Origin of the sequence: Vibrio hangzhouensis (assembly GCF_900107935.1) — a bacterium.
Lineage (GTDB): Bacteria > Pseudomonadota > Gammaproteobacteria > Enterobacterales > Vibrionaceae > Vibrio > Vibrio hangzhouensis.
Genome location: NZ_FNVG01000002.1, coordinates 173,015 through 230,685 on the forward strand (window position 1 = coordinate 173,015; position 57,671 = coordinate 230,685).

The 57,671-nt window shown below is 46.4% G+C and carries 57 protein-coding genes (2 of these 57 running past the window's edge); 28 read left to right on the top strand and 29 right to left on the bottom strand.

Annotated features, from left to right (window positions below; translation table 11 throughout):
* Together C4S60_RS02625 and C4S60_RS02630 are read right to left on the bottom strand one after the other, a co-directional pair.
* Window positions 1-676 carry the 5' portion of an ABC transporter substrate-binding protein gene (locus C4S60_RS02625; protein WP_103878769.1) on the bottom strand. 674 nt of this gene lie to the left of the window's left edge, so only the first 676 of its 1,350 coding nucleotides appear in the window; its start codon is at window positions 674-676; the stop codon falls past the left edge of the window.
* 65 nt (window positions 677-741) lie between these two features.
* Window positions 742-2,439, bottom strand: coding sequence for an alpha-amylase family glycosyl hydrolase (locus C4S60_RS02630; protein WP_103878770.1), 1,698 nt, complete (start codon window positions 2,437-2,439; stop codon window positions 742-744).
* 283 nt (window positions 2,440-2,722) lie between these two features.
* On the opposite strand from C4S60_RS02630, the gene C4S60_RS02635 reads away from it, so the two are divergent.
* The 4 genes from C4S60_RS02635 to C4S60_RS02650 all read left to right on the top strand — a co-directional run bounded on the left by C4S60_RS02635 (window position 2,723) and on the right by C4S60_RS02650 (window position 7,450).
* Window positions 2,723-4,069, top strand: a complete 1,347-nt coding sequence (locus C4S60_RS02635; protein ID WP_103878771.1) for a glycosyltransferase family 4 protein — start codon at window positions 2,723-2,725, stop codon at window positions 4,067-4,069.
* 2 nt (window positions 4,070-4,071) lie between these two features.
* Window positions 4,072-5,433: a phosphohexomutase domain-containing protein gene (locus tag C4S60_RS02640; protein WP_103878772.1), complete on the top strand. Its 1,362-nt coding sequence runs from the start codon at window positions 4,072-4,074 to the stop codon at window positions 5,431-5,433.
* Between the two features lie 233 nt (window positions 5,434-5,666).
* Window positions 5,667-6,383: a GntR family transcriptional regulator gene (locus tag C4S60_RS02645; protein WP_103878773.1), complete on the top strand. Its 717-nt coding sequence runs from the start codon at window positions 5,667-5,669 to the stop codon at window positions 6,381-6,383.
* A 158-nt stretch (window positions 6,384-6,541) separates the two neighbouring features.
* Window positions 6,542-7,450, top strand: a complete 909-nt coding sequence (locus C4S60_RS02650; protein WP_103878774.1) for a DUF808 domain-containing protein — start codon at window positions 6,542-6,544, stop codon at window positions 7,448-7,450.
* 11 nt (window positions 7,451-7,461) lie between these two features.
* Here the strand turns inward: C4S60_RS02650 and C4S60_RS23485 are convergent, their stop codons facing one another.
* Window positions 7,462-7,629, bottom strand: coding sequence for a hypothetical protein (locus C4S60_RS23485; protein ID WP_160111322.1), 168 nt, complete (start codon window positions 7,627-7,629; stop codon window positions 7,462-7,464).
* Between the two features lie 254 nt (window positions 7,630-7,883).
* Here C4S60_RS23485 and C4S60_RS02655 point away from each other — a divergent pair, with 254 nt between their 5' ends.
* Both C4S60_RS02655 and C4S60_RS02660 read left to right on the top strand, forming a co-directional pair.
* Window positions 7,884-9,044 (top strand): MFS transporter, encoded by a 1,161-nt coding sequence (locus C4S60_RS02655; protein WP_103878775.1) that lies wholly within the window; start codon window positions 7,884-7,886, stop codon window positions 9,042-9,044.
* A 122-nt stretch (window positions 9,045-9,166) separates the two neighbouring features.
* Window positions 9,167-9,514, top strand: coding sequence for a DUF4870 family protein (locus C4S60_RS02660; protein WP_103878776.1), 348 nt, complete (start codon window positions 9,167-9,169; stop codon window positions 9,512-9,514).
* Window positions 9,515-9,550: 36 nt separating this feature from the next.
* On the opposite strand, the gene C4S60_RS02665 is transcribed toward C4S60_RS02660, so the two are convergent.
* From C4S60_RS02665 to C4S60_RS02700, 8 genes are all read right to left on the bottom strand, one after another.
* Window positions 9,551-11,143 (bottom strand): ATP-binding cassette domain-containing protein, encoded by a 1,593-nt coding sequence (locus C4S60_RS02665; RefSeq protein ID WP_160111323.1) that lies wholly within the window; start codon window positions 11,141-11,143, stop codon window positions 9,551-9,553.
* Between the two features lie 274 nt (window positions 11,144-11,417).
* A complete protein-coding gene (locus C4S60_RS02670) occupies window positions 11,418-11,729 on the bottom strand; it encodes a hypothetical protein (protein ID WP_103878778.1) in 312 nt (103 codons plus the stop codon).
* Window positions 11,726-12,859 (bottom strand): DUF1501 domain-containing protein, encoded by a 1,134-nt coding sequence (locus C4S60_RS02675; RefSeq protein ID WP_103878779.1) that lies wholly within the window; start codon window positions 12,857-12,859, stop codon window positions 11,726-11,728. The genes C4S60_RS02670 and C4S60_RS02675 overlap by 4 nt, the downstream gene beginning before the upstream one ends.
* Before the next feature lie 6 nt (window positions 12,860-12,865).
* A complete protein-coding gene (locus C4S60_RS02680) occupies window positions 12,866-14,227 on the bottom strand; it encodes a DUF1800 domain-containing protein (protein WP_103878780.1) in 1,362 nt (453 codons plus the stop codon).
* Window positions 14,228-14,359: 132 nt separating this feature from the next.
* Window positions 14,360-14,710, bottom strand: coding sequence for a hypothetical protein (locus C4S60_RS02685; protein ID WP_103878781.1), 351 nt, complete (start codon window positions 14,708-14,710; stop codon window positions 14,360-14,362).
* A 27-nt stretch (window positions 14,711-14,737) separates the two neighbouring features.
* The gene (locus tag C4S60_RS02690) at window positions 14,738-15,958 is read right to left on the bottom strand and encodes a peptidoglycan DD-metalloendopeptidase family protein (protein ID WP_341865959.1); all 1,221 of its coding nucleotides are present in this window, start codon (window positions 15,956-15,958) and stop codon (window positions 14,738-14,740) included.
* A gap of 250 nt (window positions 15,959-16,208) precedes the next feature.
* Complete coding sequence (locus C4S60_RS02695; RefSeq protein ID WP_103878783.1) at window positions 16,209-16,517, bottom strand: isoamylase early set domain-containing protein; 309 nt, start codon at window positions 16,515-16,517, stop codon at window positions 16,209-16,211.
* 123 nt (window positions 16,518-16,640) lie between these two features.
* A complete protein-coding gene (locus C4S60_RS02700) occupies window positions 16,641-17,267 on the bottom strand; it encodes a hypothetical protein (protein ID WP_103878784.1) in 627 nt (208 codons plus the stop codon).
* A 297-nt stretch (window positions 17,268-17,564) separates the two neighbouring features.
* Here C4S60_RS02700 and C4S60_RS02705 point away from each other — a divergent pair, with 297 nt between their 5' ends.
* Entirely contained in the window at window positions 17,565-18,935 is a 1,371-nt protein-coding gene (locus C4S60_RS02705; protein ID WP_103878785.1) for a YjiH family protein, read from the top strand.
* Between the two features lie 255 nt (window positions 18,936-19,190).
* A complete protein-coding gene (locus C4S60_RS02710; RefSeq protein WP_103878786.1) occupies window positions 19,191-20,324 on the top strand; it encodes a conjugal transfer protein TraF in 1,134 nt (377 codons plus the stop codon).
* An 82-nt stretch (window positions 20,325-20,406) separates the two neighbouring features.
* Here the strand turns inward: C4S60_RS02710 and C4S60_RS02715 are convergent, their stop codons facing one another.
* Complete coding sequence (locus C4S60_RS02715) at window positions 20,407-21,507, bottom strand: carbohydrate porin (protein WP_103878787.1); 1,101 nt, start codon at window positions 21,505-21,507, stop codon at window positions 20,407-20,409.
* Window positions 21,508-22,110: 603 nt separating this feature from the next.
* On the opposite strand from C4S60_RS02715, the gene C4S60_RS23425 reads away from it, so the two are divergent.
* Window positions 22,111-22,293, top strand: coding sequence for a hypothetical protein (locus C4S60_RS23425; RefSeq protein WP_146060843.1), 183 nt, complete (start codon window positions 22,111-22,113; stop codon window positions 22,291-22,293).
* A 176-nt stretch (window positions 22,294-22,469) separates the two neighbouring features.
* On the opposite strand, the gene C4S60_RS02720 is transcribed toward C4S60_RS23425, so the two are convergent.
* The gene (locus C4S60_RS02720) at window positions 22,470-23,477 is read right to left on the bottom strand and encodes a LacI family DNA-binding transcriptional regulator (protein ID WP_103878788.1); all 1,008 of its coding nucleotides are present in this window, start codon (window positions 23,475-23,477) and stop codon (window positions 22,470-22,472) included.
* Window positions 23,478-23,637: 160 nt separating this feature from the next.
* Here C4S60_RS02720 and C4S60_RS02725 point away from each other — a divergent pair, with 160 nt between their 5' ends.
* The gene (locus C4S60_RS02725) at window positions 23,638-24,558 is read left to right on the top strand and encodes an aminoimidazole riboside kinase (protein WP_103878789.1); all 921 of its coding nucleotides are present in this window, start codon (window positions 23,638-23,640) and stop codon (window positions 24,556-24,558) included.
* Between the two features lie 118 nt (window positions 24,559-24,676).
* Here C4S60_RS02725 and C4S60_RS02730 read toward each other — a convergent pair whose 3' ends face one another.
* From C4S60_RS02730 to C4S60_RS02775, 10 genes are all read right to left on the bottom strand, one after another.
* On the bottom strand, window positions 24,677-25,216 hold the full coding sequence (locus tag C4S60_RS02730; protein WP_103878790.1) for a GNAT family N-acetyltransferase: 540 nt from the start codon (window positions 25,214-25,216) through the stop codon (window positions 24,677-24,679).
* A gap of 173 nt (window positions 25,217-25,389) precedes the next feature.
* On the bottom strand, window positions 25,390-26,580 hold the full coding sequence (manA, locus tag C4S60_RS02735; RefSeq protein WP_103878791.1) for a mannose-6-phosphate isomerase, class I: 1,191 nt from the start codon (window positions 26,578-26,580) through the stop codon (window positions 25,390-25,392).
* 327 nt (window positions 26,581-26,907) lie between these two features.
* Window positions 26,908-28,182, bottom strand: a complete 1,275-nt coding sequence (gene gabT, locus C4S60_RS02740; protein ID WP_103878792.1) for a 4-aminobutyrate--2-oxoglutarate transaminase — start codon at window positions 28,180-28,182, stop codon at window positions 26,908-26,910.
* A gap of 32 nt (window positions 28,183-28,214) precedes the next feature.
* Window positions 28,215-29,642: an NAD-dependent succinate-semialdehyde dehydrogenase gene (locus C4S60_RS02745; protein ID WP_103878793.1), complete on the bottom strand. Its 1,428-nt coding sequence runs from the start codon at window positions 29,640-29,642 to the stop codon at window positions 28,215-28,217.
* 69 nt (window positions 29,643-29,711) lie between these two features.
* Window positions 29,712-30,794, bottom strand: coding sequence for an agmatine deiminase (gene aguA / locus C4S60_RS02750; protein WP_103878794.1), 1,083 nt, complete (start codon window positions 30,792-30,794; stop codon window positions 29,712-29,714).
* 11 nt (window positions 30,795-30,805) lie between these two features.
* The gene (gene aguB, locus C4S60_RS02755) at window positions 30,806-31,672 is read right to left on the bottom strand and encodes an N-carbamoylputrescine amidase (protein WP_103878795.1); all 867 of its coding nucleotides are present in this window, start codon (window positions 31,670-31,672) and stop codon (window positions 30,806-30,808) included.
* Window positions 31,673-31,750: 78 nt separating this feature from the next.
* Entirely contained in the window at window positions 31,751-33,028 is a 1,278-nt protein-coding gene (locus C4S60_RS02760; RefSeq protein WP_103878796.1) for an NAD(P)/FAD-dependent oxidoreductase, read from the bottom strand.
* 31 nt (window positions 33,029-33,059) lie between these two features.
* Window positions 33,060-34,544: an aldehyde dehydrogenase gene (locus tag C4S60_RS02765; RefSeq protein WP_103878797.1), complete on the bottom strand. Its 1,485-nt coding sequence runs from the start codon at window positions 34,542-34,544 to the stop codon at window positions 33,060-33,062.
* 25 nt (window positions 34,545-34,569) lie between these two features.
* Window positions 34,570-35,127, bottom strand: coding sequence for an HTH-type transcriptional regulator PuuR (gene puuR, locus C4S60_RS02770; RefSeq protein ID WP_103878798.1), 558 nt, complete (start codon window positions 35,125-35,127; stop codon window positions 34,570-34,572).
* Window positions 35,128-35,143: 16 nt separating this feature from the next.
* A complete protein-coding gene (locus tag C4S60_RS02775; RefSeq protein WP_103878799.1) occupies window positions 35,144-35,890 on the bottom strand; it encodes a gamma-glutamyl-gamma-aminobutyrate hydrolase family protein in 747 nt (248 codons plus the stop codon).
* A gap of 347 nt (window positions 35,891-36,237) precedes the next feature.
* On the opposite strand from C4S60_RS02775, the gene C4S60_RS02780 reads away from it, so the two are divergent.
* Together C4S60_RS02780 and C4S60_RS02785 are read left to right on the top strand one after the other, a co-directional pair.
* Window positions 36,238-37,581, top strand: a complete 1,344-nt coding sequence (locus C4S60_RS02780) for a glutamine synthetase family protein (protein WP_103878800.1) — start codon at window positions 36,238-36,240, stop codon at window positions 37,579-37,581.
* Window positions 37,582-37,597: 16 nt separating this feature from the next.
* Window positions 37,598-39,073 (top strand): Na+/H+ antiporter NhaC family protein, encoded by a 1,476-nt coding sequence (locus tag C4S60_RS02785; protein WP_167390950.1) that lies wholly within the window; start codon window positions 37,598-37,600, stop codon window positions 39,071-39,073.
* A gap of 78 nt (window positions 39,074-39,151) precedes the next feature.
* Here the strand turns inward: C4S60_RS02785 and C4S60_RS02790 are convergent, their stop codons facing one another.
* Window positions 39,152-40,339 (bottom strand): MFS transporter, encoded by a 1,188-nt coding sequence (locus C4S60_RS02790; protein ID WP_103878801.1) that lies wholly within the window; start codon window positions 40,337-40,339, stop codon window positions 39,152-39,154.
* A gap of 66 nt (window positions 40,340-40,405) precedes the next feature.
* Between C4S60_RS02790 and C4S60_RS02795 the strand changes: the two genes are divergently transcribed.
* The 5 genes from C4S60_RS02795 (at window position 40,406) to C4S60_RS02815 (ending at window position 43,818) form a co-directional block, all read left to right on the top strand.
* Window positions 40,406-41,395, top strand: coding sequence for an endonuclease/exonuclease/phosphatase family protein (locus C4S60_RS02795; RefSeq protein WP_160111324.1), 990 nt, complete (start codon window positions 40,406-40,408; stop codon window positions 41,393-41,395).
* A 100-nt stretch (window positions 41,396-41,495) separates the two neighbouring features.
* A complete protein-coding gene (locus C4S60_RS02800; RefSeq protein ID WP_103878803.1) occupies window positions 41,496-41,993 on the top strand; it encodes a GNAT family N-acetyltransferase in 498 nt (165 codons plus the stop codon).
* A gap of 96 nt (window positions 41,994-42,089) precedes the next feature.
* Window positions 42,090-42,335, top strand: a complete 246-nt coding sequence (locus C4S60_RS02805) for a hypothetical protein (RefSeq protein WP_103878804.1) — start codon at window positions 42,090-42,092, stop codon at window positions 42,333-42,335.
* Between the two features lie 208 nt (window positions 42,336-42,543).
* Window positions 42,544-43,275: a carbonic anhydrase gene (locus C4S60_RS02810; RefSeq protein ID WP_103878805.1), complete on the top strand. Its 732-nt coding sequence runs from the start codon at window positions 42,544-42,546 to the stop codon at window positions 43,273-43,275.
* Window positions 43,276-43,572: 297 nt separating this feature from the next.
* The gene (locus C4S60_RS02815) at window positions 43,573-43,818 is read left to right on the top strand and encodes a hypothetical protein (RefSeq protein WP_103878806.1); all 246 of its coding nucleotides are present in this window, start codon (window positions 43,573-43,575) and stop codon (window positions 43,816-43,818) included.
* Between the two features lie 51 nt (window positions 43,819-43,869).
* Here the strand turns inward: C4S60_RS02815 and C4S60_RS02820 are convergent, their stop codons facing one another.
* Window positions 43,870-44,724, bottom strand: coding sequence for an SMP-30/gluconolactonase/LRE family protein (locus C4S60_RS02820; protein WP_103878980.1), 855 nt, complete (start codon window positions 44,722-44,724; stop codon window positions 43,870-43,872).
* A gap of 224 nt (window positions 44,725-44,948) precedes the next feature.
* Between C4S60_RS02820 and C4S60_RS02825 the strand changes: the two genes are divergently transcribed.
* From C4S60_RS02825 to C4S60_RS02855, 7 genes are all read left to right on the top strand, one after another.
* Window positions 44,949-45,485: an NUDIX domain-containing protein gene (locus C4S60_RS02825; RefSeq protein WP_103878807.1), complete on the top strand. Its 537-nt coding sequence runs from the start codon at window positions 44,949-44,951 to the stop codon at window positions 45,483-45,485.
* Between the two features lie 101 nt (window positions 45,486-45,586).
* Window positions 45,587-45,925 (top strand): hypothetical protein, encoded by a 339-nt coding sequence (locus C4S60_RS02830; RefSeq protein ID WP_103878808.1) that lies wholly within the window; start codon window positions 45,587-45,589, stop codon window positions 45,923-45,925.
* A 218-nt stretch (window positions 45,926-46,143) separates the two neighbouring features.
* On the top strand, window positions 46,144-47,292 hold the full coding sequence (locus tag C4S60_RS02835) for an iron-containing alcohol dehydrogenase (RefSeq protein WP_103878809.1): 1,149 nt from the start codon (window positions 46,144-46,146) through the stop codon (window positions 47,290-47,292).
* Between the two features lie 171 nt (window positions 47,293-47,463).
* Window positions 47,464-47,772, top strand: a complete 309-nt coding sequence (locus C4S60_RS02840; RefSeq protein ID WP_103878810.1) for a DUF6482 family protein — start codon at window positions 47,464-47,466, stop codon at window positions 47,770-47,772.
* Between the two features lie 90 nt (window positions 47,773-47,862).
* Complete coding sequence (locus C4S60_RS02845) at window positions 47,863-48,942, top strand: MBL fold metallo-hydrolase (RefSeq protein ID WP_103878811.1); 1,080 nt, start codon at window positions 47,863-47,865, stop codon at window positions 48,940-48,942.
* 217 nt (window positions 48,943-49,159) lie between these two features.
* Entirely contained in the window at window positions 49,160-50,083 is a 924-nt protein-coding gene (gene dmeF, locus C4S60_RS02850; protein WP_103878812.1) for a CDF family Co(II)/Ni(II) efflux transporter DmeF, read from the top strand.
* A gap of 3 nt (window positions 50,084-50,086) precedes the next feature.
* The gene (locus C4S60_RS02855; protein ID WP_103878813.1) at window positions 50,087-50,500 is read left to right on the top strand and encodes a MarR family winged helix-turn-helix transcriptional regulator; all 414 of its coding nucleotides are present in this window, start codon (window positions 50,087-50,089) and stop codon (window positions 50,498-50,500) included.
* A 2-nt stretch (window positions 50,501-50,502) separates the two neighbouring features.
* On the opposite strand, the gene rarD is transcribed toward C4S60_RS02855, so the two are convergent.
* From rarD to ohrR, 4 genes are all read right to left on the bottom strand, one after another.
* A complete protein-coding gene (gene rarD / locus C4S60_RS02860; protein ID WP_103878814.1) occupies window positions 50,503-51,429 on the bottom strand; it encodes an EamA family transporter RarD in 927 nt (308 codons plus the stop codon).
* A 158-nt stretch (window positions 51,430-51,587) separates the two neighbouring features.
* On the bottom strand, window positions 51,588-52,505 hold the full coding sequence (locus C4S60_RS02865) for a DMT family transporter (RefSeq protein ID WP_103878815.1): 918 nt from the start codon (window positions 52,503-52,505) through the stop codon (window positions 51,588-51,590).
* A 214-nt stretch (window positions 52,506-52,719) separates the two neighbouring features.
* Window positions 52,720-53,634, bottom strand: a complete 915-nt coding sequence (locus C4S60_RS02870) for a LysR family transcriptional regulator (RefSeq protein ID WP_103878816.1) — start codon at window positions 53,632-53,634, stop codon at window positions 52,720-52,722.
* A gap of 5 nt (window positions 53,635-53,639) precedes the next feature.
* The gene (gene ohrR / locus C4S60_RS02875) at window positions 53,640-54,080 is read right to left on the bottom strand and encodes a transcriptional regulator OhrR (RefSeq protein WP_103878817.1); all 441 of its coding nucleotides are present in this window, start codon (window positions 54,078-54,080) and stop codon (window positions 53,640-53,642) included.
* A gap of 121 nt (window positions 54,081-54,201) precedes the next feature.
* On the opposite strand from ohrR, the gene ohr reads away from it, so the two are divergent.
* The 4 genes from ohr to C4S60_RS02895 form a co-directional block, all read left to right on the top strand.
* Window positions 54,202-54,624 (top strand): organic hydroperoxide reductase Ohr, encoded by a 423-nt coding sequence (gene ohr, locus C4S60_RS02880; protein WP_103878818.1) that lies wholly within the window; start codon window positions 54,202-54,204, stop codon window positions 54,622-54,624.
* A 260-nt stretch (window positions 54,625-54,884) separates the two neighbouring features.
* Complete coding sequence (gene nagB / locus C4S60_RS02885; protein WP_103878819.1) at window positions 54,885-55,685, top strand: glucosamine-6-phosphate deaminase; 801 nt, start codon at window positions 54,885-54,887, stop codon at window positions 55,683-55,685.
* A 494-nt stretch (window positions 55,686-56,179) separates the two neighbouring features.
* Window positions 56,180-56,671 (top strand): hypothetical protein, encoded by a 492-nt coding sequence (locus C4S60_RS02890; RefSeq protein WP_103878820.1) that lies wholly within the window; start codon window positions 56,180-56,182, stop codon window positions 56,669-56,671.
* A 646-nt stretch (window positions 56,672-57,317) separates the two neighbouring features.
* Window positions 57,318-57,671: the beginning of a carbon-nitrogen hydrolase family protein gene (locus C4S60_RS02895; RefSeq protein ID WP_244183005.1), read on the top strand. The gene runs 594 nt beyond the window's last position; 354 of the gene's 948 nt are visible here — the first part of the coding sequence; the start codon lies at window positions 57,318-57,320; its stop codon lies off the right edge, out of view.

Genomic DNA, 57,671 nt, shown 5'->3' on the forward strand with positions numbered 1-57,671 from the left:
GCACTTCCTTCTGAGCTTCGGAGTTAAAAATCAGGTTGCCATCTTTATCAAACTGTCCCGCATCATTAGACAGGGCAAACTGGGTATACACTTGCTCAGCATAGCTATCCGCTTTAGTGCCGATGAGAATACCGTATTGATTGTCTTGAGGCTTATTGAAATATTTTGCCGCTTTTTGGATGTTTTCCCAAGTCGTAGGTGGTTCCAGGCCTGCTTCTTCGAACCAGTCGGCGCGGTACCAGATCCCTTGTACCCAACCACGATAAGGCAGCGCAACGAACTTGTTATTATCCGGGTCTTCAACCAACTTCAGAGAACCTTTGTAAAAACGCTCTTTACCCACCGCTTCAATCGTTGCTGTCGTCGCATCCAGGTCGACAATGCCCTGTTCAGCAAACGCCAATGATAAGTTTGAGCCTACTTCGATCATATCTGGTAGGGTGTTTGAAGCCGCCGCCGCCGCGATTTGCTTTGGCATGTCATTCTCATCAACCGCCACCACTTTCACGTCGATACCGGGATTTAGCGCTTCGAACACGTCAGCCATCACTTCTATCGTCTGAAGGCGGTCTGATTGTGTTTGTGTGGTCCAGTATTCGACTGTCGTCGCTTGCGCTAGAGTTGATAAACTTAAACCTGCTGCTGCAAGTCCAAGAGTCAGAGTTTTTAGTTTCATCGTTATATCCTTTACGATTTAGGATTCATATTATTTTAAGAGGCCCATTCATCAGGCCTTATTATTTACTTAGTTAACCACATCACCTGATATGGTTGTACAGTAACGATACCGCTTACATCGTCACCAGAAATCAAATCGCGAGTGATACCTTCTAACACCTCTTCAGTAACGAGCTCGACTGCTTGATTTGAAATATTGATCACCACTAGCACTTCTTCGTTGCGCACCAGTGACACTAACTGATTGCTGGTGGTGACAACACGCTGGCTTGCGCTTGGCGCGAAGGCTGCGTGCTGTTTACGGACAGCAAGAAGGTGTTTAAAACTTGATAGAACTTGAGCACGACGAGAGTCAGGGTTTGCAAGCTCCGCTTCCACTTCTGTACGCACCAGCTTTTCTCGGTTAATCGCTCTGTTGTAGCCTAACCGTTCCAAGCCCTCGGTATCATTTTCTGATCCCAATAGACTGTGAACATAGATTCCCGGAACACCGGCCATAGAAATAAGTATCGATTGAGCGGCCATGAAACGGTTCAGGTTAGTGAGATCGTCGGCATCGGGGTCGCGAATGGCATCAAAGTAGTTAATGTTAAGCTCATAAGGGCTTTGCGTGCCGTCACCATTGTCTTTATAAGAGACTCTTCCGCCGTTTTTCTGTACAACAGACAGCAAATGCTCCACCTGCACCTTGCTCAAGATGCCTTCAACCGGACGAACCCCAATACCGTCATGAGATGCCAGAAAGTTAAAGAAGGTGGTTTTATCTGAGCAAGGTTCCAGACTCGACATCCATTCTACGATTTTCTCACTGTTGCCCGTCTGCAGTGTATGCAGTGTCAATGGAGGTAGCGGGAACTGGTACACCAAGTGCGCCTCATTCTCACCATTACCGAAATAACTGATGTTATCTTGGTGCGGAACATTGGTCTCAGTGATCAGTTTGACGTGAGGTGCCACCGCATCCATTACGGCACGAAGCGCCTGAACAATCGCATGTGTCTGCGGCTGGTGAATACAAGGTGTATCCAGTTCTTTCCACATAAAGCCAATCGCATCAAGACGAATAAAAGATGCGCCTTGTTGTGCGTAAAACATTAGCAACTCTGCAATTTTCCGAAACACCTCAGGACAACGGAAATTCAGGTCAATTTGATCCTCACTGAAAGTCGTCCATATATGTTTTGTACCGTGAGCCGTTTCAAATGTCGTCAATAGCGGCAGAGCTCTCGGGCGCGTCACGGAGCTGTAATCGCGACTAGGATCGGCTTCGGTGAAAAAGTGTTGATATTGCTCTTCACCTCTCAAATAACCCTGAAACCAATCACTCGATTTGGAGATGTGGTTGATCACGCCATCAAACATTAAGTCATAATCTTTGGACAGAGACAGAACATCCTGCCAATCTCCAAGATCAGGGTTGATCTTCCAATAATCGACCACGGAAAAGCCATCATCTGAAGTGTACGGATAACACGGCAGAATGTGCACCGCGGAGAGTACATCCGCTGCGTTAGCATTAAGGAACGCTTTTAGGGTAGTGAGGGGCGCCTCACCTTCTTGCCGGATGGAATCACCATAAGTGATAAGCATGATGTCATTCTGGTCAACCCATTGCTTTTTATCTGCATAACTAGGTTGCTGTTCGACCATCTTCACCAGTTTTGGAATAAGGTCGTTCAATTGAGCAGGAGAATATACACCTGCCAATATTTGCTGTAGGTCTTTTTTTACTTGAGAATAAGCCGTTTGTTCCAGAGCCATCTTGATATCCGTCTTTCCACATCTAACAACCAAAACCGGTTTTGGTGCCTTTCAAAAAAATAGTGGCTGATGTCTTAGCCACTGAATCACTATTGAGTTAGAAAAAGTCTACATTGCTTCTTGCGACCATTTATTGAACTAGATCTCACTTTTCCCCACGACCAAAACCGGTTTTGGATTATCGTGAAATTGATCACTATTCTGCTACTTCATCGTTAAATCTAATTATAGAATGCACTAGATTACGCCAATAAACGCTCAGAAACTAAAGGACAACTGACTAATGAATATCCTTCTTGCGCACTTTCGCGTCGGCGAGACTGACGGTGTATCACTTGAAATGGACAAATGGAAATGGGCACTGGAAAGCTTGGGGCATAAGGTGTTCTACCTGGCAGGTAGTGCAGGTAGCACCTGCGCCGATTTGGTCCCTGAGCTCCACTACCTCGAGCCATTCAATGACCATATCATACACAATGCCTATGTCAGTCGTGATGACTACGCATCAGAAGCGGTTTTGTTAGAAGCCATCGAAGCGCGTGCCAATGAGATTGCCCAGGCTATAATTGAGGTTATTGGCAAACGTAACATCGATATTATTGTACCTAACAACATGTGGTCATTAGGTTATCATTTACCCGCAGCTATCGGTTTGATGAAAGCCGTCGAAGCGACTCAGACAAGAGTGATTTGCCACCATCATGACTTCCATTGGGAGCGAGTAAAGTACTCAACACCAACCTCTCAGGGTATTCAACATCTTCTCGACACGGTTTTCCCTCCCAAGCACCCTTTGGTGGAGCATTGTGTCATCAATCGCATCGCTCAATCCGAACTTAAAGCGCGTCGTGATATTGACTCAACTGTCGTGCCAAATGTGTTCGACTTTGATGGCAGTGACTGGAAAATCGACGAATATAATCAGGATCTTCGTGAGCGATTTTCGATTAAACCCAACGACATTATCTTTCTGCAGGCAACACGCATTGTCGCCCGAAAAGGCATTGAGCTGGGAATCGACTTGATCGATGCAATTAGCAAACAGCGTGAAGAACTAATTGGAAAAACGCTCTACAACGGAGAAACATTTACCACTGACAGTCGCTTAATCCTTATGTTTGCAGGAATGTGTGAAGAAGACAGCTACCTCGATTCATTGAAAGAAAAAGCCAAAAACTGCAACGTGGAACTGCTGTTTATTAATGATTGGGTCGGTCACTCTCGTGGTGAGAAAGAAAGGAAAAAAGTCTATTCTTTGTGGGACGTATACTCACATGCAGACATCATCACCTATCCTAGCCTGCTCGAAGGATGGGGAAATCAGTTCCTTGAAGGACTTGTCGCGAAAGTCCCAATGGCGGTTTATCGCTACCCGGTGTTCGATCTTGATATTGCCGATTATGGTTTTGATATCATCGATCTGGGCAACAAACACAAAGTCAACCAACAGGGTTTGGCGACCATTGAACCGTACACACTCGAGAGCGCTGTCGACACAACAGTCCGTTTCTTGTTTGATGCTGAATCAAGACGCTCTCACATGGATCACAACTATCTTATTGCCGAAAAGCACCTGTCATACAGCGCATTAAAAGCGATCCTTTCCGACATTTTTAAGAATAAGGCCTAGTCATGAAAGCACTCAGTTGTTTTAAAGCTTATGACATTCGCGGCAAATTGGGAGACGAACTCAACGAGGACATCGCGTATCGCATTGGCAGAGCATATGTGCAATTTCTGAAACCTAAAACCGTGGTTGTCGGTGGCGATGTCCGTGAAACATCGGAAAGCCTAAAACTCGCGTTGGCGCGTGGCATTATGGATGCAGGTTCCGATGTTATCGATATCGGTATGACAGGTACAGAAGAGATCTACTTCGCGACCCAGTCACTGGACGTAGATGGCGGTATCGAAGTCACCGCAAGTCACAATCCTATTAACTACAATGGGATGAAACTGGTTCGAGATAATGGTAAGCCAATCAGTGGTGATACTGGTTTGAACGACATCAAAAAACTAGCTGAACAAAATGACTTTGAATCCATAGCTCAAGTGGGACAATACAAAAAGCTATCCAATCTTGATGAATACACTGAGCATTTGCTTAGCTATATTACTCCGAGCAACATCAAGCCACTTAAGCTGGTAGTGAATTCAGGCAATGGCGCTGCAGGTCATGTTATTGACGATCTAGAAGCTAAATTCGCCAAGCTGGGCATTGCCATCGAATTTATCAAAGTTCATCACCAACCTGATTCTAGCTTCCCAAATGGCATTCCCAATCCACTGCTGCCCGAAAATCGCGCAGCCACTTCTGAAGCGGTTGTAAAGCACGGCGCTGATATGGGTATTGCATGGGATGGTGACTTTGATCGCTGCTTCCTGTTTGACGAACAGGGTGAGTTCATCGAGGGCTACTATATTGTGGGTCTATTGGCAGAAGCGTTCTTACAGAAGAATCCAAATGCTCGAATCATTCACGATCCTCGCTTAACTTGGAATACCATTGACATCGTCGCTGAGAATCAAGGTACTCCGATCATGTCTAAAACAGGTCATGCTTTCATCAAAGAGCGTATGCGATTGGAAGATGCGGTGTATGGCGGCGAGATGAGTGCCCATCACTACTTCAAAGATTTTGCTTATTGTGACAGTGGCATGATCCCCTGGCTCTTGGTGAGTGAACTACTGTCAGTAAAACAACAACCTCTTTCCAGACTGGTGGCAGATCGTATTGCCGCATTCCCGTCTTCTGGAGAAATCAATTCTAAACTAGAAGATCCTAAGGCCGCCATAGAGCGAGTTCGTGCAACATTTGAAAAAGATGCGATTGCCATTGATCACACTGATGGACTGAGTATGGAGTTTAAGGAGTGGCGCTTTAATTTGCGGTCCTCCAATACAGAACCTGTTGTCAGGTTGAACGTTGAGTCTCGTCAAGACAGCGCGCTGATGTCTGAAAAAACTCAACAACTGTTAGATCTTCTCAAATAGCATTCGAGGCAGGGAGTCATACTCTCTGCCCTTGTCTCCATCCGTCAATTCAGCTAACCCGATAATTTAATGCATTGCATTAGGGTTTTATTCTTTCGCGGACAATAAACTAGAAATGAACAAAAGTGAGCTCATCAACAATATAATTTAATTTAAATAACCATATTGTTTTAACAGAGGGGATTTTGACTTACTATGAAGGGGACCTGTTATGTTGCGAGAAGCCCAGCACTATGTCCACGACAAAAGCCAAATATTCCGATATCTATCAATCTATTAAAGAAAGAATTCTTTCAGGTGAATACAATACTCACCTAAAACTCCCCGGAGGCAGTGAGTTGGCCACAGAGTTCGGCTGTAGTGAGCTGACCATCAAAAAAGCATTGGATATTTTGGTTGCAGATGGTCTGGTCGTCAGAAAACGGGGTTCAGGCTCTTATGTCAAAAGGCCCTTAGGTAAAAGCGGATACAAACACCTCTACGGAACCAAAGCGAATGTCCTGAAAAACGGACAGTCACTGGAAACCAAAGTGTTAGAGTTTGCAGTCGTTCCTGCCGACAAATTTCTGGCTGAACGGCTCAACTGCGAGCTAGAAGACATGCTGTACAAAACCACGCGTGTAAGAATCATCGATGGCATTCCTGGGGCACTGGAAGAAACCTACATGCCTATCAACATCATTCAGGGCTTGAAGCGCGAACACGCGCAGGATTCCATATACAGCTACATTACAGACAAACTTGGTCTAAAGATCCACAGTTCAACCATGGAGATCACGGTAGTGAAAGCCAGTGAGTTGCATGCCAATGAGTTGGCGATAGTGGTCGGTGAGCCTCTGGTTAACGTTGAACAAATCGTCTATCTGGATAACGGAGAAATCTTCGAGTATTCCAATGTGAAGCATCGCTGGGAAGGCTATAAATTTGCAACCAACTTTGTGAAGTTGTAGGACTTCTCTATTCGTTTTCTGACAGAAAATAAACCGCTTTAGGAACTCTCATTCCATATTGCATCTGCTAACATGTATATACTCAGGTGACCTCGAGAAGCAGGCCTCAAAACGAGTCTATCTGGGTAGCGCAATCCTATCAATTATTGGTGACGAATATGGCTGGTTTGAGTCTGCTTACACTTCTCGACGATATTACAGCAGTGCTGGACGACGTGGCTCTACTTTCTAAAGTTGCGGCTAAGAAAACCGCCGGCGTACTCGGTGATGATCTGGCTCTCAATGCACACCAGGTATCTGGCGTCGCCGCAGATCGGGAGCTTCCCGTTGTCTGGGCTGTCGCTAAGGGGTCTTTTCGCAATAAATGTATCCTGGTGCCTGCAGCACTGATTATCAGCTTTATCGCACCCTGGCTCATCAACCCTCTTTTGCTTCTCGGTGGCCTGTTTCTCTGCTTCGAAGGTGCTGAGAAAATTCTGGAAAAGTTGCTCCACAGCAAAGAACACGAACAACAAATACAGCCCGAACTCCATGGTGAGTCATTGGAAGAGTACGAAGATAAAAAAATCGCCGGTGCCATCCGAACCGATTTTATCCTCTCTGCCGAAATTATCGTCATTGCTTTAGGGACGGTACAGGGGCAGTCTACCGGCATCCAAGTTATGGTTGTCAGTCTGATCGCCGTTTTAATGACCATCGGTGTCTACGGTCTGGTCGCTGGGATTGTTAAACTTGATGATCTCGGTTTCTATCTCGACAGAAAAGCTCAGGGCAAAGGTATTCTGGCCTCTTTTGGCCGCGGGTTGATTGCCTTCGCCCCTAAACTGATGCGTGGCTTGACGATCATTGGCACTGCGGCGATGTTTCTGGTAGGTGGCGGAATAGTAGTTCATAACGTTCCCGCTATACATCACTTAATTGAACCCATTATCATGGACATACCTAACGTCTCTTTTGCACAAGCTATCGTACCGGCGTTACTGAATGGCCTGATTGGTCTCATCGCAGGACTCATCGTGGTCGCCGCATTTGGGCTGATAGGGAAGCTCAAAGCAATCGTCCAATAAAAGACGCTTGTTTAATACGCATAGTAGTTAAGTCCGAATATCGCGCTCGCACTTCCTACGGCTTGCCTATAATCAATCAACGCTCCAACAGAACCCAATGTACACAGAGCGACACCAAGTTTAATCAGCACCTGCCCATCGACACCTACACTGTTTAAGACTCGTTGATGTGATCTCATTACCCTTCTGAAACCTAATAAAGAACGTCAAATTAAAGTCCCGTTTTTCAACGAATTACAACAAATTGCATAAATAAAACTAATGCCGAAATCCCATCGTACTCAGCCCACCACTTCGATAACGTTTTTTTATCGTGAAGATCATTTTTTTTCGTTTTACTAAGCCATATCAAAGCCTCATAGTCGCGCCGAAAAGTCAATCAATCCCCCTTACTCAATTACCCTTTCCAACACCGAATTTGGAGGCACCGCTAGTGGAAAAAACACCTGAGTTCGCAGTAAAAACTGGCTTTAAGGTCCCGGTTATTGCGCTATCTCTTTATGCCGTTGCATCAGGCTATCTTATGAGTCTGATCCCGCTAATGCTTAGCGAATACGGAATAGATGCAAGCAACGCAAGTTGGCTTGCCAGTGTGTTTTATGCCGGACTGCTAGTGGGCGCCGTTGTCATTGAGCCTGCGGTAAAGCATGTGGGTCATCGTATCGCCTTTATCGCCTGTCTTGCGCTATTTATTGCCACCATCGTCGCGCTACCTCTTGTCCCGGAGGCATGGGTCTGGCTCGTCGCTCGATTCGTAGCAGGGATCGCGGTCGCTGGCGTCTTCGTCATCGTAGAGTCCTGGCTTTTGGTCGGTGATGAGTCCAGTCGCGCCAAGCGTCTTGGGCTTTATATGGGCTCTCTGTATGGCGGCTCTGCGCTAGGTCAGCTTGGTATTGGTTTTGTCGGTATTCAGGGTAGCCTGCCGTTTGTGGTGATCTTATCCATGCTGAGTGCCGCTGTTTTGGTGTTGATATTTGTGCCAACGCAGCAGCCACAGAGTGCTCACTCTGAGACCCTGTCATTGAAGCAAATTGCCAAACTCAATCACGCCGCCATCATCGGCTGTATTGTGTCAGGCCTGACTCTTGGTTCAATCTATGGTCTGATGCCTGTAGAGCTCACTCACCGTGACGTTTCACAAAGCAGCCTGAGCGCACTCATGGCGCTGGTCATTCTTGGTGGTATGGCAGTGCAAACTGTTGTGCCGCCACTGTTGAAAGTGGCAGGACGTACGCCACTCATGGGAATGTTTTGCCTACTAGGTGTATTTGGCGTCGGTTTGGTGGTCCTCAGTGACGAGCTTAGCGTGCTGGCAATCAGCTTATTTCTGATTGGTATGGCCACCTTTGCTCTTTACCCAATAGCCATTAATTTGGGTTGTGACAAACTGGACGAAAGCTTCATTGTTTCAGCAACTCAGGTCATGCTGTTCTGTTATAGCATTGGCTCTGTTGCCGGACCTGTAATCGCAGATTGGTTTATGCAGGGCACTCAGGGCCTGATGGCCTATTTACTTGCTACCATGATGGCGACAGCGATCTACATGTTCATTGCAAGTATCCGAACCAAGAAGCATCTTGTTGCCGGGGAATGACAACTTCACAACGCTATAAAACCAAAGCATCGATTTAGTCGCTGCTTTGGTTTAGCGTCATTTCAATTATATACTGACTATAGTTATACCCAGAAACCTCACATCACAATTGGGGAACCGTTATGACTGAAGTCACTCGTTCACTCTCTGAGCAGGATCAGAAAACCAAAAGCAATGCTCTGATTTGCTACGCATGCTTGATCTTGGGAAGTTTCACAGGAGTTTTCTACATTGCCGGGGGCTTGCTGGCTATGCTGAAACGCGGTGCTGCGGAAGGCAGTATTTTTGCTGACCATATAGAAAATGCCGTCACTATATTCTGGGCCTCCATTATCCTGACTGTGATTGGTATATTTTCGCTGCCTCTGTTCGGCATTGGATATCTGATTATCGTCGCGACATCCGTATGGGTTCTGTTTCGGTGCGTTAAAGGCTGGCTTCGTTTGATGGATAACCGTAGCTTCAATTAGCCATGAAGAGAGGCTGAAAACAGCCTCTCTGTCAGATTACCGCTCGACATCTATTATGTGGTCGATACGTAATTCTTCAATAAAACCAAGATCATGACTGACGATCATCATCGTACCCAAATAACCGTTGATCGCGTCGACCAGCTGACTTTTCGCCTCGAGATCAAGGTGATTATCCGGCTCATCAAGTAGTAAGATGCCGACAGTACTCTGATGAGATGCAATTAACATAGCGACTTTCATTTTTTCTCCGCCGCTCAGCGTACTAATTCGCTTGTGGACGGTATCGGTTCGAAAGCCTATGCCCGCCAGTAGGGTGCGAGCTCTTGGCATCAGCATACCTTCACAATCGTTGCACACTGCCTCTAACAAAGTGTGTGCTGGATTAAGCGCAGAAAAGTGCTGGTCTAAATAATAGCCTCGACCATTCACTTTTAATCGCTCAGAGTCAACACTCGCTTGCTCACCGGCAGAACAGATCTGTTTCAGCAACGTCGACTTACCGGTACCGTTGCGGCCTTTAATCCAAACATGCTGGCCCGTGTTCACGTGGGCACTTAAGAACTCACAGCCTAACCGATCATTTCGATAGTCACGGAGCTGAACGCGCGCCTTACCGTCGTTCTGGGCGTCACTGGTATACCAACGCTGAGGTTTATTCTGTTCAATCTGTTCCCTTACCTGAGTAATTTTCTGATTGAGTTGCGTCAGCTGTCGTTCATTTTGAGCACTGATCGCCGCGTTCGCCACCTGAGCCGCTTGTTTTTTTCCATCCATAATGATTTTGGGTTGGCTGCCGCTGCGCCGCGCTGCCTGTCCTCTGGTCGCCAGTTTTTGTGCAGTAACCTGCCTCTGCCTTGCTTTCTCAGTCTTAACGGAACGCTCGCGCAGTAAAGACTTCTCCTGTTGGCTCAGTGACTGCAAGCGCTCGTTTTTGGCGCAAATATAGGCTTGATAGTTGCCACCGTAACGGCTGAGTCCTAATGAGGAAAGTTCATAGATGCTATCCACCTGATTGAGCAGAGCAATATTATGACTGACCAACAGAACGGGTTTATTGAGCGCACGAATGCGATCGATTAACCACTGAACATGTTCACTATCGAGATGATTGGTGGGCTCATCAAGGATCCAGGCGTCATGCTCCTGATTGAGCAATGCGTATAAACGTAATATGGCACGTTGACCACCACTGAGTTCTGATAGTGTCCGCTGAACGCTGCCGGGAAGCCTGAGTACCTGCATCAGTTGCTGTGTTTTGCTTTCTAACTCCCAGTCGCTATCTGAAATATGATCAAACCAAAATGCATCCGTACTTCCCTCGGCGATGTGTTGCAGAGCCCGGAGTTTATCTTCAATTCCCAATACAGTGGCTATTGATAAACTCAGGTCATGAATTGACTCTGTTTGGCTATAGAATCCTACCGAGCGTATACCCGGCCCCCAATCAACCGATCCAGCATCCGGGCTGTCACGTTTAGCAAGTTGCCGGGCAAGGTGAGTCTTACCACAGCCGTTTCGACCCACCAGAGCACAAAGACCAGAAGGTACCGAAAACGTCACACGTTGAAAAAGGCTATCGCCATCTGGAAACTGTTTTGATAATGAATTCGCAAAAAATGCAGTCATACATCCTCCTTGGCAGAGCATGTGACGTCTGGCAGCAGAATGCCTTTGATTTCAATGAAGAATAAAAATAGAACGAGCCAACGCCCACTAACTCTGCGATTTCAAAAGTTACTTGTATAAAAACGATCGAAATTGAGTTAGTTATTCATTTAGGCGTTTACTCCTTGGAAAGTGATAGTCAGGTTATAAACCAATCCGTAGGTCAGCACCAGTGGTTTCATCGACCATCGGAACGAAGAGGTGTCATTATTTGAGCCAATGCACAAAAGTGCCGTCAAATTTCAAACTCAGCTAATCTGGACTCTACGTACAAATTCGCCTTTTGTGTGCGCTTGTCATAGAGACAGACATAGACCATAGATTCGGCTGTTTCTCGTGCTTTGCCAATTAGCACCGCGATACCATGATCTTCATTGCCAAACGGATCGACATTTAACTGAATCTCCGACAATGTTTCCCTGGCCTTATCCGTGCACGCTATCGCTACATTCTGACGAAACGCCTCCCAGGCATCCGGTGAAGAGGCCTGGATAAATGGAGAGAGCACTATACTTAGTATCGTTATTAGAGTTCTAGATCTCATCATGTCAGTATCTTGATAGGTTGGAATGATTCTGAAGCGGGAAACGTTTTGTTCAATGAGTCATTATCCGCGCCGAGATGGTCTCGCAATATACCTTTGGTAATCGCTCTTATGTCTTTGGTCGGTTTTAAGTCCCGACCTTCATAGAGTTGGTTCTGCGCCAGACCAGGCCAGTCCGCTATCACTTGTGAACGCTTTAGCGCACCACCAGCAACAATCATCACGTTACCCGTTCCATGATCGGTACCTTTTGTGCCGTTTTCGGCTGCGGTGCGTCCAAATTCACTTGCGGCAATAACAACTGTCGAAGACCACTTATCGCCCAAAGCCTCTTTCAATGCCGCCAGACCTTTATCGAATTTAGTAAGCTGCGAGGCAAGTCGTCCTTTCACGGTCCCCTGAGCACTGTGGGTATCCCATCCACCCAGTTCTACAATGGCGATATTCGGACCTTGAGGTGCAGTCATGAAGGTGCCCGCCTGCTTCATCAGGTTAACAAACTGCTTATTCTGGCTACTCCCCAACACCATCGACTCAAGCTTCATTGCTTCTTCAAAGTTTGCTGACAAGCGTTCATCGGTCTGAAACAATTCAGACAATAACTGCGCCTGTTCTTCTTCCGCCTTTAGCTTATGGGGAAACCAACTGCTCACTTTCACCTCCCCCTGAACGATCAGTGGTAACCCAGAATCAATCGCGATGGCCTGATTGTTGTGCTGACTGGCAAGGAAGCGATTGAGCCACCCCTCAGTCGTAAAGGGGTCGTCAGTGCCGTTTTCCAGGATTTTCTGACCATCGAAATGCGACCGGCTTCGATACCCTGTCGCACAGGCATGAACGAAGATCACTTGATCGTTTTGGTACCAGGAATGTAAGTTCTCCAACGCAGGGTGCAATCCGAAGCCGTTGCCCAGCACCTTTAACTGCTGTTTGGTCAGCCCAATGTTAGGCCTTAGTTTGAGATAATCGTCATCAAAACTGGGAACCACAACATTTAGCCCGTCCATCGCCCCTCTTAATGTGACCCAAACCAGAATATTTGGACTCTGGGTGCTGGCAAATGAAAGTCCAGGGAGCAGAGTGACCAATGAAGCCGCACTCACACCTTTTAGAAACTGTCGTCGTGTCTTCATGATCGGTTACCTGTACTGAAATTGAGGGCTCATCCAAAGGACAACAAATTTAGAAGCCGGATCCTGCGCCTTGGTCATCGCGGTTAGGATATGTTCATCCACCTCATCACCGTACAGTCGCTGGATAATCTGTGAAATCTTATCATCGACGCTACGTTTGCTTCTCTTCAACTGATTTACCGTTAACGCTGCAATTTGATTCGCTACCTGCCAACGCTGAGTTAACGCAGAAGCACTGTTGAAATCGGCATCGTTATCTGACCAACCGGCTGGTGATCCGGCCATGAATGGCTCCTGGCCAAGCTGGCGGAGCATAGAGTGCATCTGTTTCTGATTCGGTTCAAAATCAGCGCTTCTCAGCACGGCAAAAAACCATTCCTGGGGGGTACGGTAGCGTAATGGCTCACCAACACTCGCAAGTGGACTGTTGAGCAGCGTAATGTACACCGGGATCAACATCCCCTGATTATCAAGCCAGACCTGAGCCATTTCTTCGACCAGTGACGAATGGCCATCACCATAAAAGTGCTGAACTAACTTGGAACAAATATGTCTGGCTGTTTTCTCATGGGCGGCAAGATCACGCAAGCAGGCTATCCCCTGCTCTTCTCCCTCCTGATCATAAATGGTTCCCAGTACCTTTATCGCTCCTGGCTCATGCATCGCCGGAATAAAACGGTAACCCGGACTACTGGCTTTCAAACTCACCGACCATCCAGTGATCCCTTCAGCCAGTTCAATAACATCATTTTGGCTATAGCCGCCATCTACCCCGAGAGTGTGAAGCTCGAGGATCTCGCGAGCCAGATTTTCATTTAGCCCTTTATTGCGCTTTTGTCCCGCCTTGGAGTTGGGACCGATGGACTGATGGTTATCCAGATACATCAACATCGCCGGGTGTTGGCAGACGGCCAGTAACATCGAAGGAAAGTCGACACTCCAGAGCTCACGTATCACCTCATTTTCCACCCCTGATGCGATTGGGCGAACCCGGCGAGTGTCTGCAGATACAGTAAAATGATTGCTCCAGAACTGAATGATCCGCTCTTGAAAACTCAAGGGCGTATGAAGAGTCTGAAGGTTTCTTGCATGAACAAGGTTACGGTAGCTCTCCTGAAAGAACGCATTGCCGGACTTGGTAAACTGCTTTTTCTGTTCCTGTGTCTTAGCCGCTTTACGCTGGCGGCTTAACTCGCCAAGGCGAGCAAGGATTTCGATTGTGGTGGGGAGTTCTGTTATGGCGTTGTGAACATACGGCTGCGATTTAAGCTGCTCTTTTGGGATCAACTCTGGCTTTGCATCGCCAACCCGCGGTCCCAAACCGAAGCGCTGCGCAGTAATGTAGTGAGCAGTATCCGTATTTTCCATGACAACCTCGCATAGCCCGTAATAGATAAAGCATTACACACTAAGCAAAAATTGCACAACTGCTCTGACGATAAAATGACAAACGGCGCTCTCACAGAGCGCCGTTTAATTACTGCATATGCCAACCCGCTATTACGAGCGTTTAGGCTGCTTATACGTTTTACCTGCCGTCTTGTAGGTTTCACTCTGCTTAATGTCGAACATTGCATCAAAGAACCAGGCAACGAACTTAATCACGTCGTCACCTTCATTCATGATGTACTCGACATACTCTTGCTCATCACCATTGTCGTCTACGTCAGTAAACACGTGATAAATACGCTGTTCACCATCCACATCTGCCAACGCAAACTGACCGCTCAGACTGTTAGCTGCCTCGACGATCTCTGGATTCTCAACACTTTTGAGTTTATTCAGAGCGTCTGGAAGCGTTTTAAACTCACACAGTTGCATGACGAGCAATTGGAATTCTAGTTGTTGCATTCATTACACCATTTTATGTCTGGAAGCCTACAAGCTCGCCAGTTTTGTCTCTTGTCTTTCAAGCATGGCATCTAACTCGTCACGACGAGCGATAAACTGCTTGAGTTCGTTCTTGGGCACAGAGTCTGCCATAGGAATGTTCGCTCGCATAGCATTAACTGGTCGACCACGAGAAATCAATTCGTAATGCAGATGAGGTCCTGTTACCCGCCCTGTAGCCCCAGAAAGACCAATACGCGTTCCACGCGTCACTTTTTGGCCTTTTCGAACCAAAATTTTGCTCAGATGCAAATAGCGTGTTTTGTAGGGACCACCATGGTCAATTACGACGTATTTGCCCGCGTAAGGATGGTTACGGACCATAGAAACGACACCATCGCCCGTGGTGTAAACATTCGTCCCGGTGCGAACCCCAAAATCAGTGCCATTATGCGGCGCAACCCGCCCCGTAACCGGGTGTTTTCGGTTTGGATTAAAGCTAGAAGTAACACGGTGGTTTTTCACCGGGTAGCGCATAAACGCTCGTTGAAGACTATCACCCTTCGCATCATAATATTGCCCATTGCTGTGCAGATACGCTGAGTACATCGCGCCGCGGTTAAAGATCTTTATCGCCTGAATCTCAGAATTTCCCGTAGGTGTTCCTTCTACGAACTGACTTTTCTTGACCACTTCAAAACGGTCACCTGCTCGAAGGTCACGGGTGAAACTGATCTTATCTTTAAGGAGTGTCACAACCTGGTCGATCTCTCTTGGATTAAGACCCAGTTTGTTTGCCGATGCTGAAAAGCTGCCATTAATCTCCCCGACCATGGCGACCGACTCCCACACTCCAGGGATGGAAATGTCTTTAAACTCAAAACTGCCATCTTCAAGGCGCTGATAAAGGGCCTTTTCAGCAATGCTTCGGGCAATTTCGAGTTTTGCCAGTGCCCCTGTCGCTTCATCTTGCCAAAGACGTATGTTGTCGCCTGGGCGAATGGTATCAAGAACGAGGTAATCCAGATCAGTTTCCATCACCGACATCATGTCTCTATACGGGAAACCAAGCTGATCAAAAATTTGGCTCAGACTGTCACCAGATTGCACTGTATAGGCATATTTGGGTGGCAACTCTGCTTGCGGTAATTCCTTTTCTACCCCTTCAGGGCTGATAACTTTTGCAATCGGCGAGTCATTTAAGTCCAGCTCGACCGTACCGTTGAGATTGGATCCTGGTAAGCTATGTAGAAATATAAACGCAGCCACAAAAGGCACGCTAAAAGCGAGACCGCGTTTTAATTTTTTCGACGGAGTCCTTGCTGCGCTTAGGCCGCCTGTAGGTTGATTCGATTGCACAATGGTTCCGATGCATTTCGTTAGTGATAAGCCTTAAGAGTAATCGTTTCTATCGCTAATTGCACCAGAATGTCGTGAAAAGAAAGGTAAAAGATGTGATAAGAGTGTAAAAAAGCGAAGCTTGTCGCTTCGCTTTTCGGGCTAACAGGATTATTGATAACTAAGCTTCACAAACTTCGTTCGTTTTCACGATGCAGTTGTCAGCACCAAAGTCATTTGGCACGTACTGATCCGCCTCAGCATCGTTAACCCAAACAGTGTCATTCACCAGATAGCGGAACTGAAATTCCGCATTCTTCGGAAGACGCGTTTTGTATTTGAACGATTTGGTCTTCGCTACCTTTTTCATTGGCACAGGTTCCCAGTTGTGAAACTCCGCCATAAGTACCGCACTCTGGACATCTTTGCCATCAAGCTCAAAGGTCACTTCTACTTCATCTTTAGTTTTAAAAAAACGCTTATTGATCATCGCAAGCTCCGTTTGTCTAAAAAAATAACAACATCAAAACCCCATATTATGTAATCAAGCTCACATTCTCAACACCATATGTAATAAAGATATATATCGGTTACTTATAGAAACAAAATCCAATTAACATCCTGTCAGTTGACTGTTTTCCAGTATACAAGACAACGTACCTTCCAAATTGGGAGGCTCTGCCATCGACTGCTCCGGGCCATGGCTCTTATACAGAAACTCAACCTGAGAACCATTTAACGTCAGGGACTGAATATCAACCCTGTCTCCCGCCAATTTGGCGTCTGCGAGGATAACCCTTTGTCTCGTTTCATCCCATTGGAAAACACCGAGATAATAGAAGACCCCAGATCCCTGGTTACTGACAGCAAACGGCACCAGCGCTGCTTTCAGAACATTGTTCTCGTACACCAACTGCTTGTATCTGTAGAGAAGATAAACACTACCGCGCGCCATACCATCATCATAGCTACCAGCAGCGACCTGTTTTTCGGCATCGATATCAGTCAGCAATGAAAAGGCGCTGGTTTCCGGTACCTGTATCGTCCAAGGATTGGCGACTTTCAATCCCAATATGGTTTCCACGACATCATCATGTACTACCGCTTGCTGAGAAGGGAATTTTGCCATGATCTCCTCATCCGTTAACGAGAAGCGATAAACACCAGCTCCTATAACGATGACTAGAAGGCAAAGAGGGATAAAAAGAATCAATGGAACGGGGAGCTTCTTACTGGGCATTATTATTATTCTCAATAATTTAACTTCATGGTTAAGTTTAGCGTTTTCTCAGACAAGCTCAAAGCGTGTTTAGCCACTATACTCAATGAAATTGCTTTATTTTCTATTAATACATTCTTTTGCATATTATTAACCTGGCTAGTCAGTTATCGTGAATATTTAGTCTTTATTGATGAATAGTATTGCCATCACCCATAAAAAGCAGTAATCTTGCGCACAATGAGCAAATATGGATGTTTAGTGAATAAATAGGCAACGGAATTGTCCATTACTAACTACTTGTCACACGAGAAAAAAATGCAAAATAGTGCTCAATCAGTGCCTGAAACTGGTAAGAAAGGCAACTTCTGGATGTTCTTCATCCCGTCACTTATCGGTCTGTTCCTGTTTATGGCGCCAATCAGCTACGATGGCGGTTTAACCATACCTGTCGCCGTATTGGCGAAGTCATTGCAAGCTGCTGTTGGTGATTTCATAGTCCCTCTGGTTACCGCTATTATTGCGTTGATGGCAGTGGCGTCCATTCTGAGCCGAGTGTTCAAGCCTGCATTTATCAGCAATAACGAATTTTTAAACGGCCTTTTCAACCCTAGTCCAATGTGGCTTGCTGTGCGTGTGATTGGTGGTCTTGCTGTAGTAATGACTTACTTTCAGGTGGGCCCTGAGGCTATCTGGGAAGAAAACACCGGTGGGTTGGTTCTGGAAGGCCTGCTTCCGACACTGTTCGCCGTATTCATTTTTGCCGGTCTACTGCTTCCTCTACTTCTCAATTTTGGCTTGCTAGAACTGTTTGGCGCTCTACTGAGCAAAATCATGCGCCCTGTGTTTAACCTGCCAGGTCGTGGTGCCATTGACTGTATGGCTTCTTGGCTTGGTGACGGCAGTGTCGGTATCTTGCTGACCAGCAAACAGTATGAAAGTAAATTCTATACTATGCGTGAAGCGGCGGTAATTGGTACCACCTTCTCTGCGGTTTCTATTACTTTCAGCCTGGTGGTTATTGCTCAGGTCGAACTGGAACACCTGTTCCTTCCATTCTATGGTGCGATTTGCCTCGCTGGTGTGGTGGCTGCGATTATTATTCCGCGCTTACCGCCGCTGCGTAACAAGAAAGATGTGTTTATCGACGGAACCAAACCAGAAAAGGACGCCGAAGTCATTCCAACAGGCCACTCTACCTTCTCTTGGGGTATGGATCTGGCACTTAAACGTGCTGGCAAAGTAACTTCCGTGAAGTCTGTATTTGGTGAAGGCATCAAAAACGCTGTTGATATGGTATTTGGTGTGCTCCCTGTTGTTATGGGTCTGGGTACTGTCGCTCTGGTTATCGCTGAATACACGTCAGTATTCGAGATTTTGGGCATGCCGTTTATCCCTTATCTTGAGCTACTTGGTGTGCCTGAAGCGGTTGCCGCGTCAAAAACTATGGTGGTTGGTTTTGCCGATATGTTTATCCCATCGATTCTGGCAGCCTCTATCAACAACGAAATGACGCGTTTTGTGATTGCAGCAATGTCTGTTACTCAGTTGATTTATATGTCTGAAGTAGGTGCCCTGCTATTAGGTAGCCGCATCCCTGTCAACATCGTTGAGCTATTCGCGATTTTCATTCTGCGTACTCTGATCACCCTACCAGTGATCGCCGGGGTTGCTCACCTGATATTCTAGTCATCGATCACGTTTGAAAGGCTCGCTTCGGCGAGCCTTTTTTTATATCAGACAACAATTGTGAACGAATATCTATTTTCCATAGCTATCAGAAAGACATGTCATTTACTTTATTAATGGGTTGTTTAGTATGTGAACACTCGCACAATGTGCGAGTCTTTGCAGTGGAGCAATGACGTTAAGTCATCGCCAATAAAACAACTAAGGCTCTTAGGATAAAGAGTCCACATTGCGATTCAATCGCAGGGAAGAATAATGAAACGAATGACACTTTTGGCTATGAGTGTGCTGACTGCCACTACGCCGTTTATATCGAATGCAGCAAACAATATGATCGAAGCCCGTGGAGCCGCTATGGGCAACACTGGGGTGGCTTCCGCCGATTACCTGACTGCAGGGCTCTATAACCCCGCATTGGCCGCGAGCTTTCACGAGAGCGACGATGTCGGGCTATTGCTGCCGACCTTAGGCGGTGAGGGCCGCGATAGTGATGACAGTATCTCGACACTGAACGATCTACAATCGCTAATTGAACGGTATGAAAGTGATGGGCAGACAGATCCAGATATACTAACTGAAATCAATCGTCTGCTCGATCAACTCGAGGGTAATAAGCCAACAACGGTGACTGCCACACTTGGCTTTGCGCTTGCTATCCCTTCTCATCTTGTATCGACTAACCTCTATGCTCGAGGCTACGCCGAGGCGATTGCAGCACCTATAATCGTAAAGGACAGCTATACAAGTTCTCTTGTACAAATGCAAGCGTTTGCCAGTGCAGAGCTTGGGCTAGCAATGGGAAAGAGCTTCACTATTGCTAATCAAGATGTTTCGTTTGGCATTACCCCCAAGTTTCAAAAACTTCGCACTTACGCATTGATTGCGAGTGTCGCCGACTTTGACGCCGATAATGCAGAAGACAGCATGGTTGAAAAGAGCGCTTTCAACTTCGACTTAGGCGCCGCCTGGAACTACAACAATTGGCGTATGGGTCTGGCTGTTCGTGATATTTTGGCTCAAGAAGTTGATGTCAACAACGTCAGCGGGCAAAAAATCGACACCTACAAACTAAATCCTATGGTGACCGTTGGCACGGCCTACAACGGTGAGTTTATTACTGCGGCCGTGGATATCGAACTGACCAAGCAGGAACGCTTCGCCTCACTCAATGACGAAACCCAATACCTTCGTTTCGGTATAGAAGGCAATGCCTGGGATTGGGCGCAATTGCGTGCCGGCTATGAGGTTGATATGCAGGACAATGCGGACAGCGCTATTACCGCTGGTATCGGCTTGAGCCCGTTTGACGTAGTCAGTCTAGACCTAGCCGGTAGCTACGCAGGCAGTAACCAAGTGGGTGCATCGGCAAATCTGGCGTTCACCTTCTGATAGCTATTAAGAAACGACAAAACGGAGCCAATCGGCTCCGTTTTTCATTAAGGCAGTGTATCTGTTCTATACGGCTAAGCGCTTAGAAGAAGTACTTGAAGCGTACACGAACACCTTTGTCTGTATCTTCTTCGAAGATTCTATCTGCAGTTTGGTCATCTACTTTCGTGTAGTAAGCACCTAGATAGATAGAGAAGTCGTCTACCGCAAGTACGTCAGCAAACTCATAAGATGCGTAAACCGTATCTACTTTCGCTTTACCTGTTGTGTAATCAATCTTGTTGCTTTCATAGTCATTGTTCGCGTGGATATAACCTAGACCGAAGCCTTTATACAGCGCGTTCACACCCGCTGTCATGTTCGTTTCGTCAACTGCGTCCATGTATGCGAAGTTTGCAATTAGGTTCCAGTCAGCGGTTGTGTAGTTTGCGGTCACACCGTAGCCCAGACGGTCAGAAACATCTACATCACCATTTGTACCTGCAACAACTACTGCATCTTTAACCAGGTTCGCTTCCATAGAAGCAGCGATACCAAAGTTACCTGCTTGATAGCCGACTACCGGACGAAGTAGTACTGCATCTTTTGAGCTCTTGATTTGCTGTCCATGATATTGGTCACCAGCAAACAGCACTGAACGGTCACCAATCATAGATGCAAGTTCTAAATATAGGTTGTCAAATGACTGGCTGTACATGATTTGGCCGTCAGAACCACGACCACGGCCTTCTTTCATTTGATAAACATATGGTGCATCGCTAGATACTAGGTCGTTAGAAGTATCACCAGAATACTCAAGGAAGGTGTCCTGACCTACTGGGAACATATCGAACGCTTCAAAACGACCCATACGTAAGTTCCAACCATCTTGTGCACCGAATGCGAACCAAGCATCATCAAGGTTAACCTGACCGTCACTACCCATTAAAGGCTGAACATTTACCTGGAAAACATGGCCTGTGTTTGTGATACGCTCGCCAGAGAATTCAAGAAGAATACGACCTGTCTGGTTGAACTCTTTATCCGCTTGACCCTCACGGTCCTGGAAGTTGAAGTCAAATTCAACGTCACCACCGATAGAGAAGTTGCCTTGCTCGTTATCTACGATGCTGATACCAGCGTTAGCAGCCATAGCTGAAGAAACAAGAACTGCAGCTAGCGATAGTTTGAAAGTATTTTTCATTATTAACCCCAAGGATTGTAATTAACTATTTTATTATTTTTTTAAAACTCTCGAGTTGTCGTGAATAAGCTTGGAAAACACCTAGAAACTCATTCACCAGTTACATCACTCAAGAGCTTGAAAATCATGTACCGAATGAACGAGAGAAATTTTCAACAAAATTGGCCCTACCAGCAATCCTAATAATTTGAAAATGCCTATCTAAATCACGTTTTTATAAAAACAATAAAAGCACTAAAAATCAAAGACATAAGTATAAATAAATATACATTTAGCTTTAAATATATTTCTTGAGGCAATTTAGGGGAACTTTTCTGATGACAACGGCATTTCAGTGATCATGATCACAGATAGAGTTATTAATCAAACTTTAAGTGCGCGTTAAATATTAGTACTAAATTTCCTGCATTTCTGTTAGCAGCAATCCTTATCAGCTCAACTTTAACAACACAGAATCGGACAATTTAATCAAAATAGAGGGGTGTATAGAAAATCACCAAATAAGAAACTGGCATTATTAATGCGAACAAACAGACGAAATCTTGCCATTAGTCGCATATGGTCTAAGTTAGAAGTATGACGTAATAAAGAGGTGGTGCCGATATGAATCAAACGCTAGAAAAAGACATCGTTAACGCCATGCATCATTTGAATACAGACCAACTGAGGGACGTAAAACGCTACGTTGAACGACTGTCCTGTCAGCGACGGATTGAACGACTGTTAACCGATGAAGAGCTCACTATGCTACGTGAGTTGAATGGGGAAAGAAGACATTATCGGTAACGCCATTTAGGCAAAACAACAAAGACCAGCTATGAGCTGGTCTTTTGCATCGGACAATAAATAAGACAGCAATCCACTTGTGAAAGGTGCCTGTTTATTCACTGCAGCTAATCCATTTTACGAGTTCCCTCTATCTATATATAGAGGACACCAAAAAGTGACGCCGTCACATGGCGCTAATCGTTACGCCAATGAATTTGCGCCGGAATGACCATCTGACTCGGACAATCTGCATTAGACGTACAGCGCCTCAGGCATTCGAGTGCGGCCGCGGCTAATGCTGGACAATCTTGCTCGATAGAATCAATTCGCAGCGGTAGGCAATCCAGAATAGAGTAGTTATCGAAGGTTGCTATCTTCATGGATAAGGTGTCGCCTGCGCCAAGAAGGTTGTGGTCATTGAGGTATCTGAGCACCCCTTCCAGAAGTGAATATGATGCCGTGAACAGACATCGAGGTAATCGACCCAGCGTTTGCACGCACTGGGACATCATGTCATAACCACTTTGTGGTTGATAGTCGTGACTAAAGATAATATCCGTGTTGAGTTCGATACCATTCTCTTTCAAAGCATCCACATAGCCCTGATATCGATCGCGACTGGGTGATAACTCAAACTGGCCACCTATGTAAGCACACTCATCATGATCTTGGGTCGTCTTTGACAGTAATGCCTTGGTCGCATCGTAGGCATTGGTCGTTATAAAGTGGTAATGTGACGATTCAAACCTGCGGTCAAAAAAGACAATGGGTAAGTCCTTAGCTACAGACTGATAGTATCCGTCATCATTGTGGCACGAAGCCACCATGATGCCATCAACCTGACGATCAATCAGATTGCTGATCGCTTGTTGCTCTGTCATTGGATCGTCCTCCGTTGACGCAATCAATAGCTGGTATCCCGAAAGCAGACATAAACGCTCTAGTTCTTTTGCGATCGCTGCAAATCCCATGTTAAGTAAATCTGGGATCACCAAACCATAGGTGGAAGTTTTCTTGGATTTCAGGGCTCGGGCATAAACACTGGGTGAATAATTATTGGCTTTGATGACCTGCATTACCCGCTCTACCGTCTCCTTAGTGATCCGGTGCTTCTCAGCATGCCCGTTCAGGACAAAACTGACCGTCGATTTTGATACGCCCGCCAACTGTGCGATGTCAGCCAGTTTTAACTTTTTACTCATTCCTATCCACTTTCATTACTGAACGATCTTGTGACCACTCTAAGATCGTGTTTGAGATCACAGATTCATTTCAATCCATTGTTGGGCTATTAAAACACATTTTCTTTGCTAAATCGATTTAGTAAACTAACTATAAGCTAATTAATATAGGATTTTCGTTATGAGCAAAGTATGGGTTACGGGTGATGCCGTTGTCGATTTGATCCCGGATACCGAAGCGACTTACTTAAAGTGTCCGGGCGGTGCGCCAGCGAACGTCGCCGTGGCCATTGCTCGTCTTGGTGGTGAAACAGGTTTCTTTGGGCGAGTAGGACAAGATCCTCTGGGTCGTTTCATGAAGCAGACGCTAACAGAAGAGAAAGTAAATACTGACTTTATGTTATTAGACGAAGCACAACGCACATCAACCGTGATCGTAGATCTTGATGACAGTGGTGAACGCAGCTTTACATTTATGGTCAAACCCAGCGCAGATCAATTTATGCAAACCTCTGACATTCCAAGCTTTGCTAAAGGTGAATGGTTACACGTCTGCTCAATCGCGCTGGCAAATGAACCGAGTCGTGGAGCCACGCTCGAGGCCATGAAGCGTATTAAGGCAGCAGGTGGGTATGTAAGTTTTGACCCTAACCTGCGCGACGAGGTTTGGGGGGAGCAACGCTTAATCAAGCCCGTATGTCGTCAAGCAATTGCGCTCGCGGATGTGGTGAAGTTCTCGGATGACGAACTCATGTTCCTGACAGAAACTGACACTCTGGAAGCAGGAATTAGTGCACTCTCTGAGTTTTCAAACACACTAGTGCTGATCACTCAGGGGGCGAAGGGTGCATTGGCCATTCGTGGTGAACAGCAGCAGTTAATTGCCGGAACGCCGGTGAAACCCGTCGACACCACTGGTGCAGGTGATGCCTTTGTAGGAGGCTTATTGACTCGACTTTCGAAGAGCGCCGATTGGGACAATGATGAAACTATCCACGACGCGGTACGTTGGGCAAATGGCTGCGGCGCTTTGGCGACCACTCAAAAAGGCGCAATGACCGCCCTGCCAAATGAACAGGCATTGTTGGCATATATAAGCTAGAGTGACTGACAAAGTACCTCGTTCGTCAAAGATGTCGAACTTCCAGGTGTGACTTGCCACAACAAACCCCGTTGTCGCTCACTCGCTATGATAAGCTCGCACGAAACTGCGAGCTTTTTTATACTAGCTCGCTACAGCGTTCCAGCAGCTTCGCTGGTGACGCCCAGGTATATACAAATTCATCAACATATTTACCACATGGCGACTCACCGCGTTGCTTCAGTGCTTTGTGACCACCGATGGATTCGTAGAATTTGATAGCACTGTTGTTCTCAGCCAGCACTTCCAGAAATACGCCGTTATCAGGGTAATATTTTTCAGCCCACTGACCTGCTTGGGCAATCAATTGCTTGGCTATGCCTCGCCCTTGAGCTGCTGACTTCACATGTAGGTTATCAATGATGGTGCCATAATCGGCATTGTGATTCCCGAAAAGGCAAATAAATCCAAGCAGTTCCCCTTTTTCTTCTGCAATCACAACGTGTTGACTGAATGGTGGGTTTAACAATCTTGTTTGCCAGATCAGACTTTTGTCTTCCAATACGCCTTCATCCAGATATGACTGACGCATTATGCCTTGATACGCTTTCTGCCAGCTTTCCGCATGCAGCTCTGCCACATTCTGATAGTCAGAATATTCTGCTACTCTAAATTCCATTTAATAGTACCTACTGCTTCACATTTTACAAATCCTTTAATTACATACTAATTATCTGCAACTAAATTGCAAACCGTGCTGTACATCTAATAGGCAGCCAGATCAAAAAAAGGGAGATCTTTCACGATCTCCCTTCAAACGTATGATAACTAAACCACCAGCAGAACTTTTCTCTAGCAGAAAGCGCGGGCAAATTTACCAGTACAGGTTACGGTATAGTTATCTGCTGAAGCTGGTATGAACACCGAGTGACCACGCTGAACCGTCATGGTCTCGCCGCTCGAGTGCGTCAGCTCCACAGGCTCATCCAATGCAAACAAAATTTCTGGTGTGCTCACATGCACACAACGGTCTTGTTGGCCTGTATAAACGCTGAACTTGAAGTCTTCAACGGGAATTGGGTAGTGTTCAGCTCCGTTATCCAACTCTGGCACTGTCAGTAGCTCTGCGCGCACTTTCGGTTCAAATATGGTACAAGCAGCAAGCTCTTCAACATCAATGTGCTTTGGAGTGAGACCAGCGCGAAGTACATTGTCTGAGCTTGCCATGATCTCAAGTCCCGTTCCCCGACAGTATGCATGCGGTGTACAGGCGTGAAGGAACATGGCCTCCCCTGGCTCCAGTGTCAATACATGCAAAAACAGCGGCGAGAACAGACCTATATCTCCGGGATACAGATCTTTAAGCCATTGAATCAACTCGAACGTTTCATCGTCTTGCTGAGCTTCAGCAAACGACAGCAGTTTATCTAGTGCGGCATCTTTTACTTCACCATCAAGCTTCAGCATCGAGACAAACAGAGCCTCAAGACCTTCAGCGTTCAACGACGCCTTGTACGCATCAATAAGACCAGCAAGTTCAGCAATATTCAGCTGTTCAAAGTTCGCCAAAATTTCTTCATAAGGACGGAATCCGTTCATGGCTTGATAACGCGTGAGCGCGTAGACCAGTTCCGGTTTATGGTTAGGATCTTTGTAGTTTCGGTTGCCTGCTGTACGGGCGATACCTGCTGACTCTTCTTTTGCAAAGCCCTGTTCTGCCTGAATTTTACTTGGGTGCACCTGGATAGAAAGCGCACTGGCCGCCGCCAACACTTTGAAAAGGTATGGAAGCTCACCAAATTTGTCATCTATGGCTTGACCTAATACCGCACTCTTGTTGGCATTAACAAACTCATCCAAACGAACCGACTCTCCTGCGGCTGTGACTTTAGAGCAACCGCCCGAATGCGCCCCCATCCAGATCTCTGCCTGAGGTTTGTTTTCTGGGTTCTCGAGACCAAACAGAGAGTGAATCGACGTTACACTGCCCCAGGCGTAATCTTGGATAACGTTTTCCATAGGTAAGAAGTATTGCTGTGTCATTTTTCAGTCCAAGCGATAGTTTTAATAATCTTGATAAGTATTCGCTTATCGTCCGGAGACTTTTCTCAAACGAATACTTATCCAGACTTTATCCGTTGATAATGTAGCGAAGCTCACCATCCGCTAAGTTGATCACTCTCAATTTGTATACACAAATCTACATTTATTTCTAAAAACTTTATAGTTTTGACAGATGAATGACAGGAAATATATCAGTTCGCAAACGGGATTCCAACTTTAGCGATAGTTTGCATAGAACAAGAAAGCCCCCTCGGGCTCGAATCGAGGGGGCTTGGTCTGGTGGAGCATCTATTGAAGTAAGGGGGATTACTTCGCTACATCCTTAATAATGGCTTCAAGTTTATCCAAACCTTCAGCCAGAACTTCAGACTCGATAGTAAGTGGAGGAAGCAGACGAATAACGTTCGCTTTCACACCACAAGACAGCAGAATCAAACCATTTTCCTGTGCTTTGCCAATGACCGCTTTAGTCACGTCCTGCAGTGGTTGACCTGAATCTGGATCGGCAAATTCGATAGCCATCATCGCGCCGTGGGTACGAATTTCAGCAATAGCCGGCACAGTTTTCTGAAGCTCTGAAATTCGAGCATTCACGACTTCACCAATGGCCTGTGCTTTTTGGCATAGTTGCTCTTCTTCAATAATTTTCAGTACTTCCAGACCTGCGATACAGCCCAGTGGAGAGCCCGCGTACGTACCACCCAGTCCGCCTGGTAATGCCGAGTCCATCACATCCGCTTTACCTACCACAGCAGAAATTGGGAACCCACCGGCAATACCTTTGGCCATCGTCATCAAATCTGGTTCTATCTCCAGATACTCTGTCGCAAACATCTTACCGGTACGGGCAAAACCGGTCTGAATCTCGTCAGCAATCAACAATATTCCATGCTTGTCACACAACTCGCGAACTGCCTTAGCAAACTCGACAGGAGCCATGTAGAAACCGCCCTCACCCTGGACCGGTTCAAAGATGATCGCCGCGACACGGCTTGCTTCAATATCGCAGGCAAAAAGATCGTCAAGTGCCTGCAGACTGTCCTGAACGCTGATACCGTGCAGCGCATTTGGGTAAGGCGCGTGGAAAATTTCGTTCGGGAAGGGACCGAAGCCCGCTTTATAAGGTGCAATCTTACCTGTCAGACCCATCGTCATGTTAGTACGACCGTGGAAGCCACCTTTAAATGCAATAACACCACTACGGCCAGTATGTGCACGCGCAACTTTTACTGCATTTTCAACCGCTTCCGCACCTGTTGTCAGGAAGATCGCTTTTTTCTCGGTGTTGCCCGGTGCCAGTTCTGTCAGCTTTTCAGCAAGCTCAACAAAAGACTCATAAGGGGTCACCATTGCACAGGTATGCGAGAAGTTGTCGATTTGTGCTTTTACCGCCTCGGTGATACGAGAGTGTGAGTGACCCGTATTAGTCACTGCGATGCCTGCCGCAAAATCAATGTATTTGTTGCCATCAACATCCCACACATGGGCGTTGTCTGCCTTTTCAACATACAGTGGGTAAAGTGCGCCCATGCCCTGAGCGATAACTTTGCTTCTTCTTTCGTGTAATTGTTGGTTTTTCATTGCCTAATCCTTTAAATGTTATCGCTAAACGTTTAGTTGCCGCCAAAGCACAGGTATTTCACGTCCATATATTCGTCGATACCTTGCTTCGCACCTTCACGTCCGATACCCGATTGCTTCACTCCGCCAAACGGAGCAACTTCGGTAGAAATAATGCCTTCGTTGATGCCTACCATGCCGTATTCAAGCGCCTCAGCAACTTTCCAGACACGGTGGATGTTCTGGCTGTAGAAGTATGAAGCCAGACCGTAGATAGTGTCGTTCGCCATCTCGATAAGCTCTTCATCCGTTTCAAAACGGATGACAGGAGCAACCGGACCAAAGATCTCTTCCTGAACGATGTCCATATTGTGTTTGACATCTTTGAGAACTACCGGCTGCATAAACAGCCCATCCAATTGTTTCAGCGGTGTCGCCGGAACCGCACCCTGTTCAATAGCACGGTCGATCAAAGCCTGAATGCCCTGCTTGGCGCTTTCATTGATCACTGGACCAATATTGACACCGTCTTCCAGCCCATTGCCGATCTTCAGTTGCTGAACAGCGGCATCAAACTTAGCGACAAATTCATCGTAAACATTGCTGTGCACATAGAAACGGTTGGCACACACACAAGTTTGTCCTGCATTGCGGAATTTAGAGGCCATTGCCCCCTGAACGGCCGCGTCAATGTCCGCATCATCAAAAACGATGAACGGTGCGTTACCACCCAGCTCCATAGAGGTACGTTTGATATCTTTTGCCGATTGCGCCATCAGCACACTGCCCACTTGGGTGGAACCGGTAAACGACAGCTTTCTAATCAATGGATGGGAAGTGAAGATCGCACCAATTTTACGAGAGCTCTCGCCCAGAACCACTTGAAGTGCATCTTTTGGTACGCCAGCCTGATAGGCCAACTCAACAATAGCGAAAGCCGACAGTGGGGTTGAATCAGACGGCTTAACGACAAAGCTACAGCCTGCTGCTAACGCTGGTCCCGCTTTACGCGTGATCATGGCGATAGGGAAATTCCACGGAGTGATCGCACAAGCGACGCCAATAGGTTGCTTAATGGTCACGATTCGCTTGTCTGCGGTTGGGCCCGGAATAGAGTCACCGTAGGTGCGCTTCGCTTCTTCCGCAAACCACTCGATAAAACTGGCACCGTAAAGCACTTCGCCTGCGGCTTCGGCCAATGGCTTGCCTTGTTCCACTGTCATGATTCTTGCGAGATCATCTTTGTTCTCCAAGATCAACTGATACCAGCGGTTTAGTATGGTCGCGCGCGATTTCGCCGGCAGCTTAGCCCACTCTTTTTGTGCGACGTGCGCACGTTCGATCGCGTCCATTAATTCAGGCTCGGATGAAATAGGCGCATGGCCAACAATATCTCCCGTCGCCGGGTTAGTTACTGCAACTGCATTATCCGCAGCCGTCACCATAAAGGACAGTAAGCTCTTGTTTTTAATTTGCTGCATGGTGATTCCTTTTGTTTTTTAACGCTCCAATTTGGGGAGCATTCCCGTGAATAAAGTAAGCAGATGGCACTAGGCGGGTATCTGCTGAGTAATGCAGTGAATATTGCCACCGCCTAAGAGCACTTCCCGAGTAGATATTCCTACGATTTCATATTCTGGTAATGCGTTTGTCAGAATTTCGATAGCAATTTTGTCGTACTGTTCATCGAGCAGGGGCAGGAAGATATGCCCATTCACCATCAGAAAATTGGCGTATGATGCACTCAATCGCTCCCCCTCTTGACGATTCATACCGTCACTCATTTCGATGCCGTTTGCCTCATTTTCAGAGTAGTACAACGGCCCCGGAACCGGGATCTTAACCACTTCAATCGCGCGCCCCTTTGCATCGGTTTGTGCATTCAATGCAGCCAGCGCTTCTCGAGAAAGCTTGAACTGAGGATCAAAGGGATCATCAGTCCAGCTCAGTATGACTTTTCCTGGTGCAACTACGTGTAACAGGTTGTCAACGTGGCCATCGGTTTCATCGTTAAACAAGCCTTTTGGTAGCCAGACCACTTTGCTGACCCCCAGATATTCACCCAGTAACTGCTCAATTTGCGACTTGCTGAGTTGCGGGTTGCGGCCAGGGCTCAGCAGACACTCTTCTGTGGTATAGAGCGTCCCTTCACCGTCTGTGTGAATCGCACCACCTTCAAGAACAAAGGGCGCTCTATAATGATCAATGCCCAGTACGTCACAAACAGAGGCCGCGACTTTGTCATCATCGCTCCAGTCGTCATACAAACCATTGAAATCACCACCCCAGGCATTGAACTTCCAACTCACACCTCGGCGTTCCCCGGCTTCATTAACAATAACCGTTGGCCCGATATCACGCATCCAAGAGTCATTAAATGCCATCTCTACCAGCTTGACCGAAGAGTGCAGCAAAGAACGCGCCTTCTCGTACTGTTGAGAACTGACGGCCACTGAAACACAAACCACTTCTGCAATCGCGTTGGCGACGTTAGCAAACGTCTGCTGCGCCGGTTTTGCCCCGTCACGCCAGTTATCACCGCGTTCTGGCCACGCAAGCCACACTTCACGTACTGGTTCGAACTCAGCCGGAAAGTAGAATCCATCTTGCCTAGGAGTTGTGGTGAGTTTCATAGTTCACCTCATTACTTTGCCAGGCTGAGAATATCTTGATACAGATCAGGACGACGATCTCGGAACAAACCCCATGCATGACGGGCCTTGGCTGTCGCCTGAAGATCAATTTCAGCGTAGATGATGCTCTCACCTTCACGTGGTGCTTCGGCCAGTTTGCCACCGGTGTGGTCAGTAATGAACGATGAGCCGTAGAACGTCGTTTCAATGCCGTCATCAACTTCAATACCCACTCGGTTTGACGCGATAACCGGAACTAAGTTAGCAGCCGAGTGACCTTGCATCGTACGTTGCCAGTGGTCTCTTGAGTCTAACGATAAGTCTTGTGGCTCAGAGCCAATAGCCGTTGGATAGAAGATCGCTTCAGCACCGTTCAAAACCAAACTGCGTGCCAGTTCAGGGAACCATTGGTCCCAGCAGATACCAGCGCCAAACGTACCGAACTTTGTTTTCCAGACTTTGAAACCCGTATCACCAGGGCTGAAGTAGTACTTTTCGCTGTAACCCGGACCATCTGGAATGTGTGATTTACGGTAGTTTTCCAGTACCGTACCATCGGCGTCGATCATCACGAGCGAGTTAAAAAATGTGTTGCCTGCTTTCTCAAAATAGCTCACCGGAATGACGATATTCAGTTCTTTTGCCAGTGCGCTCAGTTCTTTAATCAAGCGGCAGTTGTCCGTTTCTTCCGCCAGTTCAAAATACTTAGATTCTTGTTTCTTACAGAAGTACGGCGCAGCCATGAGCTCTTGAGGTACAACAACATTTGCACCGTTTGCCGCAGCTTCACGAATAGCACCTTTGATTTTCTCCAGATTCGCATCCAGGTCCCAGGTCTTGGTTAGCTGAAGCGCAGCAAATTTAACTACTTTACTCATAGGATCTTCCTTTATCTCTTTTTGTCATTTAAGGCTGATGAGTGCCCGTCGTAGCAGGCACTTCTTATTAGCTGTGGTTTAGATGGCCAGTTTGTCACGTAAGTTATAGTAAGCGGCACCCATTGCTGTAAATGGAATCGCGAAGTGACGACCACCCGGGAACGTAACATGGGTAAGATCAGCGAAGGCATCGAAGCGTTCCGCATGACCTGTCAGTGCTTCTGCCAACAGTTTCCCTGCCAGGTGAGTACAAGTCACACCGTGACCGCTGTAACCTTGAAGGTAGTAAATATTGTCAGCAAACGAACCAAATTGCGGCATACGTGAATAAGTCAGCAAGAAATTACCTGTCCATTTATAGTCGATGCCAATACCCTTAAGTTGGGGGAAAATTTTCTCCATTTTTGGACGAATCAAAGCCTCGATATTTTCTGGGTCACGAGCGCCATAAACTACACCACCACCGAATAGCAGACGCTTGTCTGCACTCAGACGGAAGTAGTCCAAAAGATAGTTGCAATCTTCAACACAGTAATCTGATGGTAGGATATCTTTCAGCAGTGTTTCTGAGAGAGGCTCAGTGGCCACGACCTGCGTACCACAAGGAATGGCCTTATTACTGATATTCGGTGCCAGACCGCCCAGATAAGCATTGCCCGCCAGAACAAGGTACTTGGCTTTTACGCTGCCTTTTTCAGTGTGAGCGACAGGGTTCGCGCCTTTCTCAATACGTGTTACGCCAGACTGCTCAAAAATCTGGCCTCCCAGTGCCGTCACTGCCGCTGCTTCGCCTAACGCCAACTTCAACGGGTGAATGTGGCCACCGCGCATGTCCAATAGCGCACCTTTATAGGCACTGGTACCTACTGCCGCTTCCACTTCGTTTGCATCCATCATGGTCAACTGATCGTTGCCATAACGTTCCCAGTGCTTTTTGTGCTCTTCCAGACCTTTAAGCTGTTTGATGTTTAACGCGGTGAACATACCACCTTGTTTAAAATCACAGTCGATGTTGTGCTTTTCAATCAGACCACGAATGATGTCGCCACCTTCAAAGATCATGTCACACAGTGCCTTAGCCTGCTTATCACCGTAGCGACTTTCGATGACGTCTACATCTCTGCTGTAGCTGTTGACAATCTGGCCACCGTTACGACCTGTTGCACCAAAGCCAACCTTAGCGTTCTCTAACACCACCACCTTAAAACCCTTTTCAGCCAGGTGAAGTGCAGAAGAAAGACCCGAGAAACCCGCGCCAACCACACAAACGTCACACTCAATATTATCTTGCAGTTGTGGGTACTCACTTACATTCGGGATTGAATGAGCGTAGTATGAATCAGTATGTTTATTCATTGTTCTATTCCTTCTTTTTACAGCTTCGGGCTTAAGGTTGGAGACGAATCCATGTCGTCTTGGTTTCAGTGAATTTTTCGATGGCGTGTATCGACTTATCACGTCCATTGCCACTCATTTTAAATCCACCAAATGGGACGGTCATATCGCCCTCGTTGTAGTTGTTCACCCACACTGAACCAGCTTCTAACTGCTTAGCGACCCGGTGTACTCGATTGATGTTATCACTCCAGAGTGCAGCCCCCAGGCCATACTTAGAGTCATTGGCTATAGAGATAGCCTCTTGTTCTGTTTTGAATGGAATAACACACAAAACAGGACCGAAAATTTCTTCCTGAGCAACGCGCATGCGGTTGTCCACATTGTCCAGAATGACAGGTTCGACAAACGCGCCCTGACCCTTCACATCGCCACCACAGCGCACGACCGCTCCGGCGTCTTCGCCCAGTTTTACGTAGCTGAGCACTTTTTCTTTATGCTCACGGTCAATAAGGGCACCCATTGACGAAGTTGGATCCATTGGGTCTTTTGGTATAAAACGTTGCGCCGCGCTGATCACTTTATCGATGAACTCGTCTTTAATGCTCTCATGCACCAGCAGACGCGTTGCTGCGACACAGACTTCACCCTGATTGTAGAAACAGCCTGCTGCCGTTTCGGCCGCTGCACGGTCTAAATCTGCGTAATCCTCAAATACGATATTTGCGTTTTTGCCGCCTGCTTCTGCCCAAACACGTTTTAGATTAGTCTCACCTGATGCGATCATCAGATGGCCAGCAACGCGTGTTGAACCCGTGAAAGCAATGCAGTCCACATCTTCGTGGCGGGCAAGGGCCTCGCCCGCTTCATGACCGAACCCTGTAATCACCTGGAATACACCCGATGGCAGACCTGCTTCATTGGCCAGTTTGCCGAGAAACAGTGCCGTCAAAGAGGACTTCTCTGAAGGTTTAAGAATGACGCTGTTTCCCGCTGCGAGAGCAGGGCCTAGCTTCCAGCAACCAATCCACAGCGGAAAATTCCACGGCACCACCGCAGCGACGACGCCAATCGCTTGGTGAGACACAAAGGCATGGACATCTTTTTCTGTCGGTGCAACTTCTCCATATACCTTGTCGATTGCTTCGGCATACCAACGAATTGACTTCGCTGCACCAGGAATATCCGTTGATACACTGTGAGAAATCGGCTTGCCCGTGTCCAAAGTTTCCAGTAGAGCCAATTCATCTACATGTTTATCAATAAGATCGGCAAATTTTAGTAGCACTTCTTTGCGTTGTGCGGGCGCACTTCTGCTCCAGTCGCCTTTCTTGAAAGCGTTCTTCGCGTATTTAACTGCAAGATCAACGTCATCAGATTGACAGCGAGCAATATTAGCAATTACTTCATCAGTGGCCGGGTTGACGACCTCAAGAGTCGAGCCGTCAACGGCCGCAGTATACTCACCATTAAGAAACACTCTCTGTTCTATCGTTATTGCGTCTCTTAGTTCAATCCATTGTTGTTGCGTTTTCATACGCTCTCCTTGTTTACCTCAAGGTTTAGAATGCCTTCGGCGTATGAACGCTGATCATTCTGCAAACCTTATCGGAGTGATTGGTAAATTTATGAGGGATAGTCGTATCGATCACATAGGACTCACCTTCCTTTATCTGGTAGGTCTCACCGTTGTATTCGAGTTCTAATTCACCACTTAGTATGGTGCCGACTTCCTCTCCTTCATGCTTAATGTTGGATGCGCCCGTTGAACTCTTGGGAGCATATTCTTCAATCAAAAAGCCAATAACTTGTTTGTTGCTTCCATTACTGACTAACTTCATTGACACGCTTTCGCTGCCAATTTCGATCAAGTCATCTGGTTTAACAATGACCTTGATTTCCTTGTTTTCCTGCTGCTCCAGAGTGAAAAATTCTGAAAGCGATAGTGAAAAAACGTTCACTATTTTTTGCAAAGAACTTACCGATGGACTCACCTTTGCGTTTTCTATAGAGGAGATCGCGCTATGTGTAATGCCGGCTCGCTCCGCTAGTTCCCGTTGTGAAAGTCCCCGCTCTTTTCTTAGTTGAGCGATATTTTTTCCAATCTGGTGGTTGTCCATATATTCAGCCTCTCAATTATTGTGAAGCTGACATAATAAATTCTTTAAACAAAATTTGTGAGAAATGATTCTGTTTTGCTGCCCATTCTGGGTGCCACTGCACGCCAACGAAATATTTCTGGCCAGGCAGGCTAAACGCTTCTATAAGGCCATCTGGCGCTTTTGCCTCAACTCTCAGCATAGGACCCAGAGTTTCAACACCCTGGTTATGCAGCGTATTTACCTGAAATTTTTCCGTGTCAGTCCATTGGGCACTGACCAACCACTGCTCAAATGCACCACCTTTTTCAACGAACACTGGGTGAGCCGGAGCGTATTTCTCGGCAAAATCCTTGGATTCAGACTCTCGGTGATCATTAAAACCAGATTCGTGAACCGCCGGATTCAGGCTTCCACCCAAAGCGACATTCATTTCCTGAAAGCCACGACAAATACCCAAACAAGGAATATTCATGTCGATAGCACGGCGAATAAGTTGAATCGCCAGCTCGTCTCGGCCTTCATCTTTCTTCTTCTCTTCATGGGAGCCGTTATAACGGTGAGGTGCTACATTCGAATGACTACCCGGAAATAACAACCCATCACATACCGCTAAAACGCGGTCCAGCTCATCCGCTTCTATCGCTGAAGGCAGAATAATGGGTGTACCACCAAAATCTTTTACCGCCTGGAGGTAGAACTCATTTAGTGCCTGGATTTGATAGCCAGCGAGCTCTTTCTTACAACTTACGAGGCCTATGATGGGTTTTCTTATCTCAGACATTGTCACACTCACGTTCAATTTATTTAACAAAAACCTTACGTTTGACGTGCAAAATTATCAACACAAGTGTCAAAAATAGATTCCAAAACGTGATCTTCCTCTCTATTTTGGTCAAAAAAAGCGCTAATTGCGCTCGATATATTGAGCAAAGGCCGTTCAACTGTTACAAATTAGTTAACGTTTAACAGAGTTGAAATATCGACCAAGATAGACAAAACACAATAAAAACAATTAGATAAACTAACAAATAAGCCAAAAGCCCTACAAAAAGAATGGATTATGTGTTCAATTTGTTAAACACTAATGCCTTTCGCGTTGTGTAAGTGGGGCCACTAGGAGTAGTAAAGATGGATACCTTTTTACAGGAAGTTAAAAATTTTCGACAGAATTGGCCAGGTGTGAAATACGTTGACCTGATTTTTACCGATTTGAACGCCACCCCTCGTGGCAAACGCATTCCCGTCGGATCGCTTGAAAAACTGGCTAAAGGCGTCGCACTGCCATTATCCACTATCACACTCGATACCAAGGGCGCCGTCGTCGAATCCGCAGGATTGGGGGAAGACATGGGCGAACCTGACAATTTGTGCTTCCCTGTTAGCGGTACTTTACTGCCTACAGCAAAAGAAGGGACAGGCCAGATTCTGCTTTCAATGATGGAAGACGATGGCAAGACCCCTCACCGCTTGTTTATTCGCAACATATTGGAAGATATGGTGTCGACCCTCCACAAACGTGGTCAGTACCCTGTTGTCGCTCAAGAGCTCGAGTTTTACCTTATCGACAAAGTACGTGGCGAAAAAGGTGAAATCCAGACGGCGGTCAATCCGACGAAAAATCGCCGGGAAACCGATACCGAAGTTTATGATGTAGACGGCTTGGATGACTATGCAGACTTTCTGGCAGATCTCAATAATGCAGCCGCAGATCAGGGACTTAACACCGCTGGTGCACTGTCCGAATCTGCGCCTGGTCAATTCGAAATTAACTTCAATCACTCAAACGATGTACTTCGAGTGTGTGATGAACTGGTTTTGGCCAAGCGACTCATCAAGCAGGTCGCGCACCAGCATGGTTTTGATGCAACCTTTATGGCCAAACCCTTCCTTGAAGAGGCGGGTAACGGACAACATATGCATATCAGTGTCGTTGACGAAAATGGCAACAATCTATTCTCTCAAGCTGACGGCACTGCAAGCCCACTGTTTTACCAAACATTAACCGCCATGCTGACACAGATTTCCGACGCCATGGCTCTGCTGTGTCCTAATGTGAACTCTTATCGCCGCTTTGTTCCTGGTGCTTATGTACCGACCAAAGCCGACTGGGGTGAGAACCACCGCGGTGTCGCTCTACGTATTCCAATAAGCGATGGAAAAAACCGTCGTATCGAACATCGCATCGCTGGTGCTGATGTGAACCCATACATTCTCGCTGCAGTAGTACTTTCAGCAGTACTAGCGAGTGAAGACTATAGCCCTGAACAATGTCCAACTGCTCTGAATGAAAATGCTGTTGACCTACCGACCCGTATGTCTGAAGCCCTGACTCAACTCGAAAACAGTGAATTAGGAAAGTATTTCTCACAAGAGTTCATTGATATGTACGTCACTTGTAAACGCAGTGAACTGACCGATTTTGAGCGAATTATTACCCCTCTCGAAATTGATTGGATGCTGCACTCAGCTTAGAAAAGGAATTAATGTCATGACAACGGAAACTCAAGCGCTCGCCAAACCCCAGCGGTCGGGCGCGAAACACCTCTTTGTCGTCTCGCTGGTAGCTGCAATCTTTTTAGGATTCTTATCACTGGGACTCAACCACGTCGAAGGCGAAGCCTATGGATGGATAAGCTTACTACCTACTTCGCTGGTTCTGTTTTTTGCATTGACGACTCATCGTACTGTAGAAGCTCTCGTTGCAGGTACTATTGCTGGCGTGTTGCTGCTCGACCCCACTCAGATAGTCGAAAAGTTCATTGGCATCTCTATGGATGTCATGATGGATGGCACCATCGCATGGATCATTCTGGTTTGTGCACTGATGGGTGGACTGATCGCCATACTTGAGAAAGGCGGCAGTATCCTTAGTTTTAGTAACATGTTGGTCAGTAAAGTAAAATCTCGCAAGCAATCTATGCTGATGACCTTCGTACTGGGCCTAATCATCTTTATTGATGATTACCTCAATGCCATTGCTATTTCATCATCAATGAAAAAGGTCACTGATGGGTATCAGATTTCTCGTGAGAAACTGGCTTATCTGGTTGACTCGACCGCTGCTCCAATCTGTATTCTAGTGCCTATCTCTACTTGGGCTATCTTCTTCAGCTCCCTACTGGAAGCAAATGGCGCCGCGGAAGAAGGCTCTGGTATCGAAGCATACATTTCTGCCATTCCGTATATGGCATACGGCTGGGTGACGCTTGCTATCGTGGTTCTTGTCGCGCTGGATAAAATCCCGAATCTGGGTGCGATGAAACAAGCGGAAGAGCGAGCACAAGGCGGTCAGGTTCAACCAGATGGCGGACAGGACATCGATTTCTCGGGTGAAAAGCCACAGCAAACATCCGCAACCATGGGGTTAATTAACTTCCTATTACCAATGGTTGTACTGGTGGCGGCGAGCTGGTTCTATGGTATTGACCTGCTTGCTGGTGTTGTCGTAGCAATCATCTTCACACTTTGCCTCTATGGTGCGCAGCGTCTTGTCTCAATGAACGAACTGTTTGACTCAGTATGGGATGGCGTAAAAGTTATGCTGGTTCCGCTGGCGACCGTTGTGGGCGGCTTTATGCTGAAGAACGTGAACGACTCTCTTGGATTAACAGAGTTTGTCATAGAGTCTGTGGCTCCTTACCTCTCTGCTCAGTATTTCCCTGCTCTCATCTTTATTATTACTGGTGGTCTTGTCTTCGCATCATCATCTTCATGGGGTACATTTGCGGTAGCGATGCCAATCATTTTGCCTTTGGCTGACCAACTTGGTGTTCCTTTGCACCTGACAATCGCGGCGATGCTTTCTGCCTCTGCTGCCGGTAGCCACTCATGCTTCTTCAGCGACTCGACCGTACTGTCTGCTCAAGGTTCTGGCTGTACCGCAATGCAACACGCTAAGACTCAGTTCCCTTACGCACTGATCGGTATTGTTGCTACAACGCTATTCTTCATCGTGGTTGCTTAAAACAACAACGTTGAGAATCCAAAAGGGATGCCACTCAGCAGGCATCCCTTTTTTTTTGTCTTTCTTTTCTGAGTGGTTCTAACTCCAATTCAACACTCTTACCTCATTGCCCTCTTCTGGCTTTTTGGGAATGTTGAGAGACAACAGCAGCGAAATCACCGCCATCCCTGCACCAATATAAAACACACTTGAAGGTGATATCAGCCAAATAAAACCAAACGTCACAGGTATCACAACCGCCGCAATGTGATTGATTGTAAAGGAAACGCCCGCTGTAGACGCCATATCTGCCGGATCGGCGATCTTCTGAAAGTAAGTTTTGATGGCAAGTGCCAGAGCAAAAAACAGATGATCAATAACATACAGCGCGGCTGCCCATTCTGCCGTTTGCACTAAACCGTATCCAACGAAGACAAAAATCAGCCCTACATACTCAAAGATCAGCGCTTTGCGCTCCCCAACAATACCGATAAATCGGCCTATTTTCTTGGCAAACAGGAAATTAAACAGATAGTTAATCAGAAACAGCAACGTAATGTCCGACACGCTATAACCAAATTTTTCTACCATGAGAAAACCTGCAAACACAGTAAAGATCTGTCGTCGGGCCCCGCTCATAAACGTCAGGGCGTAATAGAGCCAGTAACGCTTTCTCAGCACCAGTTTTTTGGTCTGCGGTGTGTCAGTTTTAAATTGAGGGAATGCAAACGCGATAAACAACACCAGCACACATCCAATACCGCCTGTGATGCCATACACCCACACATAATCCAGTTTGAGCAGCTCCACCATGCCCCACAAACCAGCGTAGGTCAGCAGGGAAGCCAACGCACCGACGGATATCAGTTTACCCAGCACTTCCGGAGCCTCATCCTTGCTCAGCCATTGCAACGAAAGTGATTGCTTCAGGGTTTCGAAATAGTGGAAACCGGTGGACATGATCAGCGTAGTGATCAGCAAACCAGCAACCGACGGAAACAGGCCGGTGATCGCCGTACCTATAGTGAGCAGTAACAGAGAGAGCAACATGAATTTCTGTTCACGAATGAACAACAATACAAACACGGTTGTGAAGGCTAGAAACCCGGGAATTTCTCGCACACTTTGCAGTAATCCGATGTCAGAGCCATCAAAGTTGGCACGTTCAATGACAAAGTTATTCAGGAGCGCCATCCAACTTGAAAAAGCGATGGGCACTATAATCGATATAATAATGAGAAAGTTCTGAGGGGTACGCCATCCATAAGCGTGCTGTTGTAAAGCCATTATTGGTTCCTTTAAGAGCTTGATTTTTATATGCTCGTTTCTAACGCCATAACGGAGTCTAATACGGTGACACAAATTAATACACTAAAAGTCACGACCTGCAACTTGTGCAATTTTGTCGAGCCACCCTTTGCCTTCTACGAAATGGACAATATTTACAGCGCAAAGCAGTGGCAGCAGAAGACGAATTGGTTGCAAGAGACCTTGAAAAAACTGGATTCCGACATCATTGCGTTTCAGGAAGTGTTTTCCGTTGCCGCGCTGCAATCCCTTACCAAAGCATTGGGGTACCCATATTTTGAGTTTAATCAACAACCAGAGCTAGAGTCTGAATACATATTTTCACATCCGGCTTTAGCCATTGCATCTCGGTATCCACTAAAAAAGCGCCCCAATTTGGCATTGCACGCCTCTCAGGAAGGGGAGTTCAGCCGTCCACCGCTACACATTACGGCTACCATCGAGGGTATGGGCGAACTCGACATCTATAATGTCCACTTAAAGTCAAAGCGCCCGGTACAGACAGAATCACCTCTTGAAGACGAAAGCCATGTCGAACTCTGGTTGCAAGAGCTTGAGGGCAGTGAACTGTCGACCCGATTGCGTCATCTCGAAGCACTGGGGTTGCATCAGAACATCGTAAGGGTCAAACAGCGCACGAAAAGACCCTTTCTGTTGCTAGGTGATTTTAATAATCATCTGTCTGCTGATGAATTTGCCCCATTTCACTCTCAATACCGTCATCGACGTAAAGAGTCTCTGTCAGAGCTCAGACATTACCATTTTCACGACAGTTGGCGGTTGATACCCAGAGGTATACCAACTCGTGCCAGTGAGGCACTACGAGAGCCAATAACGCACTACTATGGCGAGTCTGGTAGTCGGCTTGACTACATTCTAACCTCGAATGAATTTAACCCGGAGTACGATCTTTCCCTGTTTGAACTCATTGATTATGAGCTTGTAAACAAACACATTATTGATCCCATTTTCGGTATCGACGATATCAGCACCGATCATGCGCTGGTCTCGATTCGCTTTCAAATCAGGCCGTAATATTCGCTCCCCGTCACAAAGCACTTGCTATAGATAGAAAATTCAATTAGTTATATAACAAAGTAACCTGGACATAAGCAGGCCAAATAAGGAGGCTGACATGAATGTGATTATTCGACCCACAGAACTGGGAGATGCTGAGGGTCTGTGTCAGCTCTACTCCCAACCTAAAGCCCAGCGTGAAACCCTGCAGCTGCCTTTACCATCTGTTGCTATGTGGCAAGAGCGCCTGAGTAGTGTCCCTGCCGGTGTCTACAGTTTCGTAGCGGAACTAGACGGGAAGATTGTCGGTAATATTGGTTTTGAGCATTCACAACGCCCAAGAACCGCCCACTGTGCCACCTTTGGTATTGGTGTCCACGACGAATATCACGGTCTGGGCATTGGCAGTAGACTCATCGAGACTGTTCTTGACTTAGCCGACAACTGGCTAAATATCCAAAGAGTTCAAATTGAGGTTAACGCAGATAACAGAGCTGCCATTGCACTGTATTCAAAATATGGCTTCGAGATTGAAGGCGAAGCACTTTGTTCGGTATTCAGGGATGGTGAATTTGTATCAACCTACTATATGGCACGAATCAAAGACCAATTATAACCAAAGTTTCTTATTCGCTTTAATGCTGGTTGTTGGTTTCTTGGCTTAACTTAGGTAGAGTACGCCACCACAGTTGTCCAGTAGAGATAGAACACAATGAATATTGATGACCAAGTAATAGAAACACTCGAACAACTCGAAGACTTCCTGATTCAGGTTGAGAGTGGCGCTTTAGGTCTGCAAGGCGTCGCCGGCATTGCTCTGGCAACCTCAAACCGTGACGGCCGACCTTTTGTTGCCGTACTTGGTGAGCAACACCAGTTACTGCTAGGTCGCTGGGTTTCAAAGCATGTCTACGAAAATGGCAAGGACATGGTTCGCAATGGTCCAAAGCGCAATTAGCTCACCATCAAGTTGAAGAGAAGCCTGGCACATTTGCCAGGTTTTTTTTCAGGTTCTATCTGCTTTTTAAACAGTTAGGTACACAACGTTTACTTTAATCTAAGAGCAAAATCGCAAACTAATTATGCAGCAATTGGCCGTATTTGCTAATCGACTATCCTAGCTCACGAATAACAACAATGACGCAAAGTCAGAGACTAGGATAATCATGAATAAACGATCAACACTTGCTTTTACATTAGCCATAACACTCCCTTTCATTGGTAGCGCTCAAGCGGGCAGTTGGGGCTATTCTTCAGAAAATGGGCCCGAACATTGGGGCCATGTGAGCACCACCTGTAGCGAAGGTAAAAACCAAAGTCCAGTGGATATCCGGTCGGCCCAGCTCGTCGATGCGCAGTTGCAACCGCTCGAGTTTCATTACCAAGGAAAAGTTGCCAACGTAGTCAACAATGGTCACACGGTGCAAGTCAACATCACTGGCGATAACACGTTGACGTTGGATGGTCAGGTGTTTGAACTCAAGCAGTTCCACTTCCACACTCCCTCAGAAAACACCTTCAACGGTAAACACGCACCTTTGGAAGCACATTTTGTTCATGCGAACGTCAACGGCGAGCTTGCGGTTGTTGCAGTCATGTTCAAGAGTGGAGAAAGAGAAGATTCAGTGCTTGCTGAAATCCTACACACCCTACCCGCAGCAGATCAAACCATCGACATTAAATCAGATTTGGCATTGGCAAACTTACTTCCAAGAGTCAAAACCTACTATCGCTACAATGGTTCGCTCACCACGCCACCTTGCAGCGAGGGCGTTCGCTGGATAGTACTGACCGATCCACAATTCATCATTCAAGGGCAGCTTGAGAACTTATCAAAAACGATGGGGCACAATGCTCGACCTACTCAGGATCTAAATGCTCGATTGCTCCTGAAGTAACAAACTGACCTTAATTAAGAGCGTGCAAGCGCTCTTATGTTTAGTAACAAAATCATTACATTAGCCTTCTGTTTTTTTGATCAACGTTCCAGAAACTCAAATCGGAGACCACCGAAAATAGACTATTTGAAGTGCTTCAAAGTTTACCGTACGCAGAGCGTGTAACTTAACTGTTAAACAAAAATAAGAAAATGTTGCAATGATGAGATTTTGAACTTCACGGTATTCAACAGCATTCCTTACCTTTGGTAACGAGTCTAGCCTTGAATAACGGTAGGCAGAAATGGGGGATGCGGTATGCAACAGTGTGAAATCAACGTATATGATACAAGGAACGAGCAGCAGTTTATTGTGCTCAATATCGGTTTTTCTGACGCAACAAAAGCGGATTTCATGTGGAGTAATATGCCGACAGCCACGTGTCGCGATTACATTTCACATTTAGTGGTGTCAGGTAACGTTGTGGCAAAAAAATACATCACAGAGGATGACCTTAGCGATATGAATCGTGCGACTCACCATCAACTCTCTGTTACATCATAATAGCGGTGCTATATCAGCACCGCTTCTTCCTAATGTCGGCTCCAAAAAAGGTCAGATGACTACCGCCGCCAGTACTTCTTTCAGCCCTTGCGTCACATTCTTAGCAATCAGCAACTTTCCTTTCTCATTGCTACCTTCAGCAGACGTTACCATCAGGTCACTGAAATCATCACCACCAAAACCCACCATTGTTGGATTTTCGGAAGGTACCTCAACGACTTGCTTAACCTGACCTTGCGGCGAGATTTTCACAACCGACTGACCGGCATACATGGCTACCCAGTAGTTACCCTCCGCATCCACGCTGGCACCATCCGGTCTGCCGTTGTAATCCGTTAAGTCACAATGTAGCTGCTGCTCTCCATACTCACCGGTTTCAGGGTTGTAGCTGTGCTTGTACACTTTGCTTGAACCGGTGTCTGCCCAGTACAACCAAAGACCATCTGGCGAAAACGCCAGACCATTACAAGTCCAGGCGAACATAGGTAACGCTTCAATGTCGCCATTGAGATGTAACTGGTGGAATTGACCTTGATCGCCAACCTTTGCGCCATTACGAGTACCCGCAACGAAGCGGCCTCCAGGGGCAACTCGGCCATCGTTATAACGCATACGAGGGAACTCAGAAACCAGTGGCGCGAGAGAAGTTTTCTCCGCCCCCCAGTTTTCCAGATAGTACATGCCCGATTTCAGCGCGATAATGAAGCCTTGCTCACCATGCATCGCGAAGCAACCGATAGGTTCACCAAACTCGAGTTTTTCATTCACTCCCGCTTTTTGACGCCATAGCTCACCATCGCAGATATTTACCCACATCCAAGATTCGTTACGCCAGTCCCAGCGAGGGCATTCAGCCAAATCAAAATCAAGGTCGACGAACTTTTCAAACTGAATAGGTTGTGCCACGTTCATGTCCTTTTCTGTATCAATTAACATTGGTGTTTTTTTCTGGCCTTGTTGTAACAAAATCAGCGCCAAGGTTCTAGCGCTGATTAACAAATTGACCCATAAAAACTCCCCCTGGCATTCGCCCGTCATTTCGTTACTCACAGACTAAACGCTCGCACTATCGTTTCTCGATGCGATACGCTACCCTAGTCTTTCTATTAATAGCTTGGTATGTGACAGAGATGAGCATCAAAACCCTTGATTCAAAAGTCGTTTATCAGAACAACTGGATGACCGTCCGTGAAGACAAAATAGAACGGGAAAGTGGTGCACAAGGTATCTATGGCGTGGTCGATAAACCTGATTGTGCAGTGATCATAGCCGTCGAAAAGGACCATATCCATTTGGTTCAGCAATATCGTTATTCGGTTGGTGAGCGTTTTTGGGAATTGCCACAAGGCGCCTGGGAGTCCAATCCTGACGCGGACCACATCGAACTGGCGCGAGGAGAGCTCCTTGAGGAAACGGGGTTAACGGCCAAAACCATGACTTACGTTGGAAAGCAATTAATTGCCTATGGTTTTCTCAATCAAACCTGCCACATCTATCTGGCTACCAACCTCAGCAAACAACAGCAACAGCTGGATAATGAAGAAGAAGATCTCATCACCCAACGGTTTTCCATTTCCCAATTTGAAACCATGATAACGGATGGCCGAATACAGGATATCGTCACAACAGGCGCATGGGGACTGGCCAAACTCAAAGGGTTGGTCTGACAGCCAAAATTTAGAATCCAGTCACAAAGTGAGTTTTAAAGTTCGACATTCGGTAACCATATACCAAGCTTGATGTATTGACGAAGTAGAAGGGGCATCGTATGGATCGGTTAACTCTCCAGGAATGTTTGATTGAAGCACTCAGACAACTTGAGGCTTATAAAAACGCTATGTCTCTGCGAGAAGACGCTTACGATTTCGAAACCGCCCTACGCAAGCTTACCGAGCAGCTGTTTAGCTTACAGGTAATATCAGATTTGAAAGGATCGCTAGATGATATTGCTTACTCCATATCCCTGTTGAAAAGCCTTACGATTGAAGCTGGCCAATATCTTGAGCAGGGATTCGAACTTGATGATACCAAACGCCTGATTGCTAAATCACTCAGCGCTAACTATGCCCTCTCTAAAATCACATTAGGTGGATTAGGTCACATTTAACCATTCGAAAAACAAATGGATCAAACTTACTCATACCTGGTTACTTGATACCACTTTAGTAGTGTCGCATCTAACCCTTTGTTTTATATAGATTAGTCTGATTATTGGGCAGTTTTTCGCACGCCATAACCTATTGATATACATCATAAAATGCCCTCCTTCATCATGATAGCTTTTCGGGATTATATTCATCATGTCGAATAGCAAGGAGCATTCAAATGAGCAGTACTATTATTCTCCCATCCACTAACCTGTTGGGCAAAGATTGTCTCGAAAAAGCCTTGGATATCATCCAACAACAAGGGTTTACCAAAGCTTTGATCGTCACTGACGCTGTATTGAACCAAATCGGTCTGGTTGCCGAGGTTACAAAACAACTCGAAGATCGCCAGATCTCGTTCGAAATTTACGACGGCACTCAGCCTAACCCTACGATTGATAACGTAACGCAAGGCCTTGAATCTTTGGTCAATCATGATTGCGATCTGATTATTTCTATTGGAGGAGGCTCTCCTCATGATTGCGCAAAAGGCATTGCGCTTGTGGCGACTAACGGCGGACACATTTCTGACTACGAAGGGATCAATAAAGCCACTGAAGCCCCCTTCCCTCTGATCGCCATTAATACCACTGCCGGAACCGCCTCTGAAATGACCATGTTCAGTGTAATTACCGACGAAGAACGACATATAAAAATGGCTATTGTTGACCAGAAAGTCACGCCGCTGATCTCTGTTAATGACCCAAATCTGATGCTTGCAATGCCTTCTTCTCTTACGGCTGCAACGGGCATGGATGCACTCACTCACGCCATAGAAGCCTATGTATCTGTTGCCGCGAATCCAATCACAGACACTGTAGCCTTAAAAGCCATCAGCCTGATTTCCCAGTATCTTCCCATCTGCGTCAACGATGGTAACAACCTGGAAGCGCGCGAGCAGATGGCTTACGCCCAATTCATGGCTGGTATGGCGTTTAACAACGCATTACTCGGTTATGTCCATGCTATGGCCCATCAGTTAGGTGCGACGTATCACCTCCCGCACGGAGTGTGTAATGCTGTGCTGCTACCTCATGTACAGCGTTTTAATGCCAGTACCAATCCGGAAAAGTTCGCTGATATTGCCACAGCGATGGGTAGAGACATTTCCGGACTGTCGCCAGAGGCCGCTTCGTTACTTGCCATTGAAGCGATGGAAGAGTTGTCTGCAAAGGTTGGGATTCCGGCCACACTCAGTGAACTAGGCGTCTGCGCAAACGACATTGACAAACTGTCGGTAAACACGCTTGAGGATGTGTGTTGTTTGACCAATCCTCGTCAAGCAACTAAACAGGAGATCGCCATGATCTTCACTGCTGCGATGTAATTGCCCTCCCTAAACCAGGTACAGACACTCTGTCTGTACCTGACATTTACATTGTAAAATACCCAAAACAATCGCCATGAAGAAAAACAGTGCCACCAGTTACTGATCAAAATGAACGATCCTTGCCTCAGAGTCGTATCAAGTTTCTGAATCTTTAGCCAGGCATCCATTATGAACACTACATTGAGAACTTTGGAACAGTATCCACCCTTTGACAAAATCATCATTCACTCTCTGGAAATGTCCTTGTATCAGGTATCGGTTGTCATTGAAGGGGAAGAGCACTACATAACCCAAGATGACGGGCACCTCATAAGTACACACAACATTGTCGACATGCGTCGGGTCTGCCACAACCTTGAGGCCAGACAAGTCGTATTGCGACAGCAGAGTGCCTACGATGAGATGGTGGGCAGTCCAATACGTGAAGGAGAAAACACCCTCGAGATTCCTCTTGGAGATTTTAAGGCAGTGATATGACAGGCCTGCTAGACTGAATAATTCGTAAACCTGCGGAGATAGATCGTTAATCTAAGGGGGGTTGTTTCGCCAATTAGCCAAGAGGAAGTGATGACACCTAAAAGTCTATGGCTGCTTCTTATCGCGCTACACAGTTTGACAGGTTGTAGCGACAATAAATCCTATACTGCCGAACAAGGGTTCGACAACGGACGATTTACCAATGATGAAGTAGCAACAAACGACGTTGGATTACTGGACGCCATTTACTCCATTTACGTCGAAGGCAGTCCGTTTAGCGTTCCGAATGAGGACCTTCCTGTCGTCCACCCCGCTCTTGATAAAATGGAGCAGCAGGCTGCCCCCTCATTCGTCAAAATTGGCCACTCAACCATACTGTTAAGACTGAGTGGTCACTACTGGTTATTCGATCCTGTGTTTTCAGAGCGCGCCTCCCCCAGCAATTTTATCGGTCCTAAAAGATTTACTCCTCCAGCCATGCAACTGGAGGACATCCCTAAATTAAAAGCGATTATCATCTCTCATAACCATTTTGATCATCTCGATGAAGCTTCAATTAAAACCCTGATCAGTCGCACAGAACATTTTTACGTGCCTTTAGGCGTCAAGTCACTCATGAGTAAATGGGGCATCAAAGACGAGGCCATAACAGAATTGGGGTGGTGGAGCGAGAATACCTTAGGGGAGGTTTCCCTAGCCGCCGTTCCCTCACAACATTTTTCCGGGCGTTCACTCACCGATAAAAACACCACGTTGTGGGTATCCTGGGTGCTTTTCAACGACACACACCGTATCTACTTTAGTGGTGACTCTGGCTACTTCTCCGGATTCCGACAAATTGGCGACCAGTACGGTCCTTTTGACATCACGTTAATGGAGAATGGTGCTTACAATACGTTGTGGCAAACCATGCATTTGTTTCCCAAGGAAACGGTTCAGGCTCACATTGACCTGAGAGGAAAATATCTCGTCCCAATTCATAACGCGACTTTCAATCTTAGCACCCACGCCTGGTTTGATCCTTTAGAGAAAATCGACGCAATCGCATCGGAGCGAAATGTAACTCTGATCACTCCTCGATTTGGTGACGTTGTCACTATGGATGATATTGAGCGCTTTCAGGAACGATGGTGGCGAGATTATTTGCCCAAAAGCAACAATCAACAGTGATCACGATCTTGCCTCGTGGAGCACACTCCATTGCCTGCTCTAGAATCAAAACAGAAACGACAGCACTATCGGTACACAGACTTCAGTTCACCACAGTTTTTCTGGACCATTGATTTTGGTGTTCTAGCGTTAATGTCCGTTTCATTCGCAATAACCATTTTACTTTGACAGTCAAACAATCTATTGTTAATTTAGTTTGACAATCAAAGTAAATAATATGAAACCACTCATTGTAGAGCAATATCAGTTAGATCATGACTTCATCCAACATAACCACCAGGGTGAACGGCGAACCTGGTATGTGTTTTGGCTAACATTGATAATGATGGTGATCGAGATTTCTGCAGGAACACTGTTTGGTTCGATGGCTCTTCTCGCTGATGGTTGGCATATGGGTACACATGCGGCCGCATTCTGCATCACTCTATTCGCCTATTATTATGCACGAAAGCACCAGACCTCAGAGAAATACTCCTATGGCACGGGAAAGGTGAGCGTACTAGGCGGATTTACGAGCGCCATCGCACTCTCCATTGTAGCACTGCTGATGATGGGTGAGTCTGTACACCGACTGTTTTCTCCCCTTACCATTCACTTCAACGAAGCGATTCTTGTCGCGGTGGTTGGACTCATTGTCAATATCGCCAGTATGTTCTTACTAGGACACGGACACGTCCATGAACACCATGCTCATTCCCACTCTCATGTTCATCACCATGATCACAACCTCAAGGCAGCATATTTTCATGTACTGGCCGATGCACTCACCTCACTATTGGCGATAGTGGCATTAGTGATAGGCAAGTATATGGGATGGCATTGGCTTGATCCTGTGATGGGTATCGTAGGGTCGATCATCATTACCCGTTGGGCGTGGCAACTCTTAAAACAAACCGGGCCAACCTTATTGGATGAGAGTATTGACGATAACACCAAAAGTGCCGTTGTAGAGGCATTGGAATCTATTCCCAATACCCAAATAACCGACATTCACATTTGGAAAGTCAGTGCTCACCATTTTGCGACCAGTATTTGTCTGGTAAGTGACTCGGGTCTCTCAAGCAAAGACTTCAAACAAGTGCTTACAAAGTTTGATAAACTCCGCCATATCACTTTGGAAACCAATCACTACCGGGAATAACCCATGAGTTTGAGCCATCTGAATAACCTCATCATTGAGTTCTATGACAAGCTATCGTCCTGGGAGCAATCAGTTGTAAAGGAGACCGGCTATTCTCTAGCACAAATTCATACTGTAGAAGTATTAGGTGCACATGGCTCAATGCGGATGAAAGAGCTCGCCGATAGACTTGGCATTACTACCGGTACACTAACCGTGCAGGTCGAAAAACTAGTTACAGCTGGGTTGTTAGAGCGCCATCCTCATCAAGAAGACAGGCGATCTATCCTGGTCGGTTTAACAGATGAAGGTAAGAAACTGCATAACGCCCATCATCACTTGCATTTACAACTCACCAACGATCTCGCCCAGCATCTTTCTGATACAGAAATTCAAGTGCTGCAAAGCTGTTTAGACAAGATGGTTCGCGAATTCTAACCTTACTTAACCACACCATGTGAACGCGCTCGTTTCACCCCATCCAACGCTAGGATCACCAGTGCGGTCATGATCAACAAGTAAGTCGGCATATCAGATGCGCCAACTCGCTCACCCAGCATCAGGCCGACACAGAATACCAGCACCGGCTCTACATACCCGAGCAAACCAAACAGTGACATAGACAAAGATTGTGACGCATATAGGAATAGCAGCATAGGTACAGAGCCTGCAACGGCCAGCCCCAAATAGTATACCCAGACAGAAAGCTCGAGTTGTTGTATCTGTTGCAACGGTTGTAGATAGAGGATGGCTGCAAGCGCAATCGGAAGCAGGAAAATATTGTCGAGTGCAAAACCTACATCACTTTTCACATTAAGACTGCGCCTGTGAATGAAGTAAACAGGATACCCCAATGCAATCAGCAGTACGATCCACGACAGGCCCTCTGCCATTACATACGCATATGCAACGCCCACTGCCGCTACACAACAGGCGAGACTTTGTAGAGGGGATAGCTTATCGCCATACACTAACTTACCCACAACAACCAACACTAGTGGTAATGAAAAATAGCCGAGCGCCACTGAAAGAGTCTCACCGAACAAGGGGGCCCAGACGAATATCCAGAATTGCGGGCCAACGAGTAGTGCCGATATCAGGTAGCGATGCCAGCGACGGATCTGTTTCAACTCTTGCCACAGCAGACCTAGCCGACGACTAACCGACAAAAACACTAATACCACCAGCGCACTCCACACCACACGCTGACTGGCGATCCAGTGCCCTTCACCTCCACCTACTTCAAATTGACCAATATCGGGTTGAAATTGAACATAGAGAGGCAAAAGACCAAACAAGCACGACGCTAAAATCGAAGCACTTACACCCTTAGCAGTGTCGGATAGCGATAAAAAGCGCTGAAACATAAATCGACCCGTTGTTTTATCCCAGTGAATAACATGCGGACATTAGCTGATTTCGAGTAGTTTGAATACGGAATTTTTCTCTATCTGATATAGAGTTATGTCACTGTGTGACAAACACCTCTTTCGTGCTAGAACACGAGCTGTTCTGTATCGTCACACTATTTTCTTTTGTTCATGCTGTAGACTGAATAGGTCACAAGGAGCAGTCCCAAAGTATGATAAAATGTAAACGCCTCCCCCAGTATCATCACTGCCATCACCGCCGTAATACCTGGACCGATGTTTGAAGTCAGGCTCAGTTCAGTCGGAGACAGGCGGGCCATACCAGCCGCAATCAAATACGAGGGTAACACAGTACAAAAAAGTCCCAACAGCACACCTATTCCCACCAATTCTTCAGACCATTCAGTCACTGACACTCCTGATAGACCCAAGTGAATGAGAATAGCCACCCCGGCACTGCCCATACCGATACTGGTAAATGTATCACTACCCAGTTTGACAATAAGCGTCTTACTCAGCATGAGATAAGCAGCGAACACGGTGGCAGAAGCCACTGCAAATAGACTTCCCAACCAGATATCACTGCCAAACGAGGCCAAATCATGCATCATAATCAGACCAATACCTGTGTACCCGATCACTACAGCCTTGGCGACTGAGACAGTCGGTTGTTGACCAAGAAACAGCCAGGAGAAAAGAACCACAATACTAGGAAACAAGAAAATCAGCAGACGCTCCAGTTGGGCGGAAATGTGAGCTAATGCGGCAATATCGAGATAGCTGGCAAAGTAGTACCCGAGAACACCCACCAGCGCCGCTTGCCAACCATAGGATTTTATTTGTGTCCTTTTGCCCTCATCGCGATACAGCAGGACCAGTATGAACACATAAAAAGGTAGCGAACTAAAAGCTCTGAGCGCCATTATTGACGTCGCATCGCCACCGTATTGATAGGCAATCTTGACAAGAACCGGCTTAATTGAAAACAGTGCTGCGCCCGCCAAAGCGAATGCGAGTCCCTGCACATATTGATTTCGTTGCGACTCAGTCTGTGATTCAGTGATATTGCTCATTCGTGCTCCTTGGGTTGGGCTACGAGATTGAGCATGATGATCTGGCTACGCTCTGCTCGCAGCCAGGCACAGTTCTTCCTACCAGGCTACAGGTATCATGAGTGAGAGCCAGAGGTAGTGATTCCATGCGTGCATCGACATCTCCGATTGGTGAATAATCAGACTATTCCATTATAGTTCTATATGCAACTGCCTTAGAAAACATCACCCAATATTAAGCAATGTCTCTCAGGTAATTACACAGCCAGGCGATTGCGTGGTCATTAATACTTGCGCGGTTCCAGACCAGACTGTACGCCACTTTTCCATACTCAAAAGGCAAGGGTTTGGATACCAGCCCCTTAGCCTGACGCGCCACCTCAGCCCACTTCTGCGAGCAGGTAAACAGCAATTCAGACTGATGACACAGGACCGCTGCAGCACCGAAATCTGAAACGTTCACTTTCACATCCCGTGCACGATGTTTCTGTCTCAAGGTCTGTTCGAAATAAGGGCGATTCAGTTCAGCATCGGCGATTCCGATGTGTTGACTACTCAAATAGTGTTCTATCGTCAATTCTTCATTGGCGAAAGGATGATCAGGTGACATCAAACAGACCAGTTCGTCTTCCAGAATCACCTCCCAGACCAGCTCTTTGGTATTGGTTGGTGCCTGACTGACATCATGGGGCAGGATAATAAAGTCTACCTGACCACTGTGTAACGCATCAAAGCCAAACTTAGCTTTGTTCATGACGTGAAGCTTCGCTTTGGGTGTGTGTTCCAGCGTTAGCTTCGTCAATGCATTGGCGAACAATTCGAACGTACTTTCACGCATCGACAAACTGAATCGGCCTTCAAACTTGGTGGGCTCAAAGCGTGTCTGGTGTAGCAAACCATTCATACTGGCAAGCATAGAGTGAATCAATGGCGCAATTTTGACGGCATAAGGCGTCGGAGTCAGATATGTCCCATCACGATAGAACAATTCATCGTCCAGCACGTCACGCAACTGCGCAATCGTCTTACTCACACTTGATGGTGTCACCGACAATACTTCGGCAGCTTTAGTGACACTGCCTGTGTCGAGCATGACATGAAGCGCCAGAAGGTGCTTAAAGCCTACTCGTGATAATCCCTCAATATCCATCTTTATCAGTCCATAAGATTGTTGGTCAGGCGTTCGCATATACGTTTTAATGTTAGCGCATCGTCCAGTTCTAATTGCGCTTTACAGGCGATAGCCCCTGGCACTGACAGTGCTTTCTCTTTGAGGTTAGTTCCAGCCTCTGTCACAGAAATCATTCGCGCACGTTCATCGGATTCACTGCGCTTTCTTTCAACTAGTCCTTTTTGCTCAAGACGCTTTAGCAGCGGCGTCAGTGTGCCAGAGTCCAGTTTTAGCTCAGCACCTATATCTTTGACGTTCATTGGTGCTTTCTTCCACAGCACCAGCATGGTCATATACTGCAGGTAGGTTAAATCGATCGCATCCAGTATCGGTCGATAAGCTCGGGTAAGTGCATTACTGGCACTGTACAGGGCAAAACAAACTTGTTTATCGATATCTAACGCTTCTAAACCATCCAGCTTCATAATGACCCCCAAAAATTATTATTTACATTGCGCACAATATACTTGCAAACGTACCGATTTCACAATATAGTTTGTGCACAACCTAATTTTACACAATTAAAATATTCAAAAGGAATACTCTATGTCTGCACTTTACACAACTTCTGCTACAGCACTTGCGGGTCGTAATGGCCAAGTTTCTACTGATGACGGTATGCTGGATCTGGCGTTATCCTATCCAAAAGCACTGGGAGGAACCGGCACCGCGACTAACCCAGAGCAATTATTTGCGGCTGGCTATTCTGCGTGTTTCTCTAACGCTATTTTGCATGTTGCCCAGCAGCAAAAGCTCGGCCTGAAGCAAGCACCGACCAAGGCCACGGTGGCATTGAAGGCTAATGAACAAGGTGGATTTGTTCTGGATGTCGCGCTGGATGTCACTCTCGAAATGGACGATGCAGCCGCCATCGAACTGGTTCGTGTCGCGCATCAGGTATGCCCGTATTCAAACGCACTGCGTGGTAACGTCGACGTTGCAGTCACGGCAAATGGTCAAGCCATCTGATTCTTCTCCGGGGGCAAATATCTAGCCCCCAACTCTCCCTGCCCCGCCTTTATCTTCACAATACTTTATTTTTACTTCGAATTTTTCCGAATAATCCTCGTCAATTTTAACAATTCGGCTGAGATCAGTTAGGCAAAAAGCGATCCTGATCAAGAAAAATCGCAAAATTCACACAAAAACAATAGCCGTGTCGAAAAACTTATTTTATAATGCGAATTAATGTTTCAGCACAAACTAAATTCTATTATTAGGGGATCAACATGAGACTTATTCCATTACAGAACGCAGAACAAGTAGGTAAGTGGGCTGCTCGTCATATCGTAGAGCGCATTAACGCTTTCCAACCAACCGCTGAAAAACCATTTGTTCTAGGTCTGCCTACTGGTGGAACGCCTCTGTCAACGTACAAAGCGCTTATCGAGATGCACAAAGCTGGTGACGTAAGCTTCAAACACGTTGTCACTTTCAACATGGATGAGTATGTTGGTATCGACCCTGAGCACCCAGAATCATACCGCTCTTTCATGTACAACAACTTCTTCAACCACGTTGACATTCAGGAAGAGAACATCAACCTGCTTGACGGCCTGGCAGATGACATCGATGCACATTGTGCTGCGTACGAAGAAAAAATCCGTTCTTACGGCAAAATCAACCTGTTCATGGGCGGCATCGGTATCGATGGCCACATCGCCTTTAACGAGCCAGGTTCATCACTCAACTCTCGCACTCGTATTAAAACGCTTACTGAAGATACGCGCATCGCAAACTCTCGTTTCTTCGACAACGACATCAACCAAGTGCCAAAATACGCACTGACTATTGGTGTTGCTACGCTTCTAGATGCGGAAGAAGTGATGATCCTAACAATGGGTCACAACAAAGCGCTAGCACTACAAATGGCGGTAGAAGGTTCTGTAAACCACATGTGGACAGTCACTGCGCTACAAATGCATCCGAAAGCGATCATCGTTGCTGATGACGCGGCACAACAAGAGCTTAAAGTGAAAACTGTTCGCTACTTCAACGAACTGGAAGTAGAAAACATTAAAGGCTTATAAAGACTCTTTGATGGGGAGCGTTGGAACTTTTTCAAAGCTCCCTGTCTAAAAAGAGGTCACTGATAACGTAAGTGGCTAGCGATGGAGTGCTACCGTATTCCAAAGCTCCGTATCAGTCGGGCTTATATGCCAAGCTAAGCCCGACTCTCCTCACCAAGATCCCTACTGATCATATTCACTCCAATTCTTCTTATATTGGTTCTACCAACTTTAGCGAGTGTCATCGAACTCAATACGTTATAACGTGAAACCCTAACCTCAGGTCACGAGGCTATGTTCACTCATTCTCGCACTGAATCCCATGCTCCAAAGCAACGGCTCAAATCTTTAATTGGCTTCAAGTTAGTGACTGTTTATATAGGCAAACCGTGATCCAAATCTCAATGTTGATAGTGTTTTCAAATTAATTACTGTATTACTTAAAGTATTGAATGCGTAGGCCGCCACTTAATAGATAACAAAGTGGTAAGTGTTAACACACAATGAGGGAATATATGAAGAAAGCAGCGATATTGTTAACCGCGCTAGCCTTAACTGGATGCCAGACTGAAGACATACAAGACATCTTAAACGGAGAAACCACCGTATTTACTGTCGCTGGCGCAGAGTTCGATGGCACTGGTGTTATGACGGCAGGCTATTATAGCCTTGAGCACATAGTAACCAATACAGACACCACCCTTCCAGAAGATATGCCTCAAGTCGGGAAAGAGGCGCTGACCGCAGCAGGCGTCGAAGTCACTTCGGGCAAAATCTGTGGCTCCTTGGACACCAGCGGTGACGTCTGTTTTACAGAGGGTGACAATACCAGTTGCCTGCCTGATGATATATCAATGCTTGGTCTGGAAATGTACAAGATCAGTCTGACTGATGTTGAAGCAGCGGCAGAAGCCGGTTTTTATCCAAAAATTGCGGCAGACATAGGTGGAGCTTACATAGACCTAGGCAGTAGTATTGAGACCGTAAACTGCGCCGACTTAATTTAACTGCACAAAAACAAGAGTTATGGACATTTCATCGGCCAGCCAGAGACCGTTTGGTTGGCCTTTGGCATGCAAAACATGGTGCTACAAAGACGATAGGTACAAAACTCAGACACCTCTGAACAGTTCAAAAATGAAAAATCAGATTCCACCTATACCAGAAGTTTTACCCCTTTAGTCTAATACACCAATTGGGTCGCTGAATATAAGATCACTCTGTAGCTATGTTGGATAGCTAACGATCCTTAAGATTTTTGTATTGGGAGACTCAGCCCTCCCGAGTTTACTATTACTATCTTTGACACCGAGACTCTGTCTCGGTGTTTTTTTATCTGTCAAACTCATCGAGCGAACTAGATGTACCAAGCCCCTTCTGCGGGTCTCCTTTCAAGATCGCGAACACTTTTTCAAGCTATGCACAGATTAACGGGTATACAGTGCTATAGAGTTGATGATTGAAAGAGGTCCAAACTGCCCGAAATGGTAAGGATCCACCTCTAACCTATAATTACTCAATACTCTGTTTGTGAGCTGTCAGAGTTAACCGTTCAACCTCGAACTCGATATCTCACGTTCGACTTTGAACTCCTTTCTCGTCATTTTTGACAAAATGATATAGAAACTATCATCAGATAGTAATGGAGATACAATGATGGATGTATCGATCGCAATTGCACAGAGACCTCCTGTCCTCTTAGATCTACAATCAAGTATTGAAAGAGCCGTATCCACGATCAACGAAGCAGCCGATCACGGTGCCAAACTCATACTCTTCCCCGAAGCCTTTTTACCCGGTTATCCTACATGGATATGGCGCCTAAAGCCTGGTGGTGATCTGGGACTCAGCAACACGATTCACGCAAAGCTACGCAATAACTCAGTCGACATTGCAAACGGTGATTTAAACGAGATTTGTGAAGCAGCTAAACGAAACAATATTGTCGTTGCCATGGGAATGAACGAACTCGACTCTGAGTTCAGTGGTTCCACCATATATAACACT

Excerpts from the sequence above, each read along its gene's own strand:
- C4S60_RS02640 (WP_103878772.1), top strand. The coding sequence starts at position 4,072 with ATGAAAGCACTCAGTTGTTTTAAAGCTTATGACATTCGCGGCAAATTG.
- C4S60_RS02730 (WP_103878790.1), bottom strand. The coding sequence starts at position 25,216 with ATGGAATTTAGAGTAGCAGAATATTCTGACTATCAGAATGTGGCAGAG.
- C4S60_RS02685 (WP_103878781.1), bottom strand. The coding sequence starts at position 14,710 with ATGCAACAACTAGAATTCCAATTGCTCGTCATGCAACTGTGTGAGTTT.
- ohrR (WP_103878817.1), bottom strand. The coding sequence starts at position 54,080 with ATGAAGCTGGATGGTTTAGAAGCGTTAGATATCGATAAACAAGTTTGT.
- C4S60_RS02635 (WP_103878771.1), top strand. The coding sequence starts at position 2,723 with ATGAATATCCTTCTTGCGCACTTTCGCGTCGGCGAGACTGACGGTGTA.
- C4S60_RS02720 (WP_103878788.1), bottom strand. The coding sequence starts at position 23,477 with ATGAGTAAAAAGTTAAAACTGGCTGACATCGCACAGTTGGCGGGCGTA.
- C4S60_RS02825 (WP_103878807.1), top strand. The coding sequence starts at position 44,949 with ATGAGCATCAAAACCCTTGATTCAAAAGTCGTTTATCAGAACAACTGG.
- C4S60_RS02805 (WP_103878804.1), top strand. The coding sequence starts at position 42,090 with ATGAATATTGATGACCAAGTAATAGAAACACTCGAACAACTCGAAGAC.
- dmeF (WP_103878812.1), top strand. The coding sequence starts at position 49,160 with ATGAAACCACTCATTGTAGAGCAATATCAGTTAGATCATGACTTCATC.
- C4S60_RS02840 (WP_103878810.1), top strand. The coding sequence starts at position 47,464 with ATGAACACTACATTGAGAACTTTGGAACAGTATCCACCCTTTGACAAA.
- manA (WP_103878791.1), bottom strand. The coding sequence starts at position 26,580 with ATGACACAGCAATACTTCTTACCTATGGAAAACGTTATCCAAGATTAC.
- C4S60_RS02790 (WP_103878801.1), bottom strand. The coding sequence starts at position 40,339 with ATGGCTTTACAACAGCACGCTTATGGATGGCGTACCCCTCAGAACTTT.
- C4S60_RS02745 (WP_103878793.1), bottom strand. The coding sequence starts at position 29,642 with ATGCAGCAAATTAAAAACAAGAGCTTACTGTCCTTTATGGTGACGGCT.
- C4S60_RS02705 (WP_103878785.1), top strand. The coding sequence starts at position 17,565 with ATGCAAAATAGTGCTCAATCAGTGCCTGAAACTGGTAAGAAAGGCAAC.
- C4S60_RS02630 (WP_103878770.1), bottom strand. The coding sequence starts at position 2,439 with ATGGCTCTGGAACAAACGGCTTATTCTCAAGTAAAAAAAGACCTACAG.
- gabT (WP_103878792.1), bottom strand. The coding sequence starts at position 28,182 with ATGAAAAACCAACAATTACACGAAAGAAGAAGCAAAGTTATCGCTCAG.
- C4S60_RS23425 (WP_146060843.1), top strand. The coding sequence starts at position 22,111 with ATGAATCAAACGCTAGAAAAAGACATCGTTAACGCCATGCATCATTTG.
- C4S60_RS02775 (WP_103878799.1), bottom strand. The coding sequence starts at position 35,890 with ATGTCTGAGATAAGAAAACCCATCATAGGCCTCGTAAGTTGTAAGAAA.
- C4S60_RS02725 (WP_103878789.1), top strand. The coding sequence starts at position 23,638 with ATGAGCAAAGTATGGGTTACGGGTGATGCCGTTGTCGATTTGATCCCG.
- C4S60_RS02870 (WP_103878816.1), bottom strand. The coding sequence starts at position 53,634 with ATGGATATTGAGGGATTATCACGAGTAGGCTTTAAGCACCTTCTGGCG.
- C4S60_RS02675 (WP_103878779.1), bottom strand. The coding sequence starts at position 12,859 with ATGAAGACACGACGACAGTTTCTAAAAGGTGTGAGTGCGGCTTCATTG.
- C4S60_RS02765 (WP_103878797.1), bottom strand. The coding sequence starts at position 34,544 with ATGAAAACGCAACAACAATGGATTGAACTAAGAGACGCAATAACGATA.
- C4S60_RS02810 (WP_103878805.1), top strand. The coding sequence starts at position 42,544 with ATGAATAAACGATCAACACTTGCTTTTACATTAGCCATAACACTCCCT.
- C4S60_RS02835 (WP_103878809.1), top strand. The coding sequence starts at position 46,144 with ATGAGCAGTACTATTATTCTCCCATCCACTAACCTGTTGGGCAAAGAT.
- C4S60_RS23485 (WP_160111322.1), bottom strand. The coding sequence starts at position 7,629 with ATGAGATCACATCAACGAGTCTTAAACAGTGTAGGTGTCGATGGGCAG.
- C4S60_RS02800 (WP_103878803.1), top strand. The coding sequence starts at position 41,496 with ATGAATGTGATTATTCGACCCACAGAACTGGGAGATGCTGAGGGTCTG.
- C4S60_RS02665 (WP_160111323.1), bottom strand. The coding sequence starts at position 11,143 with ATGACTGCATTTTTTGCGAATTCATTATCAAAACAGTTTCCAGATGGC.
- C4S60_RS02830 (WP_103878808.1), top strand. The coding sequence starts at position 45,587 with ATGGATCGGTTAACTCTCCAGGAATGTTTGATTGAAGCACTCAGACAA.
- C4S60_RS02715 (WP_103878787.1), bottom strand. The coding sequence starts at position 21,507 with ATGAAAAATACTTTCAAACTATCGCTAGCTGCAGTTCTTGTTTCTTCA.
- ohr (WP_103878818.1), top strand. The coding sequence starts at position 54,202 with ATGTCTGCACTTTACACAACTTCTGCTACAGCACTTGCGGGTCGTAAT.
- aguB (WP_103878795.1), bottom strand. The coding sequence starts at position 31,672 with ATGAGTAAAGTAGTTAAATTTGCTGCGCTTCAGCTAACCAAGACCTGG.
- C4S60_RS02650 (WP_103878774.1), top strand. The coding sequence starts at position 6,542 with ATGGCTGGTTTGAGTCTGCTTACACTTCTCGACGATATTACAGCAGTG.
- C4S60_RS02760 (WP_103878796.1), bottom strand. The coding sequence starts at position 33,028 with ATGAATAAACATACTGATTCATACTACGCTCATTCAATCCCGAATGTA.
- C4S60_RS02710 (WP_103878786.1), top strand. The coding sequence starts at position 19,191 with ATGAAACGAATGACACTTTTGGCTATGAGTGTGCTGACTGCCACTACG.
- C4S60_RS02855 (WP_103878813.1), top strand. The coding sequence starts at position 50,087 with ATGAGTTTGAGCCATCTGAATAACCTCATCATTGAGTTCTATGACAAG.
- C4S60_RS02645 (WP_103878773.1), top strand. The coding sequence starts at position 5,667 with ATGTCCACGACAAAAGCCAAATATTCCGATATCTATCAATCTATTAAA.
- C4S60_RS02680 (WP_103878780.1), bottom strand. The coding sequence starts at position 14,227 with ATGGAAAATACGGATACTGCTCACTACATTACTGCGCAGCGCTTCGGT.
- C4S60_RS02845 (WP_103878811.1), top strand. The coding sequence starts at position 47,863 with ATGACACCTAAAAGTCTATGGCTGCTTCTTATCGCGCTACACAGTTTG.
- C4S60_RS02785 (WP_167390950.1), top strand. The coding sequence starts at position 37,598 with ATGACAACGGAAACTCAAGCGCTCGCCAAACCCCAGCGGTCGGGCGCG.
- C4S60_RS02695 (WP_103878783.1), bottom strand. The coding sequence starts at position 16,517 with ATGATCAATAAGCGTTTTTTTAAAACTAAAGATGAAGTAGAAGTGACC.
- C4S60_RS02815 (WP_103878806.1), top strand. The coding sequence starts at position 43,573 with ATGCAACAGTGTGAAATCAACGTATATGATACAAGGAACGAGCAGCAG.
- C4S60_RS02660 (WP_103878776.1), top strand. The coding sequence starts at position 9,167 with ATGACTGAAGTCACTCGTTCACTCTCTGAGCAGGATCAGAAAACCAAA.
- rarD (WP_103878814.1), bottom strand. The coding sequence starts at position 51,429 with ATGTTTCAGCGCTTTTTATCGCTATCCGACACTGCTAAGGGTGTAAGT.
- C4S60_RS02865 (WP_103878815.1), bottom strand. The coding sequence starts at position 52,505 with ATGAGCAATATCACTGAATCACAGACTGAGTCGCAACGAAATCAATAT.
- C4S60_RS02670 (WP_103878778.1), bottom strand. The coding sequence starts at position 11,729 with ATGATGAGATCTAGAACTCTAATAACGATACTAAGTATAGTGCTCTCT.
- C4S60_RS02700 (WP_103878784.1), bottom strand. The coding sequence starts at position 17,267 with ATGCCCAGTAAGAAGCTCCCCGTTCCATTGATTCTTTTTATCCCTCTT.
- C4S60_RS02890 (WP_103878820.1), top strand. The coding sequence starts at position 56,180 with ATGAAGAAAGCAGCGATATTGTTAACCGCGCTAGCCTTAACTGGATGC.
- aguA (WP_103878794.1), bottom strand. The coding sequence starts at position 30,794 with ATGAAACTCACCACAACTCCTAGGCAAGATGGATTCTACTTTCCGGCT.
- puuR (WP_103878798.1), bottom strand. The coding sequence starts at position 35,127 with ATGGACAACCACCAGATTGGAAAAAATATCGCTCAACTAAGAAAAGAG.
- nagB (WP_103878819.1), top strand. The coding sequence starts at position 54,885 with ATGAGACTTATTCCATTACAGAACGCAGAACAAGTAGGTAAGTGGGCT.
- C4S60_RS02780 (WP_103878800.1), top strand. The coding sequence starts at position 36,238 with ATGGATACCTTTTTACAGGAAGTTAAAAATTTTCGACAGAATTGGCCA.